The organism is Streptomyces sp. NPDC023541, assembly GCF_055559995.1.
In genome coordinates this window covers 335,230-391,127 of the sequence record NZ_JBVHJO010000003.1, presented here as the reverse complement: position 1 = coordinate 391,127, position 55,898 = coordinate 335,230, and the positions used below count along the sequence as shown (strand labels likewise).

Sequence of the window (55,898 nt, the reverse complement as noted above, 5' to 3'; positions counted from 1 at the left end):
TGCGTCCCGGACGGCGTGGCCGCCCCTCCCGGCCGGCACCTCGTCCTGCGGTCCCTGCATCCCTCCGACCCGCGGACCACGCGGGCGGCGCTGCGCGCGCACCACCGCTGGGTCGAACTGGAAGAGCTGTTCCTGACGCGTTTCTACGAGCGGGTCGGAGCCCTCACCGTGCTGCCGCCCGCAGCGGCGGCGGACGGCGCGGCCCTGGTCGAGAACGCCGGAGGCACCGCCAGGCAGCTGACCGCGGCCGGCCTGCACGACCGCTACCCGCACCTGCACCTGGACCGCGGCCTCGGCGCGGTACTGGAGGAGCAGGCGGGCGTCCTGCTCGCCGGACGGGTCCTCGCCGCCTGCGCCGGCTGGCTGAAGTGGCAGCGGAACGTCGAGCTGGTCGAGCACCGCGCCGTGACCGCCGTCGACGGCGGGAGCGGCACCGTACGCCTGGCCGACGGGCGGGTCCTGCACGGTGACGCGGTGCTGGTGGCGGTGGACCCCCGGTCCCGGAACCTGATGCCGGAGGGCGTCGCCGAGCGGCTGACCCTCTACCGGCAGTCCCTCCTGCACTGCCGGGTGCCGCCGCACCAGGCGCGCGCGTGGGCGGCCACCCCGGCCATCGCCTCCCTCGGCACCCCGGGCGGAGCCCGGCTGGTCCCGCCGGTGGCCGGCAGGGGCCTCCAGCTCACCTCGTCCACCGCCCGCCGGGTGGTGGACGAGATCACCGACCACGCCACCGACCCGTACTGGCAGCGCATGCTGGAGAGGGAGTTCGGCGACGTCCTGCCCGGCTTCGGGCCGGCCTGGGTGACCGCGGCCGAGGACGCCTACTACGCCGCCTTCGCACCCGCCGGCGGCCCGCCGCTGGTCGCCCTGGGCGGCGCGGGATACGCGTACGCGGCATGCGGCGGGACGTCCTTCCGGTTCGCGCCGCTCATCGCCCGGTCGCTCGCCGACCGGCTGGCCGGCAGCGCGCCGACCGGTGCCGGCGCGCTCGACGGACCGCCGCCGGCCGGCCACGCCCCGCGGCTCGCGGGACTGCCGGCCGGCGGCCGGGTGTGAAGGAGCAGGCAGCGCACGCTCGCGGTCAATACACCTGGGCACGGACGGGCACGGGGGCCCCGGTGCGGGGCGCGGCGGGCGCGGGCTCCTCCGTCGGGTCCGGCTGGGTCAGGGCGAACGCCCGGGCCATCGGCGTCAGTCCGTACTGTCCGGGCAGGTCGCCGTGGTCGAGGAGGCCGGCGTCCAGGAGCCGTTCGAGGAGGTCCTCGACCGGCTGGGCGGAGCGCTCGACCAGGGCGGCGAGCGCTTCGGCGGACCCGTACACGACGTCGTCCACCGAGGGCGGGTTGTCGGAGGCGGCGAACTGGCGCAGCATCAGGCGGGCCCACGGGGTCAGCTGCCGGTAGGCGTCGTCGAGGCGGGCGCCCAGGGCGTCGTCGCCCACCCGGAGCCGGCCCAGGAAGCGGGCGGGTTCCCGCCGCCGGTCGCCGATCAGGTCCGACACCGCGTGCTGGAGCATCCACTCCGGTCGGGCCGCGATGCGCCGGCCCGCCAGGTTCAGCGCCAACGGCAGGTCGCCGCAGGCGTCTGCGAGGAGCAGGCAGGCACGCGGCTCGGCACCGACCCGGTCGCCGCCCAGCAGCCGGGCGAGCAGTTCCATGGACTCGTTCCGCTCCAGGGCGGGCACCCGGATCCGGCGCACCCCGTCCAGGCCGAGCAGCCGGGAGCGGCTGGTGATGATGATGCGGCTTTCGGGCGCGGCCGCCAGCAGCTCCCGTACCTGGCGCTCGTGCCGCACCCCGTCGAGTACGACGAGCAGCCGGCGGCGGGTGAGCAGGGACCGGTACAACCCGATGCGCTGCCCGGGGTCGGCGGGGACGCGGCCGGCGGGGATGCCCAGTGCCTCCAGGAAACCGCCCGCGATCCCGGCGGCGTCGGCGTGCCCGCCGGCGGCCGGGTCCAGGTTCGCGTAGAGCTGTCCGTCGGGCAGGTTCGCCGCCAGTTCGTGGGCCAGGCGCAGCGCGAAAGCCGACGTGCCCGCACCGACCTGACCGCTGATCACCAGCGGTGCCACGGGCCGCTCCCCGCTGTGGGACCGGGTGGTCAGCAGCCGGGCCTGCTGGAGCAGGGCGGCCCGTCCCACCAGGGTGTGCGGTTCCATCGGGAGCTGGGCCGGCGGGGGGAGCACGGCACGCACGTCGGCGGCGCGCAGTTCGTTCTCCTGGTGCGTCTGGACGTTCTTGGCCGCGGGGCGGGGGGTGGCGTCGTCGCCCTCGGCGCGCGCCGCCTCGTGCCAGCGCCGCTCCCAGCCGGCGCGGTCGCCGCCGCACGCTTCGGCGAAGGCGAGGGCCACCTGCAGGGTCGGGAGGCGGTATCCGGCCGCCGCCTCGGAGAGGACCGACGCGGAGAACATGGCGCGGGTCGCCATCTCGCGGTAGCCGGGGCTGCCCGCCGCGGTCCGCAGCATGCGCAGCTCCCGGGCGAACGCGGTGACGGGTCCGGCGTCGGGGGCCAGTGGTCGCTCCTGTCTTCCCACACTCGTCTCCTTCGGCACTCGCTGCGTCCGCCGCCTTGTCAGGCCTGCCCGTGAACTGTCCGTGCGGGCCTTCCTGATCCGCTACCGGATGCTTACCGCGTGCTGGAGGGACCCCCTATGATCCCGTTGACATGGCCCTGGTCAGGGCCTGTGCTTACGGGGGGATTCCGATGGCGGGGGCGGATACGGAGACCTGGAGGAGAGGCACGAGGGGTCTTGAGGGGGACCCTCCGCGCTTCAACGTGCTCGGCTCACTCGAAGGCTGGGCGGGCGGGGCACGGCTGCGGCTGGGGGGATCGATCCAGGAACGGGTCCTCTGCATGCTGCTGCTCGAATCGGGCCGGGTGGTGCCCGTGGCCCGGCTGGTGGAGGCGACCTGGGAGAAGGACCCGCCGGCGACCGCCGCGCACCAGGTCCGCAAGGCCGTCGCCGACCTGCGTCGGCGCATCCCCACCGGGTCGGCGGTGATCGCCACCGACGGGCCCGGCTACCGGGCCGTGGTGACGGACGGGCAGGTCGACCTGCGGGAGTTCGACGCGCTGTCCAGGGCGGCGGCTCAGGCGCTGCGGGAGGGTGACCGCCCGGCGGCCGCCGAGCACCTGCGGTCCGCTCTCGCGCTGTGGCGGGGCTCGGTGCTGTCCGGCACGGGCGGGCCGGTGATCGAGGCCGCCGCGACGGCGCTGGAGGAGCGTCGGCTGGCCGCGGCCGAGCAGTTCTTCGACCTGTCCCTCGCGCTCGGCGAGAGCGGAGGGTTGGTCTCCGACCTGCGCGCACTGATCACGCAGCACCCCCTGCGGGAGACGCTGCGCGGGCAGCTGATGCTGGCCCTGTACCGCTCGGGACGGCAGGCGGAGGCGCTGAGGGAGTACGGGGAGGTCCGCGGGCTGCTCGTCGACGAACTCGGGATCGACCCCGGGCCCCGGCTGGCCAAGCTGTACGAGGCGATCCTGCGGGACGACCCGGAGCTGGCCGCCCCGCAGCGGCCGGCTCCCGAGCGGCCTGCCCCGCAGCGGCCGGCCTCCGGGGCGGCGCCCGGGCCCGTACCGGCGCAGTCCGAGCCGGACGCGGCCGGACCGGTGGGCCCGGCAGGCCCGCTGCCCGGGGCGGCTGCCCTCGCGCGGCCGGTGCCCGAGCAGCCGCAACCGCCTTCGAAGCCGCAGCGGTTGCCGCCTTCGCAGTCCGGGGCCGCGCCGGACGACGCCCCGTGCACCCTGCCGTACGACCTGCCCGACTTCACCGGCCGCGCCCGCGAGCTCAGCCGCCTCTTCGACTACGCACGGGGCGCCTGCCGGGGCGGCGAGAGGTACTCCCGGATCGTGGCCGTCGACGGCATGGGCGGCATGGGGAAGACCACCCTCGCCGTGCACGCCGCCCACCAGCTGGCCGGCCGCTACCCCGACGGGCAGCTCCACGTCGACCTGCGCGGCTTCACCCCGGGCGCCAGTCCCGTCTCGCCCGCCGCCGCGCTCGACGGCCTGCTGCGCACCCTCGGCACACCCGGCGACCGCATCCCGGAGGACCTGGAGGGGCGCACCGCCCTGTGGCGGGCGAAGCTGGACGGCCGGCGGGTGCTGCTGCTGCTCGACAACGCGGTGGACGCCCCGCAGATCCGGCCGCTGCTGCCGGCCTCGCCGGGCTGCCTCGTCCTGATCACGAGCCGCGGGCGGCTCCTCGACCTCGACGGTGTCGAGTGGGTGTCCATCGGGATGATGGAGCCCCAGGACAGCACCAGCCTGATGACCGAGACGCTCGGCACCGCCAGGGTGACCGCCGAGCCGGAGGCCTCCGCCGAACTGGCCGAGCTGTGCGGCCACTTGCCGCTGGCCCTGCGGATCGCGACGGCCCGGCTGCGCAACAGGCCCCGCTGGACGGTGCGTTACCTCGTCGAGCGGCTGCGCGACGAGACGCGCAGGATGGACGAGCTGAGTTCGGGGGAGCGCAGCGTCGCGGCGACCCTGCGCCTGTCGTACCTGGCGATGGACGAGGAGTACCGCACCGCGTTCCGCATCCTCAGCCTGTATCCGTGCGCCGGTACCGACGTGTACTCGGCGGCCGCGCTCCTCGGCACGGCCGTCCGGGACGCCGAGGACGCCCTGGAGTTCCTGCTGGACGTCCATCTCGTACAGCAGCCGGACATCGGGCTCTACACCTTCCACGACCTGGTGCGCACCTTCGCGCAGAGCCTGCGCGGTCCGGCGACGGCGCAGGACGACGCGGCGGCCGTCGAGCGGCTCCTCGGCTACTACATGACGACCTCGGACGCGGCCTGCGAGGTGCTCTTCCCGGGCCGCGAGCAGCGGCCCACCGGGATCCCGTCCTACCCGGGCGAGCGGCCGTCCTTCCGGAGCGCCGACGAGGCCGTGAGCTGGTTCGACCGGGAACAGGCCGGGCTGCTCGCGGCGGTGGCCCTCGCCGAGCGGTCCGGCCACGACCGGTACGCGGCGTGTCTGAGCCGCAACGTGGGATTCCACCTGCACGCGCAGGGGCAGCTCGACGAGTTCTGGAGCGTCGGGCACTTGGCCGTCGCCGCGGCCCGCCGGCTCGACGATCCGGCCGTGCTGGGCATCAGCCTGGCCAACCTGGGCGCCGCCTGCTGGAAGCTGGGCCGCTTCGAGGAGGGCCTGGACGTGGCCAGGGAGGCGCGCGACACCGCGGTGCGCGCCGGGGACCGGCACACCGAGGCGCACAGCGACTCGACCACCGGACTGCTGATGTCGATGCTCGGGAGGTACGGAGAGGCCCTGCCGCTGCTGGAGCGGTCGGTCGCGATGGCCCGGGACCTGGGCAACCCCCGGGCGGAGGCCGAGACCCTGAGTTCGCTCAGCACGCTGTACGAGCGGTGGGGCCGGTATCCGGAAGCGGCCGCCGCCGCCCGCCGGGCGATCGGGATCGGCCGCGAACTCGGCTACCGCAGCAATGTGATCGCGGCCCTGACCGACCTGGCCTTCGCGCAGGTGGGCCTTGCGGAGTACACGGACGCGGACGCCACGCTGAAGCGGGCCCGGGACCTGTGCGACGAGGCGAGGTCGCCGGGGGACGTCGCCCTGGTGCTCGCGCTGTCCGCCCGGGTGGCCCATGAGCGCGAGGACGGCGTGGCGGCGCGGGCGTTCGCCGGGCGGGCCCTGGTCCTCGGCCGTGCGAGCGGTGCCCCGATCCGGCTCGCCAAGGTGGAGAACGTCCTGGGACGGCTCCACGCGACGTGGGGGGAACACGCGGCGGCGCTGGACCTGCACGCCCATGCCCACAAGATCGCGTCGCCGATGAGCTTCCGGGCCGAGGAGGCGGCGGCGCTGGTGGGCCTCGCCCACACGGCCGAGGCGCTCGGGGATCCGTCGGCGGCGGCCGGACACCGCACGGCGGCGGAGGCGTTGTTCGAGGTCATGGGTCTACCGGCGCACCGCCGGGCCTACTGACCCCGCACGGGGAAGTGCCCCGTACCGCGGATCCGGTACGGGGCACTTCGCAGGTCCTGCGCGGCCCTCGTCCGGCTCAAGGGACGGCCGGCTCAAGGGACGGCCGGGTCAGGGGGCGGGGCGCGGGGAGGGGGCACCCGGGCCCTTGTCGTCCGCGAGCACCTCGTACCCGGCGGGCTGGCCGGCGTCCGCCGTCTGCGCCGTCACACCGGCTCCGGTCACCAGGGCCACCGCGACGATCCCGATCAGTCCGACCAGCTTGCTGCGCATGTGCTGAACCCCCTGGTGTGTGGTGCCCGGTGTGCGGCTCCCGTGTGGCGGGTGCCGCTTTCGACAGGACACAGACTGGCCCAGTCCCTTACCGGTCCGTTCCCCTCTCGCTACCGCTCGCGGCGGCGGCACGGGAAGGGCCGTCGCGGTGCCGTTCCCGGTCCGGCTCGACGGCCGCGGCGATGCGCGATCCCCGCGCGCCGACCAGCACGTCCGTCCGCGTGGTGCCGCACTCGAAGCCGACCAGGTCCAGCAGGGCCCGTACGGTCGCGCGGATCCCGGCCCGCTCCGCCTCGGGCAGCGGTGGCGCGTTCCCCTCCGGAGTGATCCCCGCGACCAGGTGCATGCCCTCGACGGTGAGGGTCTCGACGTGGAACTTCGAACCCGTCAGGAGTTCCTCGACGAGGTAGGGGGCGCTGTGGCGCGCGGTGCGGGCCTGCTCGGCCCAGCGGTCGAGTCCGGACCGGTCGTGCACCGGTACGGTCCACCAACAGCCGGACTCGTCGGCGGACTTGATGACTACGGGCAGCGGGAAGTCCTCGGCGAGCGCGCGGGCCTCGGCCACGGTCCGCGCTTCCTCGGCGCGTACGGCCGAGGTCCGGCTCTGGTTCAGGACGCGCCGGACCGCGACCGCGTCCGGCAGCCCGCCCGCAGGGTCCGGGCGGGGCTCGGTGAGGTCCCTCAGCACGTCCTCGGCGGCGGCCGCCGCACCGCTGCCGAGGCCCCTTCCGAGATCGCTCGCGAGGTACAGGACGTGGCCGATGCCGTGCCGCCGGACCGTCTCGGTCAGCAGGGCCCGCAGCGCGGCGGCGTCGTCGAAGTCCGCGCGCAGGATCCGCGGCGGCGGCAGCTCGGAGGGGAAGGGGGCGTCCGGGGGCCGTGCCGCCGGGTCCGACACCACCCAGACGTCCAGGCCCGCCACGACCGCGGCGTGCAGGAGCCCCGGCCCGGGCCTGACCAGAACCACGCGCTCGGCGGCCTGTCTGATGATCACAGTCTTCTCCTCCATCGTGTCCCACGATGTTCGGGCCAGGTCTTCCCGGTCGCTTCCCGGGCGGTTCCCGCGCCCCGCGAGTCCCCCGGACGGCCCCGTCGCTGGGCCGCCCGCCGCCCGGTGGCGGACAGTGGGGGGAAGGGCATCGACACCAGGGGGGCCCTCACGCCGGAGGCGTACAGACATGGGAATCTTCGACTTCCTCAAGTCCGACAAGAAGAAGGCGCAGGAACAGGTGCAGCAGCGGGCGGACAAGGGGACGGGTCCCTCCAGGAGCGCCGCGGCCGACGCCGCCTCGGCGACCAGGGCCGCCGCCGAGCGCATGGCGGCCGCCGCGCCGCCCAGGCCCGGGCCGGCCCCCGCGACCCCGACCCCCAGTTCGGCGGCGCACAAGGCCGTGCCCGCACCGCCCAGGCCCGCCGTGATGCCGAAGGCCGCGCCGCCGTCCACACGGCCGGGGGCGGCGCACACGCCGACGCCCCACTCGGCCGCGCACAAGGCGGTGCCCGCGGCGCCGGTGGGCAAGCCGCAGCCGGCCGCCGAGAAGCGCACCTACACCGTCAAGCAGGGCGACACGCTCGCCGCGATCGCCGGCCGCGAGCTCGGCAACGAGGCACGCTGGCGCGAGCTCTACGCCATGAACCGGGCCGTCATCGGCGCCAACCCCGACCTCGTGCCGCCGGGCGCGGTCCTGACGCTCCCGGGCTGACCCGCACGCGGACGGGGAAGGGCCCGCACCCCCTGAGGGGTGCGGGCCCTTCCCCGTCCGCGGAACTGAACGTGCCTAGTGGCCGGGGCCCGGCTCCGGTTCCGAAGAACCGGCCTCGCGCTCCTTCTCCGCCAGCTCGTCGTCGAAGCTCGCCGGTGCGGCGTCCCGGTCCGACAGCTCGGTCGCCGCCGGCGGCTCGACGAGCCAGTCCGGGTTCGACTGCTGGTCCCACCACCGCCACGCCAGGTAGGCGCCGGCCGCGAGCAGGCCCACCAGGGCGGCCCCGCGCAGGGCCCGGCCGCGGCGCTGTGCCCGCTCGTGCTTGCGCACGAGCTTCTGCACTTCCTTCGCCGTCACCTGGCCGCGCAGCGCCGCCAGCGCCGCGGTCGACCGCGCTGCGGCCTCCTCGGCCACGGGGGTGGCGGCCGCGAGGGCGCTCTCGATCTTCGGCTGTGTGTAGTCGGCCGCCTGACGGGCCGCCAGACGCGTCTGGTGGACCGCCTTCGTCGCAGCCCGGTCAACGGGTGGCGGCACGTGCGCCCGCGCCGCCTTCAGGCGGGGGTGCAGATGGCAGTCGTAGGTCATCCGGGCTTGGCGCGCGGCGCCGGTGGCAGCCTGGGACACCATCGGCGACAGCCGTTCGTTGGCCTCATGTGCGTAGTGCGCCGCAGCGTCCCTGGCGGATTCCGCGTACGGCGCCACCATTTCAGCCGCGTACCGCACGCTTTCCTTGGCGCTCTCGGCTGCCAGGCGCGCGCTGTCCTTGCCGGTCACGGGATCCTCCTCCTCGGTGGCGGACACAGTTCACCTTTCCACCCTTTGTCGGATCATGCCTGCCACAGCCTCGAGAGGCATGCGTGACAGGGCATACGGGTGGAGGATTTCAGTGCCGCGGAGCGCTCCGTGCGACCATCTGGACCGACAGTGATGACTATGGAAGGCAGATCCGTGGCCGAGAAGCTCTACGCCACCCTGAAGACCACCCACGGCGACATCGAGATCGAGCTGCTGGAGAACTTCGCTCCGAAGACCGTCCGGAACTTCGTCGAGCTCGCCACGGGCGCCCGCGAGTGGACCCGTCCCACGGACGGCCAGAAGACCACGGACCCCCTCTACGACGGCACCGTCTTCCACCGCGTCATCAGCGGCTTCATGATCCAGGGCGGCGACCCGCTCGGCAACGGCACCGGCGGTCCCGGCTATGCGTTCGCGGACGAGTTCCACCCCGACCTGGCCTTCACCAAGCCGTACCTGCTCGCCATGGCCAACGCCGGCCCGGGCACCAACGGCTCGCAGTTCTTCATCACCGTCGCCCCCACCGCCTGGCTGACGCGCAAGCACACCATCTTCGGCGAGGTCACCGACCCCGCGAGCCGGAAGGTCGTGGACGCCATCGCCGCCAGCGCCACCAACTCGCGCACCGAGCGGCCGCTGGAGGACGTGATCATCAAGTCCGTCGTCGTCGAGAAGCGCTGACGGGCCGCCCCCCTCACCGCTCCGCCCGAGCCGCCCGGCTCCGCCCCGGTCCGCCTCCGGGAACCTTTCCGCCCCGCCCGTCCGTACTGGATACGTACCGCACCGGCGGGGCGCACCCCCCTGCCGCCGACCGAGGGGACCGATGGACACCGACCGTCTGCCCGGCTGCTACCGCCACCCGGACCGCGACACGGGGATCACCTGCACGCGCTGCGAGCGCCCCATCTGCCCCGAGTGCATGATCAGCGCGTCGGTCGGCTTCCAGTGCCCCGAATGCGTCCGCGAGGGCTCTGGGACCGGGCACCGCCCCACCGCCAACGCGGCGCGCACCATCGCGGGCGGCGTGGTCGCCGAGGATCCCCACCTGGTCACCAAGATCCTCATCGGGATCAACGCCGCGGTCTTCTTCGCCGGCCTGCTGGCTCCGGCGTCGGCGGTGCAGCTGCAGCTGCTCGGCGGGTACGTCGACTACCCCGGCGGCCCCCTCCGGGGCGTCGCCGCAGGTGAGTACCACCGACTGCTGACCTCGGTGTTCCTGCACGTCGAGTGGTGGCACATCATCAGCAACATGATCGCGCTGTGGGTCATCGGCGGTCCGCTGGAAGCGGCCCTCGGCCGCAGCAGGTACCTGGCCGTCTATCTGCTGTCGGGCCTGGGCGCGAGCGCCCTCGTCTATCTCCTGACCGAGCCCAACGTCCCGACCGTCGGTGCGTCGGGGGCGATCTTCGGCCTGCTCGGCGCGACGGTGGTGCTGGCGCGGCGGCTGCGGTACGAGATGCGGCCGCTGATCATCATGGTCGTGCTGATGCTGGTGCTGACCTTCGTACCGTTCGGCGGCTACCTGCGCGTGTCCTGGCAGGCCCACGTGGGCGGGCTGATCACCGGTGCGCTGGTCGGGCTGGGCATGCTCACGCCCACCGCCGCGAAGCATCGCGCAATCGTCCAGTGGGGCACCTGTGCGGTGGTGTTCCTGCTGGCAGCAGCGCTGATCATGCTCCGTACGGCGGAACTCACCTGATCACACCGGCGTCAACTCTCCACAGAGTTATCCACAGATCTTCTGTCTTTTCCTCAGGTGTGGATGACGCTGTGGATAACTCATGGGGAGAGCTTCCGTCAGGGACTGCGGCGTGCTACTTCCACTGCGTGGAAACGCCGAATCCCGCCGCGATGAAGCCGAAACCGACCACGATGTTCCAGTTGCCCAGAGCCTCGATCGGCAGCTGGGTCTCGGTCACGTAGAAGACGACGATCCACGCGAGACCGATCAGGAAGAACGCCAGCATGACCGGGGCGACCCAGCTGCGGTTCGTCAGCCGGATGCTCTGCGGCTGCCGCGCGGGCGGCGGCGTGTAGTCGTCCTTCTTGCGGATACGTGACTTCGGCACGAGGGGCTCTCCTGTCGATGCGCTGGGGACCTTGCCTGCCCCGGGCGTCCGTTAGCGTAGTGGACCTGTGGCGTTGAAGGAGAAGGGTACGTTGAGCAATTCAGACGACTCCTCCGCGGGTCCCCGTCGCCGGGCCAGGCCGGTCCGGTTGCTGACGGCCGCCGTCTTCGCCCTCGCCGGGCTGCTCTTCGTCACCAGTTTCAACACGTCCAAGGGTACGAACATCCGGACGGACGCCTCCCTCCTCAAGCTGTCGGACCTGATCAAGGAACGCAGCCAGGACAACGCCGAGCTGGAGGAGAGCACCGGGGTGGCCCGCAGCCGCGTGGACGCCCTCGCCGACCGCGACGACGGCAGCACCAAGGCGGAGGACGCGAAGCTGGCCGCCCTGCGTGCCGCCTCCGGCACCGAGGAGCTCTCCGGCAAGGGCCTGACCGTCACCCTCAACGACGCCCCGCCGAACGCCACCGCCCGCATCCCCAACGTGCCCGAGCCGCAGCCCAACGACCTCGTGATCCATCAGCAGGACCTCCAGGCGGTGGTGAACGCCCTGTGGCGGGGCGGCGCCGAGGGCATCCAGGTCATGGACCAGCGGCTCATCTCCACCAGCGCGGTGCGCTGCGTGGGCAACACCCTGATCCTCCAGGGCCGGGTCTACTCGCCGCCGTACAAGATCTCGGCCGTCGGCGACCCCGCGGCGCTGAAGAAAGCCCTCGCCGCCTCCCCCGCCCTGCAGAACTACCAGCTGTACGTGAACGCCTACGGCCTGGGCTGGAAAGTGGACGAGCACAAGGCGCTGACACTTCCCCCCTACTCCGGCACAGTGGACCTCCACTATGCGAAGCCGGTGGCCACCACCCCGTGACCGGGTCCGTCCCGACGTCGTACTGCGCCTGGCCGTACGGGCGTTCAGCGAGGTGTGCCTGACCGCCGGCACGCTGATCGTGCTCTTCGTCGCCTACGTCCTGCTCTGGACCGGGGTCGAGGCGGACCGGGCCGCGGACGGCGAGATGGCCCGGCTGCGCGACCGCTGGGCGGCAGGAGCCCCGTCGGCGGCCCCCTCCGCGGCCGCCTCGGCGGCCCCGTCAGCGGCTCCGGCCGCGACCTCCGGGCCCGCCCCGGCACCGGCCGCTTCCGCCGCGCCGGAAGAGCCGCGGTACGCCCCCGGCCGGGCCTTCGCCGAGATGTACGTCCCGCGCTTCGGCCCGGACTGGGTCCGGCCCGTCCTGGAGGGCACGGACGCCGAGCTGCTGAAGAAGGGCCTGGGCCACTACGCCTCCACCGCCCGCCTCGGGGCCGTCGGGAACTTCTCCGTGGCCGGCCACCGCCGCACCTACGGAGATCCCTTCAAGGACTTCCCGAAGCTGCGTCCGGGGGACGAGGTGGTCCTCAGGGACGCGGGCACCTGGTACACGTACACGATCCGCGGCGGGCCCCTGCGCACCGTGCCCACCGACGTCGGGGTGGTCGACCCGGTCCCGCAGAAGTCCCCCTTCACCGCACCCGGCCGGTACCTCACGCTGACCACCTGCGACCCGGAATGGGGACACAGCCACCGGCTGGTGGTGTGGGCGGAACTGACCGGGACGCGCGCCGGCGGACAGGGCCGACCGGGGGGTTCCTCCAGGTGACCCCCTCCGCCGGGCCGCTGGCTTTAGTCTGTTCGCGTACCGCCCCCGCGGTGCAGTGAACGAATGTGGACGAAAAGGAATCAGGCGGCATGTACGGCTGGATCTGGCGGCATCTGCCGGGCAACGCGTGGGTACGCGCGCTGATCTCTCTCGTACTGGTCCTCGCCGTGGTCTTCGTGCTGTTCCAGTACGTCTTCCCATGGGCCGAGCCGCTCCTTCCGTTCAACGACGTGACGGTGGACGAGGGATCGGGAGCCACTCCGTGAGCGCACGCATTCTGGTGGTAGACAACTACGACAGCTTCGTCTTCAACCTGGTCCAGTACCTCTACCAGCTCGGAGCCGAATGCGAGGTGCTGCGCAACGACGAGGTCGCCCTCGCCCACGCGCAGGACGGCTTCGACGGCGTACTGCTCTCCCCCGGGCCGGGCACTCCGGAGGAGGCGGGCGTCTGCGTCGACATGGTCCGGCACTGCGCCGACACCGGTGTCCCCGTCTTCGGCGTGTGCCTCGGCATGCAGTCGATGGCGGTCGCCTACGGAGGCGTCGTGGGCCGGGCGCCCGAGCTGCTGCACGGCAAGACCTCGCCCGTGGAGCACGAGGGCCTGGGCGTCTTCGAGGGACTGCCCTCGCCGTTCACCGCGACCCGGTACCACTCCCTCGCGGCCGAGCCCGCGACCCTGCCCGACGTCCTGGAGGTCACGGCCCGGACCGAGGACGGGATCATCATGGGCCTGCGCCACCGGGAGCACGACGTCGAGGGCGTGCAGTTCCACCCCGAGTCGGTGCTGACCGAATGGGGCCACCGCATGCTCGCGAACTGGCTGGTGCGCTGCGGTGACGCGGGCGCGGTGGAACGCTCGGTGGGGCTGGCCCCGGTGGTGGGCAAGGCCGTCGCGTGACCGCGGTCGCGCCGTCCGCGCCCACGGAGGGCCGGGCCGCGCGACGCAGGGCAGCTCAGGAGGCCGCCAAGCGGGCCGCCAGGAACACCCGGAGGCGGGGCGGGCGGCGGGGCGGGCGGCGGCGCAAGCGGCCGGCGTCCGGCGGCCCGGCGGTCATCGCGAGCCGGCTGGGCGGGGAGCTCTTCATCACGGCGGGCCTGGTGATGCTGCTGTTCGTCGCCTACCAGCTCTGGTACACGAACGTGCTGGCCGAGCGGACGGCGAACGGCGCCGCCGGCTCCCTGCTGCAGAACTGGGAGCGCCGGCCGGACGGAGGCGCCGCCGCACCGCCCGTGACGGCCTTCGAGCCGGGCCAGGGCTTCGCCATCCTCCACATCCCCAAGCTGGACGTGAAGGTCCCCGTCGCCGAGGGCACCAGCAAGGCGAAGGTGCTGGACAAGGGGATGGTCGGGCACTACGGCGAGGGCGCGCTGAAGACCGCGATGCCGGCCGACAAGCAGGGCAACTTCGCGGTGGCCGGACACCGCAACACCCACGGAGAGCCGTTCCGCTACATCAACCGGCTGGTGCCCGGGGATCCCGTCGTGGTCGAGACCCGGGACGCCTACTACACGTACGAGACGACCTCGTCGCTGGCGCAGACGCCGCCGACCAACGTCGGGGTGATCAAGCCCGTGCCGGAGGGCTCGGGGTTCACTTCCGAGGGCCGGTACATCACCCTGACCACCTGCACCCCTGAGTTCACCAGCACCTACCGGATGATCGTATGGGGCAGGATGACCGAGGAACGCCCCCGCAGCCAGGGCCCGCCGCCCGCGCTGACCAGCTAAGGACGAATCAAGCAGTGTCTCGTGCCAGCCGCCGCGCCGCGGCCCCGCCCGCCGGCAGCCGCAGTGTGCTCGCCGGATTCCTGAGCCTGCTGGGCGAGGTACTGATCACGGTGGGCCTGGTGCTGGGCCTCTTCGTGGCCTATTCGCTGTGGTGGACGAACGTGCTCGCGGACCGGCACGCCGCAGCGCGCGGCGACGAGATCCGCCGGCAGTGGCAGGACCCGGCCCCCGGGCAGGCCGGGCCCGGAGCACTGGACACCCGGGGCGGGGTCGGCTTCCTGCACGTCCCGGCCATGAAGAACGGCGAGGTGCTCGTCAAGGCGGGCACCGCGCCGGACGTCCTCGACGACGGCGTCGCCGGCTACTACACGGAGCCCGTGAAGTCGGCGCTGCCGTGGGACGAGAAGGGCAACTTCTCGCTCGCCGCGCACCGCGACGGGCACGGCGCGAAGTTCCACAACATCGACAAGGTGAAGAACGGCGACGCGGTCGTCTTCGAGACCAGGGACACCTGGTACGTCTACAAGGTCTTCGCCGAGCTGCGCCAGACCTCGAAGTACAACACCGACGTGATCAACGCGGTCCCCAAGGAGTCCGGCAGGACCGCCCCGGGCCGCTACATCACGCTGACCACCTGCACGCCGGTCTACACCTCGAAGTACCGGTACATCGTGTGGGGCGAGCTGGTCCGCACCGAGAAGGTCGACGCGAAGCGCACGCCCCCGGTGGAGCTGCGCTGAGCCAGGCCCTGGAGGCCCCCAGAGCCCCCAGGGGCCCCCAGGAGCCACTGCGGGAGTCCCCTGGCCACAGGATCCCCAGGCGCACCCGACAGGGCCGCAGACGGCCGTCTGGCGGCACATCGGAGCGGTTCGTACGAAGCCACCAGCCGTACGAAAAGGTCCGGCCCCTCTCGACCGGAGGGGGCCGGACCTCATTCCTGCGCTGGTACCGCGGTCGGCGCTAGCGGCGGCCTCCGCCGCCGGTCAGGCCGCCGAAGAGGCCGCCGTTGTTCCCGCCGTCCTGCTGTCCGGCGACGGTGAACAGGTTCACGGCCTGCCCCGAGGTGCCCGGGGTGCCGGGCTGCGGGTCGGTGCCGAACACGATCGCGTTGTCGTCCGACGGACCGGTGACGATGCCGACCCGCAGGTTGGCGCGCTTGAGGTCGTCCTTGTACTGGCCCACGGTGCGGTTGGCGAAGGGCGGGACGACGGTGGCCTGGGCGGCCTTGGCGATGCTGATGTTCACCGTCTTGCCCTGCTCCAGCTGCTGGCCCGCCGCGAACTGCTGGCTGATGACCGTGCCCGGAGCTGCTCCCGGCTGCTGGTCGGACTCCGTGACGCTGCCGAGCCGCAGGTTGACGGCCTTGAGCGCCTTCTCCGCCTCGTCCTTGGTCTTGCCCTTGAGCTCGGGGACCTCGGACTTGGACTGCTCCTTGGCGACCGTCAGCGTGATCACGCTGTTCTTCTCCGCCTCGGAGCCGGCCTTCGGATTCTGCTCCAGGACGGTTCCCGGGGTGCGCTCGGACTCCTGGTTCTTGCGGTCGACCTGGAAGCCCTTCTCCCGCAGCGCCTTCTCCGCGTCCTCGAACTTCATGTTGAGCACGTCGAGGACGGACACCTTCGGGGCGCCCGAGGAGATGGTCACCGTGACCGTGGATCCCTCTTCGACCTTGAGGCCGGCCGCCGGGTCCTGCTTGCAGACGTTGCCCTTGGGCTGGTCGTCGCAGGGCTCGTCGGCGCCCTTGACCACCTTCAGCTTGGAGTTCACGCCGCTCTTCGTCGCCACTTCCAGGGTCTGGCCGACGAGTTTGGGCACGGTGGGCCGGTTGTCGGCCGTGTCCCCGAAGAGGGAGCGGCCGATGAGGATCGCGCCGACCAGGACGAGGATGCCGGCCGCCACGAGCAGCACGGTGGACGCCCTGCTCTTCTTCTGGTTCTGGCGGCGGTTCGAGCCCTGGTCGTAGCCGCCGTGGCCCTGGTCGCCGTAGCCGTAGCCGCCGTCGCCCGGGGGCATGGGCGGCATCATCGACGTCTGGGCGCCCGCGTCGGTGGCGCGCAGGGCGGTGGTGGGCTGGTCGTAGCCCTGCGGGCCGTAGCCGTGCCCCTGGTCCGGGTAGCCGTAGCCGGCCGCGCCCATGGCGGCGGTGGCGGCGACGGGCTGGCCGTCGAGGCAGGCCTCGATGTCGGCGCGCATCTCGTCCGCCGACTGGTAGCGGTAGTCGGGGTCCTTGACCAGTGCCTTGAGGACGATGGCGTCCATCTCGGGGGTGATCTCGGGGTCGAAGTTCGACGGGGGCTGCGGCTCTTCCCGTACGTGCTGGTACGCCACGGCCACCGGGGAGTCGCCGACGAACGGGGGCCGCACGCTGAGGAGCTCGTAGAGCAGACAGCCCGCGGAGTAGAGGTCGGAGCGCGCGTCGACCTGCTCGCCCTTGGCCTGCTCCGGGGAGAGGTACTGGGCGGTGCCGATCACGGCGGCCGTCTGCGTCATGGTCATGCCGGAGTCGCCCATGGCGCGGGCGATGCCGAAGTCCATGACCTTGACCTGGCCGGTGCGGGTCAGCATCACGTTGGCGGGCTTGATGTCGCGGTGCACGATGCCGGCGCGGTGCGAGTACTCGAGGGCCTGGAGGATGCCGATGCACATCTCCAGCGTGCGCTCGGGCAGCAGCTTGCGGCCCGAGTGCAGCAGTTCGCGCAGGGTGGAGCCGTCGACGTACTCCATCACGATGTACGGGATGGAGATGTTGTCGACGTAGTCCTCGCCGGTGTCGTAGACGGCGACGATCGCGGGGTGGTTCAGCGACGCGGCCGACTGGGCCTCGCGCCGGAACCGGGCCTGGAAGGACGGGTCGCGGGCGAGATCGGCACGCAGGGTCTTGACGGCGACGGTACGGCCGAGCCGGGTGTCGTGGGCGAGGTAGACCTCGGCCATGCCACCGCGGCCGAGCACGTGGCTCAGCTCGTACCGGCCGCCGAGGCGACGCGGCTCTTCCATAACGTTGCAGCCCTCTCCGTCAGTCCCGACCGCACCTGTGTGTGGTCCGGCGGTGTGCTGTTCGCGCAAAGGCTACCGGCCGATCGTCCGTGATCGGTTCGTGGCCACAGGCTGATACTGGACCGGTACCGTACGCTCGGATCCGGGGCGGATTCAGTGACCTGCGTCACGTATTCCGGCCTGTGATCCGCCTGTTCACCCCTGGCTTCCCAGCACCGCTTCCATGACCGCCTTGGCGACGGGAGCGGCGAGACCGCCACCGCTGATGTCGTCGCGGGCGGTGCCCTCGCTGTCCTCGATCACGACGGCGACGGCGACGGGCGAAGTGCCGTCCGGGTTCTCGGCGTAGGAGATGAACCAGGCGTACGGGCGCTTCTTGTTGCCCTCGCCGTGCTGGGCGGTACCGGTCTTGCCGCCGACCGTCACGTTCTTGATCCTGGCCTTCTCGCCGGTGCCCTTCTCGACGACGTTGACCATCATCTGCTGGACCTTCTGCGCGTTGCCCGCGGACAGCGGCCGGCTCATCTCCTGCGGCTCGTGCTTCTCGATGATGTCCAGGTTCGGGGCCGTGAGGTTGTCCACCATGTAGGGCTTCATCAGCTTGCCGTCGTTGGCGATCGCCGCCGTGACCATGGCCATCTGCAGCGGGGTGGCGGCGGTGTTGAACTGCCCGATCGCGCTCTGGGCGTTGCCGTCCTTGCCCATCTTCTTGTCGTAGACGCTGGCGAAGGCGCGGACCGGAGTGTCGATCTTGTCGTTGTTGAAGCCGAACTTCTCGGCCGTCTCCACCATCTTGTCGCGGGTGACCTTGTCGCCGAGGTTCGCGAAGACGGAGTTGCAGGAGATGCGCAGCGCCTCGTTGAGGCTGGCCTTCTCACAACCGGTGTGGGAGTTGGGCAGCTGGGTCTTGGTGCCCGGGAGGATGTACGGCTCGGGGGTGTCCGTCGGGTCGTCGATCCCCTGGACCACCCCGTGTTCCAGCGCGGCCGCGGCGGTGACCACCTTGAAGGTGGAGCCGGGCGGGTAGGTCTCGCGCAGGGCGCGGTTGACGAGCTTCTTGTCCTCGCTGTCCTTCAGCTCGTTCCACGCCTTTCCGTCCGCCGTGGAGTTGCCGGCGAAGCTGGACGGGTCGTACGACGGCGTGGAGACCAGCGCGAGGATGGCACCGGTGCGCGGGTCGATGGCCGCCACCGCGCCCTTCTTGGTGCCGAGCTTCTCGAAGGCGGCCTGCTGCGCGGCGCGGTTGAGCGTGGTGACGACGTTGCCGCCCTGCTTCTTCTCGCCGGTGAACATGCCGATGGTGCGGTCGAAGAACAGCCGGTCGTCGTTGCCGGTGAGGATGCCGTCCTCGAGCGATTCGAGCTGGGTCGCGCCGAAGGCCTGCGAGGCGTACCCGGTGACCGGGGACCAGAGCGCCCCGTCCTTGTAGGTGCGCTTGTACTTGTAGTCGCTGCCGTCGGTGACCGCGGAACCGGTGATCGGCTCGCCCTGGACGATGATGTTGCCGCGCTCGGTGGCGTACTGGGCGATCTGGACCCGTCGGTTCTCCTTGCGCGTGCTGAGTTCCTCGGCCTGGACGTACTGCAGCCAGTTGGTCCGGATCAGCAGCGCGAGGACGAGCAGCCCGCAGAACAGCGAGATGCGGCGCAGGGGCTTGTTCATGACGGGCGGACCACCTGGGTCATCTCGGAGTCGGGGGACGGGGCGGGAGCCGGTGCCGGGCGGCGGGCGGTGTCGCTGATCCGGATGAGGACGGCGATGAGGATCCAGTTCGCGAGGACGGAGGAACCGCCGGACGCGAGGAAGGGCATCGTCATGCCGGTGAGGGGGATGAGCCCCATGACTCCGCCGGCGACGACGAAGATCTGGAGCGCGAAGGCGCCGGAGAGGCCGATGGCGAAGAGCTTGCCGAAGGGGTCGCGGGCGGCGAGGGCGGTGCGCACGCCCCGCTCGATGATGAGCCCGTAGACCAGCAGGAAGGCCATCACACCGGAGAGGCCGAGCTCTTCGCCGACGGTGGAGAAGATGAAGTCGGAGTTGGCGGCGAAACCGATGAGGTCGGAGTTGCCCTGGCCCCATCCGGCGCCGAGGACCCCGCCGGAGCCGAAGCTCATGATGGACTGGCCGACCTGCTCACAGGCGCCCGAGGTGGCGTAGCAGCCGAAGGGGTCGAGCCAGGCGTTGACGCGGGCCTGGACGTGGCTGGCGAAGGAGGCCACCACGACCGCGCCGCCGACCGACATCAGCAGACCGATGACGATCCAGCTGGTGCGCTCGGTGGCCACGTACAGCATGATCACGAACATGCCGAAGAAGAGCAGCGAGGTGCCGAGGTCGTTCTCGAAGACCAGCACCAGCAGGCTCATCGCCCAGATCATCAGGATCGGGCCGAGGTCGCGGCCGCGCGGCAGGTACAGGCCCATGAAGCGGCGGCTGGCCAGCGCGAGCGCGTCGCGCTTCACCATCAGGTAGCCGGCGAAGAAGATCGCGATGACGATCTTCGCGAACTCACCGGGCTGGATGGAGAACCCGCCGACGCTGATCCAGATCTTTGCGCCGAAGACGTCGGCGCCCAGGCCCGGGACGACGGGCAGGATCAGCAGCACCAGCGCGCCGGCCATGGAGATGTACGTGAACCGCTGCAGGACGCGGTGGTCCTTGAGGATCAGCAGTACGGCGGCGAACAGGGCGATCGCCAGCGCCGTGTACATCATCTGGCGGGGCGCGGAGGGCGAGAAGTCACCGAAGCTGCGCTTGGCGAGGTTCTGCAGCCGCTGGGACTGGTCCAGGCGCCAGATCAGGACGACGCCGAGGCCGTTCAGCAGGGTGGCGAGCGGCAGCAGCAGCGGGTCGGCGTACTTCGCGTACCGGCGTACGACGACGTGCGCTATCCCGGCGAGGACGGCGAAGCCCGCCCCGTACGCGAACATGCCGGGGGGCAGCTCGCCGTGGATCGCCAGACCCACGTTGGCGTAGGCGAAGATCGGGATGACCACGGCGAAGGCGAGCAGCACGAGCTCGGTGTTCCGCCGGCTCGGCAGCTCGATGGCGCCGATGGTGGTCGTGTTGGTGACAACGCTCATGGTGTGGCAGGCCCCCTGTGCCCGCGGGCTACTTTCCGCACAGGCCGACCAGCTGCTGCTCCTCGGGAGTCAGGCTGGGGCCGGGTGTCTGGCTGTTCTGCGCCTCGGCGCCTCGGCGCTCTTCGTCCTTCTTGCAGGCTGTGACCTGGACGCCGAGGTCGTCCAGCTTCTTGCGGGCACCGTCGAGGCTGCCCTCGCTGATGGTGGCCTCGACCAGCTTGCGCTTGAAGGGCGGCAGGTACTTCAGTTCGATGTCGGGGCGGTCGGTCTCCACCTTGGAGAGCTCCAGCGGTCCGAGCTTCGGGCTGATGCCGCGGAAGAGTGCGACGTGCTCGCCCTTCACGCCGACGTAGAACTGGGTCTGGGTCCAGCGCCAGCCGGCGTAGAGGCCGCCGCCGATGACACCGGCGACGACGAGCAGGGTCAGTGTGCGGGTGGTCCACTTGCGCCCTTTGCTGCGGCGCCTGCGGGGGTGGTCGTACGTGTCGCCGTAAGCGGAGTCGGCGTCGTAGCCCTCGGCCTCGCCGAAGGAGCCGTAGCCGCCGCCCTGGCCGTGGTCGCCGTACCCGTAGCCGGGGCCTTCGCCGCTGCCGGGGGGGCCGAAGGAGCCCGCGGGCGGCGCAGCCTGGCGGCCGAGCCCGGCGGCGCGGCCGGCAGCGGACTGCATGGCGTTGCCGCCGTCGAAGAGCTGGTGCTGGTTCTCGGCGACCGCGCCGACGACCACCGGGGTGTCGCTGACCTGGGCGGCGAGGGTGTCACCGCTGTCGGTGTCGAGGACGTCGGCGACGATGCAGGTGATGTTGTCCGGCCCGCCGCCGCGCAGCGCGAGCTGGATCAGGGACTGCACGGTCTCGCGGGGGCCGTGGTAGTCGGCGAGGGTCTCCTCCAGGGTCTGGTGGGAGACGACGCCGGACAGCCCGTCGGAGCAGATCAGGTAGCGGTCGCCGGCGCGGACCTCACGGATGGAGAGGTCGGGCTCGACGATGTCGCCGCTGCCCAGCGCGCGCATCAGCAGGGAGCGCTGCGGGTGGGTCGTGGCCTCCTCCTCCGTGATGCGGCCCTCGTCGACCAGGCGCTGCACCCAGGTGTGGTCCTGGGTGATCTGCGTGAGGACGCCGTCGCGGAGCAGGTAGGCGCGGGAGTCGCCGACGTGGACGAGGCCGAGGCGCTGGCCTGTCCACAGCAGGGCGGTGAGGGTGGTGCCCATGCCCTCGAGCTGGGGGTCCTCCTCGACCATGACGCGCAGCTGGTCGTTGGCGCGCTGCACGGCGGTGGCGAGGGAGGTGAGGATGTCGGAGCCCGGGACGTCGTCGTCGAGCTGCACGAGGGTGGAGATCACCTCGGAGCTCGCGACCTCGCCGGCGGCCTGGCCTCCCATGCCGTCGGCGATCGCCAGGAGACGCGGGCCGGCGTAGCCGGAGTCCTCGTTCCCCTCGCGGATCATGCCCTTGTGGGATCCGGCGGCGAACCGCAGGGACAGACTCATGCGCACCTGCCCTGTCGACGAAGCTTCCTCCGGGTACAACCGGTCTCGAGCCACACTGCCCACCCTCCGGTCGGGAGCGCGCTCGTGTCCGTGTCCTCGGTGGCACGGATCACCGCCGCGCGCTCGCTCCGCTCGCTCATTCTCGTACTACTTCCGCAGCTCGATGACGGTCTTGCCGATGCGGATCGGTGCGCCCGGCGGAATGGGCGTCGGGGTGGTCAACCGGGTCCGGTCGAGATAGGTGCCGTTGGTGGACCCGAGATCCTCGACGATCCACTGGCCGTCACGGTCGGGATAGATCCTGGCATGGCGGCTGGACGCGTAGTCGTCGTCCAGCACGATCGTGGAGTCGTGGGCGCGGCCCAGGGTGATCGTCTGTCCGGCGAGGGCCACGGTGGTTCCCGTGAGGATGCCCTCGGAGACGACGAGCTTGGTGGGCGCACCGCGCCGCTGGCGCTGCTGCGGAGGCGAGGCCTGGCGGCCGCCCTGCTGCGGGGCGCCGCCGGCGCCGCCGCGGCGGGACGAACCGCGCTGGGTCACTCTCGTACCGAAGAGATCGCTGCGGATGACCTGAACGGCCACGATGACGAACAGCCACAGAACGGCCAGGAAACCCAACCGCATGACCGTCAGGGTCAGCTCTGACATTGCCCCCGCTTCACCCTTCGGCTTGCCGGTAAATGATGGTGGTGCTGCCCACGACGATCCGCGAGCCGTCGCGGAGCGTAGCGCGGGTGGTGTGCTGCCCGTCCACCACGATGCCGTTGGTGGACCCGAGATCCTGGATCGTCGAGGGCGTTCCGGTCCGGATCTCACAGTGCCGGCGCGATACGCCGGGGTCGTCGATCCGCACGTCGGCTTCGGTGCTTCGGCCGAGTACGAGCGTCGGGCGCGAGATCTGGTGGCGGGTGCCGTTGATCTCGATCCAGTGCCGCCGCGGGCCGCCGGATCCCGCCGGGGCCGGGGCGCCGGGACCGCCCGGGGCCGGCCTGCGTCCGCCGGGTCCGCCCGGAGGCGGGCCGGCGGGCATGGGCGGTGCGGCGACCGGCGGGTAGCCGTAGCCGCTCGCCGGGGAGGGCGGCGCCCCTTGCGGCTGGGAGGTGCTGGAGGCCAGGGTGCGGCTGCGGACCCGGTAGAGCCCGGTGTCGAGGTCCTCGGCCTTCTCCAGGTGGACCTTGATGGGGCCCATGAAGCTGTACCGCTGCTGCTTGGCGTAGTCGCGGACGAGGCCCGCGAGCTCGTCGCCGAGCTGCCCGGAGTAGGGGCTCAGACGGTCGTAGTCGCCGGCGCTGAGCTCCACGATGAAGTCGTTGGGCACGACGGTCCGCTCGCGGTTCCAGATGGTGGCGTTGTTGTCGCACTCCCGCTGGAGGGCTCCGGCGATCTCCACCGGCTGGACCTCGGACTTGAACACCTTGGCGAAGGTGCCGTTCACCAGACCTTCGAGTCGCTGCTCGAACCGCTTCAGAACTCCCATGGGGCACCTCCTCCGTCGTTGTCGCCCTGTACTGCTTACTGATCGTATCCACGCGTGGCGGATTCGGGTGGTTCCCCATCGCTCCTGTGAGGACGAGTGTTGGTCCTCACAAGGGATCGTAGGGGCGCTCCGGGAACAGTGTCCCGCACCGGGAGCGGAGTGCGGGAGGGGCCGCCCGTGCGGGGGCCGGCAGCTGCGGGGAAAGCGATGTGAATCCACCCCGTCCTACGTGCTAATGTTTCGACGTCGCCAGGGGAACGGCCCGAAAGGGAAGAGCCACTGGGACGCTGCTCGGGCGAGTGGCGGAACGGCAGACGCGCTGGCTTCAGGTGCCAGTGTCCTTCGGGACGTGGGGGTTCAAATCCCCCCTCGCCCACATAGACGAGACGGTCGTCACTGCGAAAGCGGTGGCGGCCGTTTCGCTTTGCTCCGCGACCGGGTGCGCGTGACCCATGCCATGTCGGCGGGTGCCGTCCGCTGTTCGGTGTTCGGTGTGTGGCGTCGGTCACGACGAGGCCGGCCGCAGGCGCGTGCGGCTCCAACTGCTCCCGCCCGATGCGACTTTCGTCGCGGCGGGCAAGACGAAAGAGGGCGGCCGGGGCCGGGATCGGGTCTCTAGGGTCGGGCGCGTGGATGTGATGGCGAAGACACGTGCGGGCTGGGACTGGCTCAGGGGGCCCGAACCGTGGACGCGGCGGATGCTGGCCGGGGACCTCGCGCTCGCCGGTGTGCTGGCCATCCTCGGACTGGGCGTGGAGGAGCTCGACGGGGGGTCCGGGCAGCGGATGCTGCTGGGCGCAGTGGTCGTGGTGGCGCTGACCCTCCTGCGCAGGCGGCTGCCGGCGACGACGCTCGTGGCCGGTTCGGCGCTGAGCTCGGCCCTGCCGGGGCTGTTCTTCGTCCTGCCACTGCTGGGCTGGTCGTCCGGGCGGCGGATCGTCGGCGTGGGCCGGGCGCTGGGCTCGTTCACGCTGGCCTTCGTCGCGTCGCTCGCTTTCGGTGTCCTGGACCAGTGGTCGCAGATGCGACCGCTGCTGGTGGTCGTGTTCTCCACGCTGATGTTCCTGGCGGTCACCGTGATGCCGGGGCTGGCCAGCCGGTACTGGTCGCAGCGCCGGACCCTGCTGGCCGCGCTCCACGAGCGCAACGGCCAGCTGCTGCGCGAGCGGGCCATGGTCGCCGGGCAGGCGCGGCTGCGCGAGCGGCAGCGCATCGCCCAGGACATGCACGACAGCCTCGGCCACCAGCTGGCGCTGATCGCCGTGCACACGGGTGCGCTGGAGGTGGATCCCGAGCTCACCGACCGTCAGCGGGAGGCCGTGGGCGTGCTGCGGCAGGCCTCGGTGTCCGCGATGCACGAACTGCGTGAGGTCGTCGGCATCCTGCGCGACGGGGTGGAGGCGCCCCCGCCGGTGGAGGAGGCCCAGCCCGCGGCGCGCGGGGTGGCCGGCATCGCGGGGGTCGTGGAGGCTGCCCGGGGCGCCGGGACCGAGGTGCGGATGAAGACCTCGGGGCGGCCGAGGCCGCTGGTCGCGGCGTGCGACCACGCCGCCTACAGGATCGTGCAGGAGGCCCTGACGAACGCCTACAAGCACGCCCCGGGGGCACCGATCACGGTGGAGCTGCGCTACGAGGACGACTCGCTGGTGGTGGAGATCGCCAACGGGCCGTCGGCCGGCCCGGCCGAGGACGTGGTGTCGGGCGGGCAGGGGCTGACGGGGCTGCGCGAGCGGGCCCGGCTGGTCGGCGGCATGGTGCATGCGGGTCCCGCCGAGGGCGGCGGGTTCCGGGTGGCCGGCGTGCTGCCGTACGGCACGGAGCCGGCCGGCGCCCAGGACGTGGCCGACGACTTCGGGCAGCAGGCGCAGGCGCAGAAGCTCACCCAGCCCCCGGTGCGCGGGCGGCGCGGCGGGCAGCAGCCGATGGACTGGGCGGCGGTCGACCGGGAGCTGGCCGTACGGGTGCCTAGCCGCAGCGGCGGCATAGCGGTGGGCTGCGGGATCGCCTTCGCGGCGGTGGTGGTCCTGGTGATCGTCATGGTCGCCGCGGCGGTCATGCTGATGGACTCGGCGGGCGACGCGATGATCGGCCGGGACGAGTACGACGCCGTGCACGTCGGCGAGACCGAGAAGGCGGTCCGCGAGCGGCTGCCGAGCGGCGAGAGCTTTCTGACCGCAGGCGCCGACCGGAAGGGGCCGCCCCGGCCGGAGGGCTCGGAGTGCCTGGTGCTGCTGGCCAGCGACCAGACCGGCAACACACTGTCCACGGACCTGGTTTTCCGGTTCTGCTTCAAGGACGGCAAGCTCGTGGACAAGCAGGCGTACGAGGTCAAGCAGTAGGAGCACGGGGTGACAGCCGAAGTGATCAGAGTGGTGATCGCCGACGACGAGCCGCTGATCCGGGCCGGGATCAGGATGATCCTGACCTCGGCGCCGGACATCGAGGTCGTCGCGGAGGCGGCGAACGGCCGGGAGGCGGTGGATCTGGCCCTCGCCCACGCCCCCGCGGTGATGCTCCTCGACATCCAGATGCCGGTGCTGGACGGCCTGACCGCGCTGGGCGAGCTGCGGCGGGCCGCCCCGGAGGTACGGGCCCTGATCCTGACCACCTTCGGCGAGAAGGAGAACGTGCTGCGGGCGCTGGGCCAGGGCGGGGCGGGGTTCCTGCTGAAGGACTCGGCGCCGGGCGAGCTGATCGGGGCGGTCCGGGCGGCCGCGGCCGGGGACGCCTACCTCTCGCCGGGCGCCACCCGGCACGTGGTGGACCAGCTGGCGTCCGGGAGGGCCGCCGTGCGCGGTGAGGAGGCGCGCCGTCAGGTCGCCGAGCTGAGCGAGCGCGAGCGGGGCGTTCTGGCGCTGCTCGGGGAGGGTCTGTCCAACGCGGACGCGGGCCGGCGCCTGCACATGAGCGAGGCCACCGTGAAGACGTACGTGAGCCGCATCCTCGCGAAGCTGGGCTGCGAGAACCGGGTTCAGGCGGCACTGCTGGCCAGGGACGCCGGGCTGTAGATACGGTCAGCCCGTTCTCGAAGCGATCAAATTGAACGGGTGGGGGCGGCGCCGATGGCGGCGACAGCGGGACAGCGGATTCCGGACGTGGCGGGGTTCGCGCCGCGCGTGGCGGCGGACTCGCCGAAGGAGGCGGGCAAGGCGCTGCGCGCCCGCCTGCCGAGGGCGGCGCACGCCGGCTTCGAGGTGCCGGCCGGGCGGCCGGACGCGGTGCGGGCGGTGGAGGAGTCCAACGCCGGGCGGGTGGCGGAGCTGACACCGATACGGGTCGGCCGGATGGCAGCCAACCCCTTCGCGTTCCTGCGCGGGGCGGCCGGGCTGATGGCACACGACCTGTCCGGCGGACCGGTGACGGGCGTGGGCGCGCAGATCTGCGGCGACGCGCACGCGGCGAACTTCGGCCTGTACGGGGACGCCCGGGGCGGGCTCGTCATCGACCTGAACGACTTCGACGAGACCGTGTTCGGTCCGTGGGAGTGGGACGTGAAGCGGCTGGCGGCCTCGCTGGTGCTGGCCGGCCGGGTGGCCGGAGCGGACGAGGACACCTGCCGCGCGGCCGCGTTCGATGCCGCGGGCGCCTACCGGCGGACCATGCGGCTGCTGTCCAAGCTCCCCGCGCTCGACGCCTGGAACGCCATCGCCGACGAGGAACTGGTCTCCCACGCCGATGCCCGCGATCTGCTGGGCACCCTGGAGCGGGTCTCGGAGAAGGCCCGCAACAACACCTCGGCCCGGTTCGCCACCAGGTCGACCGAGACCGGGCCGGACGGCGGCCGCCGCTTCGTCGACGCGCTGCCCGTGCTGCGCCGCGTCACGGACGCGGAGGCGGCGGCCGTGGCGGCCTCGCTCGGCTCCTACCTGCAGACCCTGCAGGGCGACCGGCTGCCGCTGCTGGCCCGGTACGCGATCCACGACGTGGCCTTCCGCGTGGTGGGCACCGGGAGCGTCGGCACCCGCTCGTACGTGGTCCTGCTGCTCGACCACCGGGACGAACCGCTGGTCCTCCAGGTGAAGGAGGCGCGGCCCTCGGTGCTGCTCCCACACCTGCCCTCGCTGGGCTTCACCTCGGCGCCGGAGGAGCACGAGGGCCGCCGGGTGGTGGCCGGGCAGAAGCGGATGCAGGTGGTCTCCGACATCATGCTGGGCTGGACCACGGTGGAGGGGCGCCCGTACCAGGTCCGCCAGTTCCGCAACCGCAAGGGCAGCGTGGACCCGGCGGCGCTGGCACCCGACGAGATCGACGACTACGGGCGGATGACCGGGGCCCTGCTGGCCCGGGCGCACGCCCACAGCGCCGACCCCCGCCTGCTCGCCGGCTACTGCGGCAAGAACGAGGAGCTCGACGAGGCGATGGCGGCCTTCGCGGTGGCCTACGCCGACCGGACCGAGGCCGACCACGCCGACCTGGTGGCTGCGGTGCGGGCCGGCCGGATCGCCGCGGAGACCGGGGTGTAGGTCGCGCGGTCGCGCAGGCCGCTGCACGACGGGCGGTGTTTCACGTGAAACACCGCCCACGCGGGCGGGCCGTACCCTGGCCGGGTGAGCGAGCAGACCGAGCACCCTGAGCAGACAGTCCCCGGTGGGTCCGGCGACTCCTCCGTCACTGGTGAGGAGCGCCCCGAGGTGCGCCTGGAGCGGGCCGTACGGGCCGCCGAGCAGGCGCTGATCGAGTTCGAGATCGCGGTGGAGACCTTCCGCGTGGAGGTGGAGAACTTCTCCCGCCTGCACCACCAGAAGCTCGGCCCCATGTACACGCGGCTCGACGAGCTGGACGCGCTGATCGCCGAGGCGAAGGCGGCGCGCACCGGTGAGGCCGAGGACCTGCGGCGGGCCCGGGACGCGCGCTCGCTGGTCATGCCGATGCCCGGGGTGGACGAGCTGTTCCACGACTGGCTGGGCTCCGAAGGCATCTCCGATGATGCCGCCGCGATGCTCACCGACCGGCCCGTGCGGCCGCCGGAGCGGGTCCGGCCCTCGGAGGAGGTACGCCGCCTCTACCGCGAGCTGGTCCGCCAGGCCCACCCCGACCTGGCCCAGGAGGAGGACGAGCGGGAGCGCCGCGACGCGTTCATCGCGCGGGTCAACGCCGCCTACGGGCGGGGTGACGAGGCGCTGCTGCGCGAGCTGGCCGAGGAGTGGGCGGCCGGGCCGGTGCCCGAGGCCTCCGCACCCGGCGAGAGCGACGAGCTGTACGCCCGGCTGGAGTGGCTGGCCCGCCGCAAGGAGCTGCTGGCGCTCGTGGCGAAGGAGCTGGAGGAGAGCGCGATCGGGTCGATGCTGCGGATGGCTCCCGATGACCCGGACCGGCTGCTGGAGGAGATCGCGGAGCAGCTGCTGGCGCAGGTCTCCGAGCGCGAGGCGCAGCTGGCGGCTGAGCTCGCCGCCGAGTGAGAGCCGGGTGAGTGCCGGGCGGGACCGCGGCTGTCCGCGTGACGTGGCCGGATCTGTGGGTCGGATAGGTTGGCAGCAGACCTGTGAAGAGAGAAGGCGACAGTTATGAACTTCGGACCGCTTCCCTCGGTGGACGCCGCCGCGGTGCCCTCCGAAGGCTTCGTCCTCGACGTCCGTGAGGACGACGAATGGGCGGCCGGGCACGTCGAGGGCGCTCTGCACATCCCGATGAGCGACTTCGTGGCCCGCTTCGGCGAGCTGACGGAGGCCGTCGAGGACGGCCGCCGCGTCTACGTGATGTGCCGGGTCGGCGGGCGTTCCGCCCAGGTCACCCAGTACCTGGTGCGCCAGGACATCGACGCCGTGAACGTCGACGGCGGGATGCAGGCCTGGGACGGTGCCGGGCGGCCGATGGTGACGGACAACGGAAACCCGGCCTTCGTCCTCTGAGCGACCGCTCCGAGCCCTGCGGTCTCAGGCGAGGGGGTGGGCGGCCAGCAGGTCGCCCAGGGCCTCCTCGTGCGCGGCCGCCGGGCCCAGCTGGAGCTCCAGCTGCTTGGCCCAGGCGTGGTAGCGGTGCAGCGGGTAGTCGGTGTCGGCGCCGAAGCCGCCGTGCAGGTGCTGGGCGGTCTGTACGACCCTGCGTACGCCCTCCGAGGCCCAGATCTTGGCGACCGCCACGTCACCGGTGCTCGGCAGCGGACCGCCGGCGCCGCCCGTGGCGGCATCGAGCCGCCAGGCGGCCTGCCACAGCGTGACCTCCATGGCACGCAGGTCGATGTAGCGGTCGGCGGCCTGGACGGCGACCGCCTGGAAGGTGGCCACTGGGAAGCCGAACTGCTCGCGCTTGCTGGTGTACTGGCTCGTCATGCCGAGGACGGCCTCGCCCAGCCCGAGCGCCAGGGCGCAGGTGCCGGTGGTGAGTACTTGGTGGAGCCGCTCCCAGGCTCCCGGGGTGTCGATCAGGTGGGTGCGCTCCACCCGTACGCCATCCAGGGCGAGTTCGGCGAACCGCTCCCCGCTGGTGGAGACCTGCTCGGCGAGGGCGAGGCCCCCGGCGGTGCGCGGGACCAGTGCGAGGACGGCGTCGCCCTCGCCGGTGTGGGCCGGTACGGCGATCCAGTCGGCGGTGTGCGCCCAGGGGACGGCGGTCTGGGTGCCCTCCAGGATCCACGCTTCGCCGTCGAGGCGTGCGGTGACGGCGAGTTCGGCCGGGTCGTGGCCGGAGCGGCCGTGCGCGGCGGCGGTCAGGACGAGCGTGCCGCGCCCGGCGGCGGGCAGCAGTGCGGCGGCCAGTTCGGGACTGCCGTGCGCCTGGACGGCCATGGCGGTCGCACAGTGCTCCAGCAGCGGTACCCGGGCCAGCACCCGGGCGGCCTCGCGCAGCACGAGGCACAGGGCGAGGGTGTCCAGGCCCGCGCCGCCGTGCTCCTCGGCGAGGACGAGGCCCAGCAGGTCGGACGCGGCGAGCTTGGACCACAGCCGGCGGTCGAAGTCGTCGGCGACGGCGCCCGGGGTGAGGGCCGGGCTGGGCACGCTGTCGGGCGCGACATCCGCGAACACGGCCTTGGCCGCCTCGACGGCGGCCCGCTGCTCCTCGGTGAAGGTGAAGTCCACTGCCTGTCCTCCCGTTCTGACCTGACGGTGCGTCAAGATAGAACACGTTCCTGAAAATGGACAGGGGAGGACAGTCGGGGACAGCCGGCGCCGGCTACTAGCGGTCGAAGTCGATCTCCACTTCCTCGGTGACCGGGTGCGACTGGCAGGCCAGGACGAAGCCGGCGTCCGTCTCCTCCGCCTCCAGGGCGAAGTTGCGGTCCATCCGGACCTCGCCGGACACCACGAACGCCCGGCAGGTGCCGCAGACGCCGCCCTTGCAGGCGTACGGGGCGTCCGCGCGGTTGCGGAGCACCGCGTCCAGCAGGGACTCCCCCTCCTGGACGGGCCAGGTGCCGGAGCGGCCGTCGAGCCGTGCGGTGACCCGGCCGGCCGCGGCGGCCGCGGACGCCGCCGCACGGACCGGCGCGGGGGTGGTGTCCTCGACGTGGAAGATCTCTTCGTGCACCCGGGTACGGGCGACGCCGAGCGCGTGCAGGGCCCGCTCCGCGCCCTGCACCAGGCCGTAGGGCCCGCACAGGAACCAGCCGGTGACCTCTTCCACCGGCAGCAGCGCGGGCAGCAGGGACGTCAGCCGCTCCTCGTCCAACCGGCCGGAGGGCAGCCCGGACTCCTGCTCCTCCCGGGAGAGGACCGTGACCAGCTGGAACCGCGACGGGTAGCGGTCCTTCAGGTCGGCAACCTCCTCCAGGAACATCGTCGAGGCGGCCGTGCGGTCGCTGCGCACGAGGCAGAAACGGGCGTCGGCCCGCGCGGCCAGCAGGCTCGCGGCGATCGACAGCACGGGCGTGATCCCGCTGCCGCCGACGATCGCGGCGTAGTGCCCGCCGACCGGGGCCGCGGCGGGGTCCAGCACGAAGCGCCCGGCCGGGACCATGACGTCCAGCACGTCGCCGGCCGCGATCTCCTTGTGCGCGAAGGTGGAGAACTCCCCGCCCTCCACCAGCCGCACCCCGACGCGCAGACAGGCGGGACCCGGGCCGTCGGACGCCGGGGCGGGCGAGCAGATCGAGTAGGTGCGCCGGACCTCGACACCGCCTTCGGGGGCGGTGCGGCGCAGCGTCAGGTGCTGGCCGGGGGCGTGCCGGTAGTCCTCGCGCAGGTCCTCGGGAACCCTCAGGGTCAGCGCCACCGAGTCCTCGGTGAGCCGGTCGACTTCCGCCACCGTCAGCGGGTGGAACGCGCCGTGGCGGGGGGCGGCCATCTACAGCTCCTTGAAGTGGTCGAACGGTTCGCGGCAGGAGGTGCAGCGGCGCAGCGCCTTGCACGCGGTGGAGGAGAAACGGCTGAGCAGCTCGGTGTCGGTCGATCCGCAGTTCGGGCAACGGACGGACAGGGTCACCGGGACCGGCCCGCCGGCCGCGTGCGGCCGGGGCGGGGCGATGCCGAACTCGGCCAGCTTGCGACGGCCCTCGGCGCTGATGTCGTCCGTGGACCAGGCCGGGGCCAGCACGGTGGTCACCCGCACCTCGGGGATGCCGTGGGTGGTCAGAACCCGCTCGATGTCGGCCGACATGGCCTCGATGGCCGGGCAGCCGGTGTAGGTCGGGGTGAGGATGACCTCGGCGTGGCCGTCGTCGTGCATGCGCACACCGCGCACCACGCCCAGCTCGCCGAGGGTGAGCACCGGCAGCTCCGGGTCCGGGACGGACCCTGCCAGCTCGGCCAGCTCGGCCTCCAGGCGGGTCGTCGTGGCGTCGGCGGTGGTCACCATGACGCCCCCGGGTGGCTGCGGTGCAGGTGCTGCATCTCGGCCAGCATCCGGCCGAAGGACTCGGTGTGCAGGCCCTGGCGGCCGGCCCCGGCCGCCCAGGCGCCGGTGCGCGCTCCCTCGGGCAGGGTGAGCCCCGCCCGCTCCACAACATCGGTCAGCGCGGCCAGCCAGCGCTCTTCCAGGGCGGCCCAGTCCACGCCGTCGAGCCCCTCCACAGGCTGGAAGAGCTCCCCGGTGAACTTCCACAGCGCCTTCAGCGCCGCCTGCATGCGCGTCCGGCTCTCCTCGGTCCCGTCGCCGAGCCGCAGGGTCCACTGCTCGGCGTGGTCGCGGTGGTACGCCGTCTCCTTGACGGCCTTGGCCGCGAGCGGCGCGAACGGGCCGTCCCCGCGGGCGAGTTCCGTGTAGAGCTCGTGCTGGTGGACGGAGAAGTAGAGCTGGCGGGCGATGGTGTGGGCGAAGTCGCCGTTCGGCTGCTCGACCAGCTGCAGGTTGCGGAAGGACCGCTCCTCGCGCAGGAACGCCAGCTCGTCCTCGTCGCCGACCATGGACAGCAGGATGCGGGCCTGGCCGAGCAGGTCGAGGGCGATGTTGGCGAGGGCGACCTCCTCCTCCAGGACGGGGGCGTGCCCCGCCCACTCGCCGAGGCGGTGGGAGAGGACCAGCGCGTCGTCGCCGAGGGCGAGGGCCGCCGCGGTGGTGGTGGCGGGGTTGGTGTCGAGGCCGGTCACAGGTGGCTCACTCCCTCCGGGATGTCGTAGAAGGTGGGGTGCCGGTACGGCTTGTCGGCGGACGGGGCGAAGAAGGGGTCCCGCTCGTCCGGCGAGGAGGCGGTGATCGCGGTGGAGGGGACCACCCAGATCGAGATGCCCTCGTTGCGCCGGGTGTAGAGGTCGCGGGCGTTGCGCAGGGCCATCTCCGCGTCGGGGGCGTGCAGGCTTCCCGCGTGCGTGTGCGAGAGGCCGCGGCGCGAGCGCACGAACACCTCCCACAGGGGCCAGTTCTGCGTCATACCCGTGCCTCCTCGTTCTGTCCGGCGGGCTTCGCCGACTGCTGTGCCGCCTGCTTGCGCGCGTACGCGGCGGCCCCGTCGCGCACCCAGGCGCCTTCCTCGTGGGCCTTGCGGCGCTGACCGATCCGCTGCTCGTTGCAGGGGCCGTTGCCCTTGAGCACGTCCCAGAACTCGGCCCAGTCGATGGCGCCGAAGTCGTGGTGGCCCCGCTCCTCGTTCCACTTCAGGTCCGGGTCGGGCAGGGTCAGGCCGAGGGCTTCGGCCTGGGGGACGGCGATGTCCACGAACCGCTGGCGCAGCTCGTCGTTCGAGTGGCGCTTGATGCGCCAGGCCATCGACTGGGCCGAGTGCGCCGACTCGTCGTCCGGCGGGCCGAACATCATCAGAGAGGGCCACCACCAGCGGTTCACCGCGTCCTGCGCCATGGCGTGCTGCTCCTCGGTGCCCTTGGACAGGGCCATGAGGAGCTCGAAGCCCTGGCGCTGGTGGAAGGACTCCTCCTTGCAGATCCGGACCATGGCGCGGGCGTAGGGCCCGTAGGAGCAGCGGCAGATCGGCACCTGGTTGGTGATCGCCGCGCCGTCCACGAGCCAGCCGATGGCGCCGACGTCCGCCCAGGTCAGGGTCGGGTAGTTGAAGATCGAGGAGTACTTCTGCTTCCCCGAGTGGAGCTTGTCGAGGAGCTCGTCGCGGCTGGTGCCGAGGGTCTCGGCCGCGCTGTAGAGGTACAGGCCGTGGCCCGCCTCGTCCTGGACCTTGGCCATCAGGATGGCCTTGCGGCGCAGCGAGGGCGCGCGGGTGATCCAGTTGGCCTCGGGCTGCATGCCGATGATCTCGGAGTGGGCGTGCTGCGCCATCTGTCGGACCAGAGAGGCGCGGTACTGCTCGGGCATCCAGTCGCGCGGCTCCACGCGCTCGTCCGCCGCCACGGCGGCGTCGAACGCCGCTGCGAGCTGTGCGCCCAGGTCAGCCGTCATGCCCGTCCCGTCCGTCCCGTCTGTCCCCAGGGCCGCGTTCGGGCCCGTTTCCGGGGTCACTGCCACCATTCCGGCCCCTTGTCAGTGTTTGCCGACCGTCCGTCCAGCCGACCGACCGATCGTTCGGTTCATTCGCTTCAATGGTGAGTCGGCGGCCCGTAGGGTGTCAACCTCTGTGGTCAACCCTGTGGATGCCGGACGATCGGGGCGGGATGGATTCGAACGGGCACGAGCTCGCCGAAGGGGCCGCTCCGCCACCCCCGAGGGCGCCCGGAATCGCCGGTCTCTCCACGCCGTACCGGGTCGTGACCTCCCTGGTCCTGGGCGCCGTGGGCCTGGCCGCGTGCGCGCACCTCGCCCTGGTCTTCCTGCACGTGGCCCCGTCCAACACGGTGAGCAAGCAGCACGCGGGGACGATCGACGCCTGGATCTATCCCGAGTTCGAACAGAACTGGAAGCTCTTCGCACCCAACCCGCTCCAGCAGAACATCGCCGTGGAGGTGCGCGCCGAGGTGCGTACGGCCGGCGGCGAGCTGATCACCACCGGCTGGCGGGACCTGAGCGCCGAGGACGCGGCGGCGATCCGGCACGGCCTGCTGCCGAGCCACACCGAGCAGAACGAGCTGCGCCGGGCCTGGGACTTCTACACCGGCTCCCACGGCGAGGACGAGAAGCCCGTCGGCGAGCGCGGCGAGCTGTCCGAGCAGTACCTGCGGCGCATCGCGGTGAACCGGCTCGCCCCGCACCACCGGGGCGGGCACGTCCTGCGGATCCAGCTGCGCTCGGCCACGACGGCCGTGCCCGCGCCGAAGTGGAGCACCGAGACCACCGACACCCAGACGTACTACCGGGAGCTGCCGTGGTGGAAGGTGTGAGACGGGTCCGCGCCGCGCTGACCAGGGCCGTCGCCACGGTGAGCGGGCAGGCGCTGGGCCCGTACCAGAGCGCCGTCGTGCGCATCGGGTTCGCCGGCACCTGGCTCTTCTTCCTGCTGCGGGAGTTCCCCCACCGGGCCGAGCTGTACGGCCCGGACGGGCCCTGGAGCCTGGACCTGGCGGAGCGGCTGCTGGACTCCAACGGCGCCTTCACGGTCCTGACGTGGTCCGGCTCGGCCCTGTGGTTCGAGACCGTCTACGCGGTGGCCGTGCTGGCGAGCGTCGGCCTGCTGCTGGGATGGCGGACGCGGGCGACGTCCGTGGTGTTCATGGCCGGCGTGCTCTCCCTGCAGAACCGCAGCGTGTTCATGGGCGACGGCGGGGACAACGTCATCCACCTCGTGGCGATCTACCTGGTGCTGACCCGGTGCGCGCAGGTGTGGTCGCTGGACGCGCGCAGGGCGCGTACGCGGGGCTCCGCGACGGCGGGGGCGGCCGGGCCGGTGCTGTGGTGGGTGCTGGGGGCGGTCTTCGCGTACGGGGCGGCCACCGGGCGCTTCAGCCACGGCTGGCTCGCTGGGTTCGCGGCGGTGTGGGTGCTCTGCGGGCTGTGGTGGCTGGTCGACCGCTACGAGCCGGAGGGCGAGGGGCGGGCGGTCCTGGACGTCCTGGCGAACGTGCTGCACAACGCGGGCATGCTGGTGATCATGGCGGAGGTCTGCCTGATCTACGCGACGGCCGGCTGGTACAAGATCCAGGGATCGCGGTGGCAGGACGGGACGGCGCTGTACTACCCCTTGGGGCTGGACTACTTCACCCCGTGGCCGGCGCTGTCCGGGCTGCTGGCGGGCAGCGGGACGCTGGTGATGCTGCTGTCGTACGGGACGGTGGCGGTGCAGGTGGCCTTCCCGTTCACGCTCTTCAACCGGCGGATCAAGAACGTGCTGCTGGTTCTGATGATGCTGGAGCACGCGGGGATCGCGGTGCTGCTGGGGCTGCCGTTCTTCTCGCTGGCGATGATCGCCGCCGATGCCGTCTTCCTGCCGACCGGGTTTCTGGTGTGGCTCGGCGCCAGGGCTGCCGTACTGCGGCCCCGGCGGAGCCCTGCGGGGCTTTCCCCCGCCCCGCCCCTTCCCGAAACCGGGCTCTGCCCGGATCCGGACCCCGATCCGGACCCTGATCCGGACGCGGCCCTCGAACCCCGGACGGGCTGAAGAGCCGGGGGGCTCCGCCCCCGGACCCCGCGCCTCAAACGCCGGCGGGGCTGGAATGCGGAATGCGGGCCCCGTGCTGCGGACGGCGGTGGGGTTGCGTCGTAGGGTCGGGGGATGAGCGAGCGGGCGGGCGGGGACGAGACGGTGCGGCAGTGGCGCAAGGACGCCGGGCGGGCGGACCTCGTGCTCCTCGACGGGTTCCACGCGCTGAAGCACGCCCTGCGCTTCGGGGCCGACGTACGCCTGGTCGTCGCCGACGACCCCGGCGCCGTCCGGGCACTGGCCCGGGAGCTGGCGCCGGACGTCAAGGCCGACGTGGACCGCCTGGTGCGGCCGGCCGTGCTCAAGGAGCTGCTGCCCCGCGTCCACCCCACCGGGGTCGCGGCCCTCGCCGTACGCCCCGACCGCGCTGCGGGCCTCGCGGGCCTGCGGCGGACGCCCAGGCCCGCGCCCGTCGTCGTCCTCGACAACCCCCGCAACCTCGGCAACGTCGGAGCCGTCGTCCGCCTCGCCGCCGGTTTCGGCGCCACCGGCGTGGTGACCCGCGGCGACCTCGACCCCTGGCACCCGAACGTGGTCCGGGCCGGCGCCGGACTGCACTACGCCACCACCGTCGAACGCCTCGCCCTGGACGAGCTGCCGCCCGGGCCGCTCTACGCGCTCGACCCGGAGGGCGAGGACGTCCGCGGCATCACCCTCCCGGACGACGCGCTGCTGGCCTTCGGGTCGGAGCGGCACGGGATCTCCCCCGAGCTGCGCGCTCGGGCCGACCACCTGGTGTCCCTGCCGATGCGCCCCCAGGTATCCAGCTACAACCTCGCCACCAGCGTGGCCATGACCCTCTTCCACTGGGGCGGCCCCCCGCCCGCCGGCCAGGGCGCCCCCTAGTCCCCGCCCACGCGCCTGGTGCCCGAGGCACGGTGCCGGGCGACGCGGTCCTCTCCGCCCGGCGCAGGGACGGCCCCGTCCAGGGTTTGGACGGGGCCGGGCGGGCTAGGCCTGTCGGCGGACCTCCACCACGCGGAAGCGGTTCGCGACGAAGGCGCCGTCGCACAGCGCGGCGTTGGCCGCGGGGTTGCCGCCGGAGCCGTGGAAGTCCGAGAAGGCCGCCGTCTGGTTGACGTAGACCCCGCCGGTCAGGTTCAGGGAGAGCTGCGCGGACTCCTCCAGGCAGACCTCCTCGACGGCCCGCTCGGTGTCCGCGGAGGTGGTGTAGGCGCCCACCGTCATGGCGCCCTTCTCGCGCACGGTACGGCGCAGCAGGTCCAGTGCGTCCGCCGTGGAGTCCACGGCCACCGCGAAGGAGACCGGGCCGAAGCACTCGGACAGGAAGGGCGCCTCCGGGTCCGGCTTGGCGGCGTCCAGCTTGACCAGCACCGGTGTGCGGACCACCGCGTCCGGGAACTCGGGGTTGGCGACCTCGCGGGAGGCCAGCGCGACCTCGCCGAGGCCGGCCGCCGCCTCCAGGCGGGCCTTGACGTCCGGGTTGACCAGCGCGCCGAGCAGCGCGTTGGCCCGGGCGTCGTCGCCGAGCAGGCCGCCGACCGAGGCCGCCAGGTCGGCCACGACCTCGTCGTACGACTTGTGGCCGGCGTCCGTCGCGATGCCGTCGCGCGGGATCAGCAGGTTCTGCGGGGTGGTGCACATCTGGCCGCTGTAGAGCGACAGGGAGAAGGCCAGGTTGGCCAGCATCCCCTTGTAGTTGTCGGTGGAGTCCAGGACGACGGTGTTGACGCCCGCCTTCTCCGTGTAGACCTGCGCCTGGCGGGCGTTGGCCTCCAGCCAGTCGCCGAACTCCGTGGAGCCGGTGTAGTCGATCAGCTTGATCTCGGGGCGGACGGCGAGGTCCTTGGCGATGCCCTCGCCCGGACGCTCGACCGCGAGCGCCACCAGGTTCGGGTCGAAGCCCGCCTCCGCGAGGACCTCCCGCGCCACCTGCACGGTCAGCGCGAGCGGCAGCACGGCCCGCGGGTGCGGCTTGACCAGCACCGGGTTGCCGGTGGCCAGCGAGGCGAACAGGCCCGGGTAGCCGTTCCAGGTCGGGAAGGTGTTGCAGCCGATCATGAGGGCGATGCCGCGGGGGACCGCGGTGAAGGTCTTGCCGAGTTCCAGCGGGTCCCTCTTGCCCTGCGGCTTCGACCAGTCGGCCTGCCCCGGGACCCGGGTCTGCTCCTCGTACGCGTACGCCACGGCCTCCAGGCCGCGGTCCTGCGCGTGGGGACCACCCGCCTGGAACGCCATCATGAAGGCCTGGCCGCTGGTGTGCATGACCGCGTGCGCGAACTCGTGGGTGCGGGCCGAGATGCGGGCCAGGATCTCGATGCAGACCAGGGCGCGTGCCTCCGGTCCCGCGTCGCGCCAGGCGGCCATGCCGGCCTTCATCGCGGGCAGCAGCACGTCCGCGTCCACGTGCGGGTACTCGACGCCCAGCTCGGGGCCGTACGGGGACTTCTCGGCGCCCGTCCAGCCGTCGGTGCCGGGCTGGCCGAGGTCCAGCCGGGTCCCGCGGAGCGCCTCGAAGGCGGCCAGCCCGTCGGCCGGGGCGGTCTCGCCGTACGCCTTGGGGTGTTCGGGATGCGGGGACCAGTAGGCGCGGCTGCGGATCGCCGACAGGGCCTGGTCCAGAGTGGGCCGGTGCTTGGCGGACAGCTGGGGGACGGTGAGCTCGGCGGCCATCAGGGACCAACTCCTCGTTGAGCCGGGCGAAGGAGAGCAGACTGGAGTTAGAGTAACCGAACGATCGGTCGGGACAAGAGGGCCCGGCGGACCTGTGGACAAGTCGGTGCGGGAGGATCAGGACATGACAGGAATCGAGCGGTCCCGCACTGTGGCGGTCGTCGGAGCGGGCACCATGGGCCAGGGCATCGCCCAGGTCGCCCTTCTCGCAGGTCACAGCGTGCTGATCTACGACATCGACGCCGCCCTCGCCTCCGACGGCGTCGGCATCGTGCAGGACCGCGTCGAGCGGATGGCCGCCAAGGGCCGTCTGGACCGGGCCGAGGCCGAGGATGCGGTCGGCCGGATCGCCGCCGCCGGCGCCCTGGCCGACCTCGCCGGGGCCGCCCTCGTCATCGAGGCGGTCGTCGAGAACGTAGGGATCAAGCAGACGCTCTTCGCGGCCCTCGAAGACGTGCTGGAGCCGGACGCGCTGCTCGCCACGAACACCTCCTCCCTCTCCGTCACCGAGCTCGCCGCCGGTCTCGCGCACCCGGGCCGCTTCCTCGGCCTGCACTTCTTCAACCCGGCCCCGCTGCTCCCGCTCGTCGAGGTGGTCAGCGGCTCCGCGACCGCCCCGGAGGCCGTCGAGCGCGCGTACCGCACGGTCCTCGGCTGGGGGAAGACGCCGGTCCGCTGCGCCGACACCCCCGGCTTCATCGTCAACCGGATCGCCCGCCCCTTCTACGCCGAGGCCTTCGCGGTGTACGAGGAGCAGGGAGCAGACCCGGCCACCATCGACGCCGTGCTCCGCGAGAGCGGCGGCTTCAAGATGGGCCCCTTCGCACTGACCGACCTGATCGGCCAGGACGTCAACGAGGCCGTGACCCGCTCCGTGTGGGAGTCCTTCTTCCGCAGCCCCAAGTTCACCCCGTCCCTCGCCCAGCGCCGGCTGGTCCAGTCGGGCCGCCTGGGCCGCAAGTCGGGGCACGGCTGGTTCCCGTACGGCCCGGAGGCCGTCGCCGCGCAGCCGCACACCGCCGGTCCCGAGGAGGCTCCGGACAAGGTGACCGTCGTCGGCGACCTCGGCCCGGCCGCCGAACTGGCCGACCTGCTGGAGGAGGCCGGGATCGCGGTCACGGCCACCGAGCAGGGCGGCCCGTACATCCAGCTGCCCGGGGAGGGGCAGCTGGTGCTCGCGGACGGCAAGACCTCCGTCGAGTTCACGGATGTCGTCTACTTCGACCTCGCGCTCGACTACCGGGGCGCCACCCGGGTCGCGCTCTCCGCCGGCGAGGACACCAGTGAGCGCACCCTGGCCGAGGCGATCGGCCTCTTCCAGAAGCTCGGCAAGCAGGTCTCGGTCATCGGCGACGTCCCCGGCATGATCGTCGCCCGGACCGTCGCGATGCTGATCGACCTCACCGCCGACGCCGTCGCCCGCGGCGTGGCCTCCGCCGAGGACATCGACACCGCGATGCGGCTCGGCGTCAACTACCCGCTGGGCCCCTCCGAATGGCACGAGCGGCTCGGCCAGGACTGGGCCTACGACCTGCTGCACCACCTCGACGAGCGCTGCCCCGGCGGCCGGTACGCGCCCTCGCTGGCGCTGTTCAAGCTGGGTTACGCGGCGGGCGACGAGGAGGGCACGCAGTGACGACGGTCAAACGCGACACCTACACCCCCGAGACGCTGCTGTCCGTGGCCGTCCAGGTCTTCAACGAGCGCGGTTACGACGGCACCTCGATGGAGCACCTCTCCAAGGCCGCGGGCATCTCGAAGTCCTCGATCTACCACCACGTCACGGGCAAGGAGGAGCTGCTGCGGCGGGCCGTCAGCCGCGCCCTCGACGGGCTCTTCGCAGTGCTGGAGGAGCCGGGGGCCGTCCGCGGCCGGGCCGTCGAGCGCGTCGAGTACGTCACGCGCCGCACGGTCGAGGTGCTGGTCTCCGAGCTGCCGTACGTGACGCTGCTGCTGCGGGTACGGGGCAACACCCGGACCGAGAGGTGGGCGCTGGAGCGCCGCCGGGAGTTCGACCACCAGGTCGCGGACCTGCTCAAGGCCGCCGCCGCGGACGGCGACCTGCGGGCGGACGTGGACATCCGCCTCGCCACCCGCCTCCTCTTCGGCATGGTGAACTCGCTGGTCGAGTGGTACCGCCCGCACCCGGGCACCGGCTCGGAACAGCTCGCGGACGCGGTCGTCCACATGGCCTTCGACGGCCTGCGCACCACCCGCTGACCCCGCGGGTCCGCGCCGCCCCGAAAGCGGCCGGAAACGGCCGCACCACCGGCGGCGTCACACCCGGACGGGCTACTGGACGGGCTACTCCTCCGCGATCGCGGGGCCGCCGCCCGGGCCGGGGCCGGGGGCCAGGAGGTCTGTTTCCTCGAAGACCAGCAGGGTGCGCGTCGAGAGGACCTCCGGGATGGCCTGGAGGCGGGTCAGGACCAGCTCGCGCAGGGTCCGGTTGTCCGGGGTGTGCACCAGGAGCAGTACGTCGAAGTCCCCGCTGACCAGGGCGATGTGCGCGGCGCCCGGCAACTCGCGCAGCTGTTCGCGGACCGTGCGCCAGGAGTTCTGGACGATCTTCAGGGTGATGTAGGCGGAGGCGCCCTGGCCCGCGCGCTCGTGGTTGACGCGGGCCGTGAACCCGCGGATCACCCCGTCGTCGATGAGCCGGTTGATCCGCGCGTACGCGTTCGCCCGCGAGACGTGCACCTGCTCGGCCACCGACCGTACGGAGGCCCGGCCGTCCGCCTGCAGCAGCCGCATGATCGACCGGTCGATCGGGTCCAGGGGCCGGGGCGCGACGGGCGGGACCGCGGAGGCCCCCGGGGCGGCCCCCGGCGCAGCCGGTGCGGAACCTCCTGCGGCCATTTGTTCATCCGGCATTGCCCGATGCCTCCCTCTACTGGACGTCCTGCGTCCATCCCAGGGCTCCGGCGCCCGTTTGTCCACAGCCTGGAGCCGCCTGTAGCCAAATTGCGCGGACAACCGAACAATCGGTAGGTGAGGGGCCTCACACCCGGGGCCACCCCTGCCCGCTTCCCACGAGGAGGTGTACGCCGCCATGACGGTCCAAGAGCTGCCCGGTGCCGGTGCGTCCCACCGTCCCACCCCGCCGCCCGCCTGGAGGCCCCGTACGGACGCCACCCCGCTGCTCCCGGACGCCGAGCCCTACCGGGTGCTGGGCACCGAGGCGGCCGACCGGCTCGACCCCGCGCTGATGCGCCGGTGCTACGCCGAACTGGTGCGCGGCCGTCGCTACAACGCCCAGGCCACGGCGCTCACCAAGCAGGGCCGGCTCGCCGTGTACCCCTCGACCGTCGGCCAGGAGGCCTGCGAGATCGCGGCCGCGATGGTCCTGGAAGAGCAGGACTGGCTCTTCCCGAGCTACCGCGACACCCTGGCGGCCGTGGCGCGCGGACTGGACCCCGTACAGGCACTGACCCTGCTGCGCGGCGACTGGCACACCGGCTACGACCCGCGTGAGCACCGCATAGCCCCGCTCTCGACCCCGCTCGCCACCCAGCTGCCGCACGCGGTGGGCCTGGCGCACGCGGCGCGGCTGCGCGGCGACGACGTCGTCGCCCTCGCCATGGTCGGCGACGGCGGCACCAGTGAGGGCGACTTCCACGAAGCGCTGAACTTCGCCGCCGTCTGGCAGGCCCCTGTGGTCTTCCTCGTGCAGAACAACGGCTTCGCGATCTCCGTCCCGCTCGCCAAGCAGACCGCCGCCCCGACGCTGGCCCACAAGGCCGTCGGGTACGGCATGCCGGGCCGGCTGGTCGACGGCAACGACGTCGCGGCGATGCACGAGGTGCTCTCCGAGGCCGTCCGTCGGGCCCGGGCCGGTGGCGGTCCGACCCTGATCGAGGCCGTCACGTACCGCATGGAGGCGCACACGAACGCCGACGACGCGACGCGCTACCGCGGTGACGCCGAGGTCGAGGCGTGGAAGGCGCACGACCCGATCGATCTGCTGGAGCGCGAGCTGACGGCGCGCGGGATCCTCGACGAGGCGGGCATCACGGCCGCGCGCGACGAGGCCGAGGCGATGGCGGCGTCCCTGCGCGACGGGATGAACGCCGATCCGGTGGTGGACCCGATGGACCTGTTCGCGCATGTCTACGCGGAGCAGACCGACCGCCTGCGCGAGCAGGCGGCCATGCTCCGTGCCGAGCTGGAAGCCGAGGACCAGGCGTGACGACGGTGGCGGCGAAGTCCGCGAAGACGGGGGCCAAGCCCGCGACGATGGCGCAGGCCCTCACGCGGGCGATGCGCGACGCGATGGCCGAGGACCCGACGGTCCACGTCATGGGCGAGGACGTCGGGACGCTGGGCGGGGTCTTCCGCATCACGGACGGCCTGGCGAAGGAGTTCGGCGAAGACCGCTGTACGGACACCCCCCTCGCCGAGGCCGGGATCCTGGGCGCGGCGGTCGGCATGGCCATGTACGGGCTGCGGCCCGTGGTGGAGATGCAGTTCGACGCCTTCGCCTATCCGGCCTTCGAGCAGCTGATCTCGCACGTGGCGAAAATGCGCAACCGCACCCGCGGCGCCATGCCGCTGCCGATCACCATCCGCGTGCCGTACGGCGGCGGCATCGGCGGCGTGGAGCACCACTGCGACTCCTCCGAGGCGTACTACGTGGCGACGCCCGGCCTGACGGTGGTCACCCCGGCGACCGTCGAGGACGCGTACGGGCTGCTGCGCGCGTCGATCGCGAGCGACGACCCGGTGGTCTTCCTGGAGCCCAAGCGGCTGTACTGGTCGAAGGCCGACTGGTCGCCGGAGGCGCCGGCGGCCGTCCCCGGCATCGGCAAGGCCCTCGTCCGGCGGACGGGTACGAGCGCCACCCTGATCACCTACGGCCCTTCGCTGCCGGTCTGCCTGGAGGCGGCCGAGGCGGCCCGCGAGGAGGGCTGGGAGCTGGAGGTCGTCGACCTGCGCTCGCTGGTCCCCTTCGACGAGGAGACGGTCGTGGCGTCCGTACGCCGCACCGGCCGCGCGGTCGTCGTCCACGAGGCCGGCGGCTTCGGCGGACCGGGCGCGGAGATCGCCGCCCGTGTCACGGAGCGGTGCTTCCACCACCTGGAGGCCCCGGTGCTGCGGGTGACGGGCTTCGACATCCCGTACCCGCCGCCGATGCTGGAGAAGTACCACCTGCCCGGAGTCGAACGGATCCTGGACGCCGTGGCCCGCCTGCAGTGGGAGAACTGATGCCGCAGGTCATGGAATTCAAGCTGCCGGACCTCGGTGAGGGCCTGACCGAGGCCGAGATCGTGCGGTGGCTGGTGGCGGTGGGCGACGTCGTCGCCATCGACCAGCCGGTCGTCGAGGTCGAGACGGCCAAGGCGATGGTGGAGGTGCCCTGCCCGTACGGCGGTGTGGTCACCGCCCGCTTCGGCGAGGAGGGCGAGGAGCTGCCGGTCGGCGCCCCGCTGATCACCGTGGCGGTGGGGGCGCAGTCGGTGCCCGCCGGAGACGCGGAGGCCGCCGCGGCCGAAGGCTCGGGCGAGGCGCCCCGGCCGCTGATCGGCTACGGCTCGGACCACTCGCGCCCGGCGCGTCGGCGACGGGTGCGACCCGTCACCGCCGCGGTGTCGGCGCCGGTGGCGCCGGTCGCCGCCGCCCCGGCCCCCGCCCCGGCTCCCGTCGCGGTGGCTCCGGCCGCTCCGGCCGCCGCCGCCGGTCCGGTGCCCGTCATCTCGCCGCTGGTGCGCAAGCTCGCCAAGGACCACGGGGTGGACCTGCGCGCGCTGCACGGCTCCGGGCCGGAGGGCCTGATCCTTCGGGCCGACGTCGAGGCGGCCCTGGCCGCACTGCGCGAGCCGGCCCCGGCCCCCTCCCCCGCGACGGTCGCGGTGGCGGCCCAGGGCGAGCGGATCCCGCTCAAGGGGCTGCGCGGCGCGGTCGCCGAGAAGCTGTCGCGCAGCCGCCGGGAGATCCCGGACGCCACCTGCTGGGTCGACGCGGACGCCACCGAGCTGATGGCGGCCCGGGCCGCGATGAACGCGGTGGGCGGGCCCAAGATCTCGGTGCTCGCGCTGCTGGCACGGATCTGCACGGCCGCGCTGGCGAAGTACCCGGAGCTGAACTCCACCGTGGACCTCGCGGCCAAGGAGATCGTCCGGCTCCCGTCGGTGCACCTGGGCTTCGCCGCGCAGACCGAGCGGGGCCTGGTGGTCCCGGTGGTCCGGGACGCGCAGGGGCGCAACCCGGAGTCGCTGTCGGCGGAGTTCGCGCGGCTGACCGAGCTGGCCCGTGCGGGCAAGCTGGCCCCGGCCGACCTGACGGGCGGCACCTTCACGCTGAACAACTACGGGGTGTTCGGGGTCGACGGGTCCACGCCGATCATCAACCACCCCGAAGCGGCGATGCTCGGCGTCGGCCGGATCATCGACAAGCCGTGGGTCCACGACGGGCAGTTGGCGGTGCGCAAGGTCGTCCAGCTGTCGCTGACCTTCGACCACCGGGTCTGCGACGGCGGCACGGCGGGCGGCTTCCTGCGCTACGTGGCGGACTGTGTGGAGTCCCCGGCGGTCCTGCTGCGCAGCCTGTAGCCGTGCGGCGCGGGGTCCCGGGGCTCAGCCCCGGACCCCGCGCCTCACACGCCGGCGGGGCGGGATCGAGCTGGTCTCACACCGTGAGCAGCAGTTTGCCCACGTGGGTGCTCGACTCCATGACCCGGTGGGCCTCGGCCGCTTCCCGCATCGGGAACGTCGCGTGGACCACCGGCCGCACCCGGCCGGCGGCCACCAGCGGCCACACGTGTTCGCGCACGGCGGCGACGATCGCCGCTTTCTCCTCCAGCGGCCGTGCCCGCAGCGACGTGGCGGTGATCGCCGCCCGCTTGGCCAGCAGCGCACCCAGGTTCAGCTCGGCCTTCACCCCGCCCTGGAGCCCGATCACCGCCAGCCTGCCGTTCACGGCCAGAGCGTCCACGTTCCGGGAGAGGTACTTGGCGCCCATGATGTCCAGGATCACGTCCGCGCCGGCCCCGCCCGTCGCCTCCCGCACCGCGACCACGAAGTCCTGCTCGCGGTAGTCGATGAGGACGTCCGCGCCCAGCTCCTTGCAGCGGGCCAGCTTCTCCGGTCCGCCGGCCGTGACGGCGACCGTCGCGCCCACCGCTTTGCCCAGCTGGATCGCCATCGTCCCGATGCCGCTGGCCCCGCCGTGCACCAGCAGGGTCTCGCCGGGGCGCAGTCCGGCCACCATGAACACGTTGGACCACACCGTCGTGACGACCTCGGGCAGCGCCGCGGCCGTCACCAGGTCCACCCCCGCCGGGACCGGCAGCAGCTGCCCGGCCGGGACGGCGACCCGTTGCGCGTAGCCGCCGCCGGCCAGCAGGGCGCAGACCTCGTCGTCCACGGACCAGCCGGACACTCCCGCCCCGACGGCGGCGATCCGCCCGGAGCACTCCAGCCCCGGATGGCGCGAGGCGCCCGGCGGCGGATCGTAGAAGCCCTGCCGCTGGAGGAGGTCGGCGCGGTTCACGGCGCTCGCCGCGACCTCGACGAGGACCTCGCCCTCGCCCGGCACCGGATCGGGTACGTCGGCCCAGACGAGGGCCTCGGGGCCGCCGGGCTGCTCGATGGTGATCGCATGCATGGCCCGGAGGCTACGCCACGGCGCGGCTACTCGGCAGGACCCAGTGTCGTCTTCGGAGCGGTGGACGGCGCCGCCCGCACGATGGTGATGAGACGGTCCGTCAGCTGGAGGGGGCTCGCGTGCGGGTCGTCGTAGGGGAGCAGCCGGTGCCCGCGGAGCACGTTCACGACCAGGTCGTCGGTGTCGCGCACCGACTTGCCGACCTCGGACTTGCGGACGGGCCGCTCGATGAGGTCCAGGCCGCTGCCCTGCTGGATCAGGTCCTCCATCACGGTGCCCGCGCTCGGGCTGAGCACCGACAGGCCCAGCAGCCGGCCGGCCGCGCTCGCGCTCGTGATGACCGCGTCGGCCCCGGACTGGCGCAGGAGCGGGGCGTTCTCCTCCTCGCGCACCGCGGCGACGATCTTCGCTCCGCGGTTGAGCTGCCGGGCCGTCAGCGTGACCAGCACCGCCGTGTCGTCGCGTTGGGTGGCGATGACGATCTGACGGGCCTTCTGGAGCTCGGCGCGCAGCAGTACGTCCGAGCGGGTGGCGTCGCCGACCACGCCCGTGAACCCTTCGGCGTTGGCCATGTCGATGACCTTGGCGCTGGGGTCGACGACGACGACCTGTTCCCTGGAGAGGCCGGTGGCCAGCAGCGTCTGCAGGGCCGAGCGGCCCTTCGTACCGAAGCCGACGACGACCGTGTGCTCGCGCAAGTTCTTCCTCCAGCGCTTCAGCCGCCACTCTTCCCTCGTCCGTTCCGTCAGGACTTCGAGGGTGGTACCGACGAGGATGATCAGGAACAGCACGCGCAGCGGCGTGATCAGCATGATGTTGATCAGTCGTGCGCTGTCGCTGTAAGGGACGATGTCGCCGTAGCCGGTCGTCGACAGCGTCACCGTGGCGTAGTAGAAGCAGTCGAGGAGATCGACCGTCTCGTTGGCGTTGTCGTGGTAGCCGTCGCGGTCCAGCCACACGATGAAGACCGTGAGGAAGAGGACGAACAAGGCCATCAGCAGGCGCTTGGCGACCTGGCGCAGCGGATGCTCGACGATGCGCTTGGGCAGCTTGATGCGCCGGGAGACGAGCTTCTCGTCGGCCCCGCGGGCCATGGCGTCCTGTCCGGGCAGTTTCACGTGAAACATCCTCCCGAAGCCCACGGCAGGTCGAGGACCTCCAGCTCCTGCCCGGACCGGGCGCCCTTGGGCGGTACGACGGCCAGCGCGTCCGCGGCCGCCACGCCGCGCAGCATCGCGGGGCCGTGGTAGCGCAGCGGTACGGCGTGCTCGTCGTCGAGCCGGACCGGGACCAACCGCGTGTCGTACGGGTGGCCCGGGACGTCGCCCCGCACGGGCGCGGTGTAGCGCGGGCGCGGGCGGCGGCCCGCGAGGGCGCGCAGCAGCGGCTCGGCGAGGGTCAGCAGGCCGGAGACGGCGGCGAGGGGGTTGCCCGGGAGGCCGACCACGTGCCGCCCGTCCGCCCGGTCGCCGATCCGCGCCAGCAGCATCGGGTGCCCCGGCCGGACCGCCACTGCGTCGACCAGCAGCCGGGCGCCGGCCTTCTCCAGGACGGGGTGGACGTGGTCGACGGGACCGGAGGCGGTGCCGCCGGTGGTGACCACGACATCGGCGGTGGACGTGCTGACGGCCTCCAACAGGGCCGCGGCCCCGTCCGGGTCGTCGCCGAGCGTGCGAGCGGCGGTGACCTCGGCGCCCAGACGCGTGAGCCAGGGCCCCAGCATGGGGCTGAGGGCGTCACGGATCAGCCCGTCGTGCGGGCGGCCCTCGGTGAGCAGTTCGTCGCCCAGCACCAGGATCTCCACACGGGGGCGGGGCCTGGTGGTCAGCTCGTCGTAGCCCGCGGCGGCGGCGAGGCCGAGCACGGCGGGGGTGACCAGTGAACCGGCGGGCAGCAGCAGGTCCCCCGAGCGGCACTCCTGGCCGCGCGGGCGGATGTCCTGGCCGGTGACGACGGGCCGGTCGGCGAAGAGCTGCCCGCCCGCCTCGCTGCAGTGCTCGCTGCGGATGACCGCGGTGGTGTCGGCGGGGATCCGGGCGCCGGTGGCGATCCGGACGGCCTCGCCGTCGGCGAGCGGCTCCGGCCGGCCGGAGCCGGCCAGGACGCCGTCGCCGGCGTGGACGTGCCACGGGCCGGGGCCGGCCACGGCCCAGCCGTCCATGGCGGAGGTGTCGAAGGAGGGCAGGTCGGTCAGCGCGTCCAGGGAGGCGGCCAAGACCTCGCCGAGGGCGTCCGCGAGGGGCACGTCATGGGTACGGGCCCGCACCCCGGCCCCGGCATGCGCGGCGACCTCCCGGGCCTGCGGCCAGGAGGCGGCCCGGTGGCCGCCCGCACCGCCGCCTTCGGGGTTGCGGCTGACCAGGGCCAGGGCCTCGTCGAGGGCCTGCTCGGCGGAGTTCGTGGGGGTCATCCCGGGCCGTTCTCTCCGGCGGCGGCGTCGGCCTCCGCCTCGGCGGCCCAGCGCAGCGCCAGGTCGGCGGCCTTGCGGGAGGCCTCGGCCACGGCCCGGGCGGGGTCGGCGCCGGTGGCGGCGGCGTGGGCGGCCGCGTAACCGACCAGGAAGGTGGTCAGTGGGGCGGCGGGCCGGGCGACGCCGTGGGCGGCGTCCCGGGCGAGGTCGAGCAGGGTGTTGGTGTCGACGGCGAGGTCGATGCCCAGCTCGTTCTTGACGGCGGTGATCCATTGGTCCAGCACGGTTCCATGCTCCCTGATCCGGGCGCGGGCGACGGCGAGATCGTCCCAGGTGTCGCAGTCGAAGGCGGCGAGGGGCTGCGCCGCGACCGGAGCCAGCTCCAGTTCCGCGGTGAGCGCGCGCAGCGGGAGCCCGGCGAGGCCACCGTGTTCGGTGGCGAGCAGCGCGATCTCACGGCGCAGGGGCTCCGCCCGGTAGGCGGCGACCAGCGGCTGGTCACGGCCGTCGGGATCCCGCAGCATCGCCCCGTCCGCGCCGTGCGCGTCGGGAGCGGCCAGCAGGGCCCGCACGGTGTCCCGGTCCAGGAACGGCAGGTCCGCGGAGAGTACGAGGACCAGCCCGGCGGTGGTGTCGCGCAGCCCGGCGTCCAGCGCGGCGACGGGGCCGCCCCCGGGCGGGTCCTCGCGGGTCCACCGCACGGGGCGCGCGGTGGGCCGCCGGCCGCCGACCACGACGGTGCGGCGGGCGTCCGGGCAGGCGTCGAGGACGCGGTCGAGGAGCGCCCGTCCGCCCACGCTCAGCGCGGGCTTGTCCGCCCCGCCGAGTCGCCGAGCGGCGCCGCCCGCCAGCACGATCGCGTCATAGCTCATGTCCCGAGTATGGGGGGCCCATCTCCGCTGTGCGGAACCCCCCTTGCCCGGGGCTTGTCCCGCGGGCGCGGCGCCACTACCGGGGCTCCGCCCCGGATCACGCGCCTCAATCGACGGCGGGGCTGGGAGACGGCGGGGCCGGACAGGGGTACGGGCCCGGCCCGCGCCCGCAGGCGCGGGCCGGGCCCGCTTGTTCCGCTGACCGCCGGCGGCTCAGAGGTAGGGGCCCGAGCGGACCGCGCCGTGGCCGCCGTCTTCTTCGTCGTCGTGGGGACCGCCCGGGGGGAGGGCGCGGCGCATCTGCTCCAACTGGGCGCGCGCGGCCATCTGCTGCGCGAACAGTGCCGTCTGGATGCCGTGGAAGAGGCCTTCCAGCCAGCCCACCAACTGGGCCTGCGCGATGCGCAGTTCGGCCTCGGAGGGGATGGCCTCCTCGGTGAACGGGAGGGACAGGCGCTCCAGTTCCTCCACGAGTTCGGGCGCCAGGCCGTCCTCCAGCTCCTTCACGGAGGCGGCGTGGATGTCCTTGAGCCTGACCCGGCTCGCCTCGTCGAGGGGCGCGGCGCGTACCTCTTCCAGGAGTTGCTTGATCATGCTGCCGATCCGCATGACCTTGGCGGGCTGTTCAACCATTTCCGTCACCGGGACCTCGCGCGACTCGTCATCGGCGTCGCCGACCGCCGTCCCGTCCTGTCCCACGATCAGGACGTGCGGGGGACTGTCCTGCGACCGTTCACTCCTCGGCATCTCCATGCCGTCATTCTCTCGCACACCTTCGCTCTCACTCGGTGTGCCCCCGTACAGACGTGATCCACCCTGTACGGGGGCACCGGACTCAGCCCGCGGCCCGGCGGGCCAGCGCGCCGTTGGAGCGGGTGACCAGCGCCGCCAGCAGGGCCGCGCCCAGCGGGACCACCACGAGCAGCTGGGCGAGGGTCTCCCACGGCACGGCTATCGGGACGTACGGGGCGGCCTCGCCCGCCAGGGAATAGCCTTCGTCGACGGCGCGCCGGGTGAGCGCCTCCAGCGCCCGTCGCTCCGTCAGGCGCAGGCCGATCGCGGGCAGGATTCCGGCCGCCGAGCCCAGGACGACGCCCATCAGGGCGACGACCCCGCACTGGAAGCCGCTCAGCGTCCGCCGCACCCGCGGCGGGGCGCCCACGGCGGCCAGCGTCTTCAGATCGGCCTCGGCATCGGCCTGCGAGAGCCCGGTGGCGATACCGGCCGCGCCGATGGTGACCAGGCCGGCGAAGACGGTCAGGGCGAGCAGGGCCAGGCTGTCGTCGCCCTGGTAGCCCGCTTCGATCCGCAGGGAGGCCTCCACGCCCATGCGGTCGATGTCCCCTGCGACCCTCTGCCGCTGCTCGGAGGACGCCGTCCCGTCGAGGGCGAAGTACGAGCCGACCGGTGCCGTGGTCAGCCCCGTGGCCTGGACCGCCGCGGGCGGCAGGACCAGTTCCAGCCCCCAGCCCTCCGTGCCCTCCGGGGCCAGGTGGACAGGGATGATCTTGTCCACGCCGACCGGTTCCTTGGGCGGACCGACGAAGGAGTCGGCCCCGTCCGGTCCGGACACGATCCGCAGGGTGAGCTTGCCGTCCTTGACCTGGCGCTTGTCGAAGGCGACGGCACGGCCCTCCTTGAGGGCGGACACGGAGCCCGGGTCGGTGACCGCGAGCACGCTCAGCAGCTTCTCGTCGGCGACGACCGTGGAGTGCTGTGCGCCGCGCCCGGCGTCTTTGCAGCGCCAGTCCTGGCGCAGCCGGCGGGCCTCCTGCGCGCTGAAGGCGTCGGAGCCCTCGGCGCTCTCGTAGAGCGGACACCGCTGGTCCTTGGGCGTGATGATCTCGGTGCGACCGCAGGCCGGGTCCTGGGAGAACGTCGCGCAGCCCGGCTTGCCGACGACCAGCCGTTCCACGTCCGCGCGCCGGGCCACCGGGAGCTGCTTGGTGAGGGACTCGCGCAGGGCGGGGACCTCCTTGTAGGCGCCGTTCTCGGTGGTCAGCAGCCGGCCGGTGCCGTGCGGCAGATCGGCGACGTACTCGTGCCGGCTCTGGATGTCGCTGCTGTGCTGGTAGGTGGCCACCGCCACGGTGCCGGCGACGGCGGCCAGGACCGCGGCCACGGCGGGCGCCGTACGGCCCCGGTTGCGCACGGCGTCGCGCAGCGCGAGGCGCGGGGACAGCGGCAGCCAGCGTCCGAGCCGCCCGAAGAGGCCGACCAGGACCGGGGTGAGGGCGACGATCCCGAGTTCGGCGAGGGCGCTGCCGCCCGCCACGACGGTGGAGCCCAGGTCCGACGTGCTGCCGTACAGGGCGATCCCGGCGCCGGCGGCGACGGCGACCAGGCCGATGACCGGCAGCACCCGGTTGGAGCGGCGCACACCGCGGCGGCCGGTCAGCGAGGCCAGCACCGTCTGCCGGGAGGCGGTGACCGCGGGGACGATCGCGGACAGCAGTCCGGTCACCACGGCGAGCAGGGCGATGCCGGCCAGTTCCAGCGGGCGGAAGTCGAGGTCGCCGAAGCGGTTGCCGAGCTGCTCCTCCAGCACCGGCTGGAGCGCGACGGTCAGGGCGATGCCGATCGCGGTGCCGCAGACGGCGGCCGCGGCGCCGATGACCAGGCCGCCGGAGAGCACGATGGACCGGATGTGGCGGCGGTCGCCGCCGTTGGCGCCGACCAGGCCGAGCTGGCGGCGCGAGCGGCGTGCGCCGACCGCGAAGGCCGGACCGGCGAGCAGGCAGATCTCCAGCATGGCGAGGCCCACGACCGTGGCCAGGATGGCCATTTCGGTTGCTCCGCCGGCGCTGCGCTCGAACTGCTCCTTCGGCTGCTGCCGGTAGAGCGGGACGTCGGCGTCGGCGGGCGGACGGTTGGCGACGGCACGGGAGACGACGAGCAGGGACTTGGCGTTGGCCGCCTGGACCATGTTCCACGTGAAACCATCGCCGCCCACCTTGATCAGGTAGGAGTCCTCCGGGTGCACCCCGGTGCCTCCCGAGGCCTGGAGCGCCTTGTCGAGGGGGTCGATCAGGCTCCCGGGCGGGGCGGTGATCTGGTCCTTCTTCAGGTCGTTCGGCAGCTCGTACGCGCCGACGATCCTGTAGGCGGAGGTGGCGCCGCGCGGGGTGACCGAGGAGCCGACGAACAGGCCGGAGTTCTCCAGGAAGGCGTTGGTCGCGACGACCTCGCCCGCCCGCTCGGGCAGCCGGCCGCGGTCGAGCGTGAACAGGCCCTCCGCCAGCGGGTCGTGCAGGTCGATCTCGCGCAGATCGGCTTCGAGCAGCCCGTGCTTCGTGCGGATCTTGCCGAAGCCGGCGGAGTCCTTCAGGAGCCGGCTCCCGGGCGGGAGCGCGGCGGCCACCTGGGCCGGGGACTCCTCCTCCGGTCTGGACGGCAGGTGGGCGCCGTCGTAGCCGCCGACGGGCACGTAGTGCGATCCGTCGGGCACCTGGTAGACGGGCTTGCCCGCGTGCGAGGTGCTGACCCGGGCGTCGGCGGCGCCGACCACACGGCTCACGGCCTGGTCGGGGGAGAGTTCGGCGCTGCGCAGGGTGAGGTCGGCGGCGCTCACGCCGACGATCGGCAGGGCGATCATCGCGAGGACCAGGGAGCTGCGGCCCTTGGCGCGCCAGGCGTCGCGGCGCGCGATGCGCAGGGCCGCGACCCAGGAGTGGTACCAGCCTTGGAGCGAGGAGGTCACTGGCCGCCCGCCTGCCCGGAGAGGAGGGAGTCGGCGTGGCTGCGCAGGGTCTCGTCGACCACGCTGCCGTCGCGGAGGAAGACCACGCGGTCGGCCCATGCGGCGAAGCGCGGCTCGTGGGTGACGAGGATCCCGGCCGCGCCCGCGTCGCAGCGGGAACGCAGCAGGCCGAGGACGGACTCGCCGGTCTCGGAGTCGAGGGCGCCCGTGGGTTCGTCGGCGAGGACGAGGCGCCGGTCGCCGACGAGGGCGCGGGCGATGGCGACGCGCTGCTGCTGGCCGCCGGACATCTCGTCGGGGAAGCGGTCGGCGAGGACGCTCAGATTCATCTCCGCCAGCGCCGCGAGGGCCGCGACGCGGGCCTTGCGGGCCGAGGTGCCGTCCAGTTCGAGCGGCAGGGCCACGTTCTCCGCGGCGGTCAGGGCCGGGATCAGGTTGTAGTCCTGGAAGACGTACCCGATGCTGCGGCGGCGCAGCGCGGCCAGCTGCTTGCGGCTCGCGGTGGTGATGTCGGTGCCTTCGACCAGCACCCTGCCGCTGGTGGGGGTGTCGAGGCCGCCCGCGAGGGTCAGCAGCGTGGACTTGCCGGAGCCGGAAGGGCCCATGACGGCGACGAGTTCGCCGGGGTGGACGGCGAGGTCGATCCCGCGCAAGGCGTGCACTTCGGTGGCGCCGCTGCCGTGGGTGCGGACGAGCCGCTCCAACTGCAGTACGGGTTGCCGGGACTGGCGCTGGTCGGACATGAGGGTTCCCCCCTGGAACGGTGGTTCAGGCGCGCCGCGCGCGGGCGCGGCGGGGCCGGTCGGTGGTGGTAGGGGCCGTGGTCTCGGCGGCGGCCTGGGGCGGCTCGGGTGCGGTGGCTCTCCGGTCGGCCGGCAGGGAGAGCCGGACGAGCCGGGCTTCGCAGTGGTCGAGCCAGCGGGCCTCGGCCTCGGTCTGGAAGATCAGCTGTTCCAGGACGAGCAGCCAGGCGACGTCGTCGCGTTCGCGGGACTGCCCGCTCTCGACCGCCGCGAGCGCGGTGGCCTTGAGCCGGGTGTAGTCCTGCATCGCGCGGATCGTGGCGTGCCGCTGGGACTGGATGACGGCGCGGATGTCCACGCCCGGGGCGCCCACGGCCATGGCGAGCTTGATGGACAGCTCGTCGCGGGGCGGGTTGGCCCGGTCGACGGGGCGCTCGTACCACTCGCGCAGCTCGGTGCGCCCGGTGTCGGTGATGGCGTACAGCGTGTGCCCCGCGGCGTCCTCGCCGTCGGGTGCGACGAGGCCGTCGCGTTCGAGGCGGGCGAGGGTCGTGTACACCTGCCCGACGTTGAGCGGCCAGGTGGAGCCGGTGCGGGATTCGAACTCGGTGCGCAGCTGGGAGCCGTACCGAGGACCCCGTTCCAGTAGGGCCAGGAGCCCGTGACGGATCGACATACTCGGTATGTATACCGAGTATGTTCACGCAGGGCAACCATCTCGGGGGGTGCCGCGGAGCGGGGAAGGGGCACGGGCGGTGCTACGCGCCCCGGCGCAGCCGTACGCCCAGATAGCCCAGCCCCAGTCCCATCAGGGCGAACCCGGTTCCCAGCGGCAGTATGTGCGCGGCCAGGTCCGCGGCGCGGTCGTTCGGCTCGGTGCCGAGTGCGGTGACCGTGTCACGCACCGTCGGGGCGGCCGCCGTTGGCCGTCCCTGGGCCTGCGGCGGCCGCGGCGGCAGCGGCGTCGGGGGCTGCGCGGGCGGCGGGGGTGGCGGGGGCGGCGGTGCGGGCTCGGTGCGGGGGCGCACGGGCAGCGGCCTGGAGGCGATGAGCAGCTCCGCGTTGGCGGGCTCGCCGGCCGGCCGGCCCGGCCGCTCGCGGCCGACTCCGGCGGCGCTTCCCGCCAGCTCCCCGTGGGGGTGGTCGCCGTCGCCCTCGTCCCTCTCGAAGGCCGCGGTGTGCGCCGCCAGGGCCGCCAGGGCCGACCGTGTCGCCAGGGCCGCCCGTGCCGCCTGGGCCTCACGTACCGCATAGGCCGTCCGTGCCGCCCGTGGGTCGGCGCGCTCGGCGGGGGTGCGGTGCGGCTGGGACGGGCTGAGGGGCCCGGCGTACGCGGAGGCGGCGGGCGCCAGGGCGGCGGCCGCCAGTGCGGCGCAGGCCAGCCAGCGCGAAGGACGGAAGCCTTGGATCACGGGGTGCCCCTCCCGTCCCGAGCGGCCGGCGTGCTCGCTGGAGTCAGCGATATGCGCTCAGATTTACATGGTGGGGCAAAACCGGCATCCCGGACGCCCTATCGGGTGTCCGGGATGCCGGTGTGTCGTGAAGTCCGCGCGGGCCGGCTACTCCGGATTGCCGGTGGACACGGTGAGCGTGTACTCCGTGCCCTCCTTGTTGATCTTGTCTCCGGCGGCGGGGGACTGGCTCAGCACCGTGTCCTTGCCGTACACGGCCTCGTCCTTCGGGACGATGTTGTACTTGCCGCCCGACGCCTGGATGCAGGCCTTCACCGAGAGCAGGTTCTTGTACTTGAGGTCCGGCGCCGAGTACTTGCCGGCCTCGCTGTAGTGCTTCGTGGGCTCCGAGCACTTCTTCGGGTCGATCGTGCGCGTGACGTCGGGGCCCTTGAACCCGGCCTTCGCCGACGCGGACGTGGAGGCGCCCGGATCGGCCGTGGTGCCG

At 72.9% G+C, this 55,898-nt stretch carries 52 protein-coding genes, 1 tRNA gene and 1 pseudogene (2 of these 54 only partly in view); 25 read left to right on the top strand and 29 right to left on the bottom strand.

From position 1 onward, the window contains the following. Positions 1-1,056, top strand: partial view of an NAD(P)/FAD-dependent oxidoreductase gene (locus tag ACZ3X1_RS09340; RefSeq protein ID WP_356811262.1) — the 3' portion only. It extends 102 nt beyond the left edge of the window; 1,056 of the gene's 1,158 nt are visible here — the last part of the coding sequence; its start codon lies beyond the left edge, outside the window; it ends in the stop codon at positions 1,054-1,056. A gap of 25 nt (positions 1,057-1,081) precedes the next feature. Here the strand turns inward: ACZ3X1_RS09340 and ACZ3X1_RS09335 are convergent, their stop codons facing one another. Then, the gene (locus ACZ3X1_RS09335; RefSeq protein WP_467278167.1) at positions 1,082-2,533 is read right to left on the bottom strand and encodes an NB-ARC domain-containing protein; all 1,452 of its coding nucleotides are present in this window, start codon (positions 2,531-2,533) and stop codon (positions 1,082-1,084) included. Between the two features lie 170 nt (positions 2,534-2,703). Between ACZ3X1_RS09335 and ACZ3X1_RS09330 the strand changes: the two genes are divergently transcribed. Next, positions 2,704-5,946 (top strand): AfsR/SARP family transcriptional regulator, encoded by a 3,243-nt coding sequence (locus tag ACZ3X1_RS09330; protein ID WP_467278164.1) that lies wholly within the window; start codon positions 2,704-2,706, stop codon positions 5,944-5,946. Between the two features lie 108 nt (positions 5,947-6,054). Here ACZ3X1_RS09330 and ACZ3X1_RS09325 read toward each other — a convergent pair whose 3' ends face one another. Together ACZ3X1_RS09325 and ACZ3X1_RS09320 are read right to left on the bottom strand one after the other, a co-directional pair. Then, positions 6,055-6,216, bottom strand: a complete 162-nt coding sequence (locus ACZ3X1_RS09325) for a hypothetical protein (protein ID WP_356811259.1) — start codon at positions 6,214-6,216, stop codon at positions 6,055-6,057. Between the two features lie 88 nt (positions 6,217-6,304). After that, positions 6,305-7,210: an ATP-grasp domain-containing protein gene (locus tag ACZ3X1_RS09320; RefSeq protein ID WP_467278160.1), complete on the bottom strand. Its 906-nt coding sequence runs from the start codon at positions 7,208-7,210 to the stop codon at positions 6,305-6,307. A 184-nt stretch (positions 7,211-7,394) separates the two neighbouring features. Here ACZ3X1_RS09320 and ACZ3X1_RS09315 point away from each other — a divergent pair, with 184 nt between their 5' ends. Then, entirely contained in the window at positions 7,395-7,919 is a 525-nt protein-coding gene (locus ACZ3X1_RS09315) for a LysM peptidoglycan-binding domain-containing protein (RefSeq protein WP_467278157.1), read from the top strand. Positions 7,920-7,994: 75 nt separating this feature from the next. Here the strand turns inward: ACZ3X1_RS09315 and ACZ3X1_RS09310 are convergent, their stop codons facing one another. Further along, positions 7,995-8,720, bottom strand: a complete 726-nt coding sequence (locus tag ACZ3X1_RS09310) for a DUF5324 family protein (RefSeq protein ID WP_467278155.1) — start codon at positions 8,718-8,720, stop codon at positions 7,995-7,997. A gap of 147 nt (positions 8,721-8,867) precedes the next feature. Here ACZ3X1_RS09310 and ACZ3X1_RS09305 point away from each other — a divergent pair, with 147 nt between their 5' ends. Beyond that, complete coding sequence (locus ACZ3X1_RS09305) at positions 8,868-9,395, top strand: peptidylprolyl isomerase (protein ID WP_031155984.1); 528 nt, start codon at positions 8,868-8,870, stop codon at positions 9,393-9,395. 142 nt (positions 9,396-9,537) lie between these two features. Then, positions 9,538-10,413, top strand: a complete 876-nt coding sequence (locus ACZ3X1_RS09300) for a rhomboid family intramembrane serine protease (protein ID WP_390075386.1) — start codon at positions 9,538-9,540, stop codon at positions 10,411-10,413. 115 nt (positions 10,414-10,528) lie between these two features. Here ACZ3X1_RS09300 and crgA read toward each other — a convergent pair whose 3' ends face one another. Beyond that, entirely contained in the window at positions 10,529-10,783 is a 255-nt protein-coding gene (crgA, locus tag ACZ3X1_RS09295; RefSeq protein WP_030011117.1) for a cell division protein CrgA, read from the bottom strand. Positions 10,784-10,874: 91 nt separating this feature from the next. Between crgA and ACZ3X1_RS09290 the strand changes: the two genes are divergently transcribed. The 6 genes and pseudogenes from ACZ3X1_RS09290 to ACZ3X1_RS09265 all read left to right on the top strand — a co-directional run bounded on the left by ACZ3X1_RS09290 (position 10,875) and on the right by ACZ3X1_RS09265 (position 14,885). After that, positions 10,875-11,648 (top strand): DUF881 domain-containing protein, encoded by a 774-nt coding sequence (locus ACZ3X1_RS09290; protein ID WP_356814449.1) that lies wholly within the window; start codon positions 10,875-10,877, stop codon positions 11,646-11,648. After that, positions 11,620-12,414, top strand: a complete 795-nt coding sequence (locus ACZ3X1_RS09285; RefSeq protein WP_467278147.1) for a class E sortase — start codon at positions 11,620-11,622, stop codon at positions 12,412-12,414. The genes ACZ3X1_RS09290 and ACZ3X1_RS09285 overlap by 29 nt, the downstream gene beginning before the upstream one ends. An 89-nt stretch (positions 12,415-12,503) precedes the next feature. Continuing rightward, positions 12,504-12,680 carry a hypothetical protein gene (locus ACZ3X1_RS09280; RefSeq protein ID WP_030011120.1) on the top strand — a complete coding sequence of 59 codons (177 nt, stop codon included), beginning with the start codon at positions 12,504-12,506 and terminating at the stop codon, positions 12,678-12,680. After that, entirely contained in the window at positions 12,677-13,315 is a 639-nt protein-coding gene (locus ACZ3X1_RS09275) for an aminodeoxychorismate/anthranilate synthase component II (protein ID WP_356814451.1), read from the top strand. Before ACZ3X1_RS09280 ends, ACZ3X1_RS09275 begins: the two co-directional genes overlap by 4 nt. Next, positions 13,297-14,145 (top strand): annotated as a pseudogene (locus ACZ3X1_RS09270) (class E sortase); the annotation flags it as partial. The gene ACZ3X1_RS09275 and the pseudogene ACZ3X1_RS09270, both read left to right, overlap by 19 nt. A gap of 14 nt (positions 14,146-14,159) precedes the next feature. Further along, positions 14,160-14,885, top strand: a complete 726-nt coding sequence (locus ACZ3X1_RS09265) for a class E sortase (RefSeq protein ID WP_356814452.1) — start codon at positions 14,160-14,162, stop codon at positions 14,883-14,885. 220 nt (positions 14,886-15,105) lie between these two features. Here the strand turns inward: ACZ3X1_RS09265 and pknB are convergent, their stop codons facing one another. The 6 genes from pknB to ACZ3X1_RS09235 all read right to left on the bottom strand — a co-directional run bounded on the left by pknB (position 15,106) and on the right by ACZ3X1_RS09235 (position 23,188). After that, on the bottom strand, positions 15,106-17,142 hold the full coding sequence (pknB, locus tag ACZ3X1_RS09260; RefSeq protein ID WP_356814453.1) for a Stk1 family PASTA domain-containing Ser/Thr kinase: 2,037 nt from the start codon (positions 17,140-17,142) through the stop codon (positions 15,106-15,108). Between the two features lie 195 nt (positions 17,143-17,337). Continuing rightward, the gene (locus ACZ3X1_RS09255) at positions 17,338-18,804 is read right to left on the bottom strand and encodes a peptidoglycan D,D-transpeptidase FtsI family protein (RefSeq protein ID WP_356814454.1); all 1,467 of its coding nucleotides are present in this window, start codon (positions 18,802-18,804) and stop codon (positions 17,338-17,340) included. Then, positions 18,801-20,225, bottom strand: coding sequence for an FtsW/RodA/SpoVE family cell cycle protein (locus ACZ3X1_RS09250; protein ID WP_362634552.1), 1,425 nt, complete (start codon positions 20,223-20,225; stop codon positions 18,801-18,803). The genes ACZ3X1_RS09255 and ACZ3X1_RS09250 overlap by 4 nt, the downstream gene beginning before the upstream one ends. A 28-nt stretch (positions 20,226-20,253) precedes the next feature. Continuing rightward, positions 20,254-21,765 carry a PP2C family protein-serine/threonine phosphatase gene (locus ACZ3X1_RS09245; protein ID WP_356814456.1) on the bottom strand — a complete coding sequence of 504 codons (1,512 nt, stop codon included), beginning with the start codon at positions 21,763-21,765 and terminating at the stop codon, positions 20,254-20,256. Positions 21,766-21,858: 93 nt separating this feature from the next. Beyond that, on the bottom strand, positions 21,859-22,359 hold the full coding sequence (locus ACZ3X1_RS09240; protein WP_356814457.1) for an FHA domain-containing protein FhaB/FipA: 501 nt from the start codon (positions 22,357-22,359) through the stop codon (positions 21,859-21,861). 10 nt (positions 22,360-22,369) lie between these two features. Further along, positions 22,370-23,188 carry a DUF3662 and FHA domain-containing protein gene (locus ACZ3X1_RS09235; RefSeq protein ID WP_356814458.1) on the bottom strand — a complete coding sequence of 273 codons (819 nt, stop codon included), beginning with the start codon at positions 23,186-23,188 and terminating at the stop codon, positions 22,370-22,372. Positions 23,189-23,481: 293 nt separating this feature from the next. Here ACZ3X1_RS09235 and ACZ3X1_RS09230 point away from each other — a divergent pair. From ACZ3X1_RS09230 to ACZ3X1_RS09205, 6 genes are all read left to right on the top strand, one after another. Then, positions 23,482-23,564: transfer RNA gene (locus tag ACZ3X1_RS09230), tRNA-Leu, on the top strand. Positions 23,565-23,826: 262 nt separating this feature from the next. Further along, the gene (locus tag ACZ3X1_RS09225) at positions 23,827-25,527 is read left to right on the top strand and encodes a sensor histidine kinase (protein ID WP_356814459.1); all 1,701 of its coding nucleotides are present in this window, start codon (positions 23,827-23,829) and stop codon (positions 25,525-25,527) included. 9 nt (positions 25,528-25,536) lie between these two features. Next, positions 25,537-26,196, top strand: coding sequence for a response regulator transcription factor (locus tag ACZ3X1_RS09220; RefSeq protein WP_356814460.1), 660 nt, complete (start codon positions 25,537-25,539; stop codon positions 26,194-26,196). 54 nt (positions 26,197-26,250) lie between these two features. Then, positions 26,251-27,651: a DUF2252 domain-containing protein gene (locus tag ACZ3X1_RS09215; RefSeq protein WP_467278142.1), complete on the top strand. Its 1,401-nt coding sequence runs from the start codon at positions 26,251-26,253 to the stop codon at positions 27,649-27,651. 168 nt (positions 27,652-27,819) lie between these two features. After that, entirely contained in the window at positions 27,820-28,587 is a 768-nt protein-coding gene (locus ACZ3X1_RS09210) for a hypothetical protein (RefSeq protein ID WP_467278570.1), read from the top strand. 105 nt (positions 28,588-28,692) lie between these two features. Next, positions 28,693-29,037 carry a rhodanese-like domain-containing protein gene (locus tag ACZ3X1_RS09205; protein WP_078094686.1) on the top strand — a complete coding sequence of 115 codons (345 nt, stop codon included), beginning with the start codon at positions 28,693-28,695 and terminating at the stop codon, positions 29,035-29,037. A gap of 24 nt (positions 29,038-29,061) precedes the next feature. Here the strand turns inward: ACZ3X1_RS09205 and ACZ3X1_RS09200 are convergent, their stop codons facing one another. From ACZ3X1_RS09200 to paaA, 6 genes are all read right to left on the bottom strand, one after another. After that, entirely contained in the window at positions 29,062-30,204 is a 1,143-nt protein-coding gene (locus ACZ3X1_RS09200; protein ID WP_467278140.1) for an acyl-CoA dehydrogenase family protein, read from the bottom strand. Positions 30,205-30,301: 97 nt separating this feature from the next. Continuing rightward, entirely contained in the window at positions 30,302-31,408 is a 1,107-nt protein-coding gene (locus ACZ3X1_RS09195) for a 2Fe-2S iron-sulfur cluster-binding protein (protein WP_467278138.1), read from the bottom strand. Next, on the bottom strand, positions 31,409-31,918 hold the full coding sequence (gene paaD / locus ACZ3X1_RS09190) for a 1,2-phenylacetyl-CoA epoxidase subunit PaaD (RefSeq protein ID WP_467278136.1): 510 nt from the start codon (positions 31,916-31,918) through the stop codon (positions 31,409-31,411). Then, positions 31,912-32,649, bottom strand: a complete 738-nt coding sequence (paaC, locus tag ACZ3X1_RS09185) for a 1,2-phenylacetyl-CoA epoxidase subunit PaaC (protein WP_362634536.1) — start codon at positions 32,647-32,649, stop codon at positions 31,912-31,914. The genes paaD and paaC overlap by 7 nt, the downstream gene beginning before the upstream one ends. Beyond that, a complete protein-coding gene (gene paaB / locus ACZ3X1_RS09180; protein WP_030026914.1) occupies positions 32,646-32,930 on the bottom strand; it encodes a 1,2-phenylacetyl-CoA epoxidase subunit PaaB in 285 nt (94 codons plus the stop codon). The genes paaC and paaB overlap by 4 nt, the downstream gene beginning before the upstream one ends. Next, a complete protein-coding gene (paaA, locus tag ACZ3X1_RS09175) occupies positions 32,927-33,976 on the bottom strand; it encodes a 1,2-phenylacetyl-CoA epoxidase subunit PaaA (RefSeq protein WP_467278134.1) in 1,050 nt (349 codons plus the stop codon). Before paaA ends, paaB begins: the two co-directional genes overlap by 4 nt. Before the next feature lie 143 nt (positions 33,977-34,119). Here paaA and ACZ3X1_RS09170 point away from each other — a divergent pair, with 143 nt between their 5' ends. From ACZ3X1_RS09170 to ACZ3X1_RS09160, 3 genes are all read left to right on the top strand, one after another. Further along, on the top strand, positions 34,120-34,782 hold the full coding sequence (locus ACZ3X1_RS09170; RefSeq protein WP_356814467.1) for a DUF5819 family protein: 663 nt from the start codon (positions 34,120-34,122) through the stop codon (positions 34,780-34,782). Continuing rightward, entirely contained in the window at positions 34,767-35,996 is a 1,230-nt protein-coding gene (locus tag ACZ3X1_RS09165; RefSeq protein WP_467278130.1) for an HTTM domain-containing protein, read from the top strand. The genes ACZ3X1_RS09170 and ACZ3X1_RS09165 overlap by 16 nt, the downstream gene beginning before the upstream one ends. Before the next feature lie 114 nt (positions 35,997-36,110). Continuing rightward, the gene (locus ACZ3X1_RS09160) at positions 36,111-36,884 is read left to right on the top strand and encodes a TrmH family RNA methyltransferase (protein WP_467278127.1); all 774 of its coding nucleotides are present in this window, start codon (positions 36,111-36,113) and stop codon (positions 36,882-36,884) included. 105 nt (positions 36,885-36,989) lie between these two features. Here ACZ3X1_RS09160 and paaN read toward each other — a convergent pair whose 3' ends face one another. Beyond that, entirely contained in the window at positions 36,990-38,672 is a 1,683-nt protein-coding gene (gene paaN, locus ACZ3X1_RS09155; RefSeq protein WP_467278125.1) for a phenylacetic acid degradation protein PaaN, read from the bottom strand. A 124-nt stretch (positions 38,673-38,796) separates the two neighbouring features. Here paaN and ACZ3X1_RS09150 point away from each other — a divergent pair, with 124 nt between their 5' ends. Further along, positions 38,797-40,308 (top strand): 3-hydroxyacyl-CoA dehydrogenase, encoded by a 1,512-nt coding sequence (locus tag ACZ3X1_RS09150; RefSeq protein WP_362634522.1) that lies wholly within the window; start codon positions 38,797-38,799, stop codon positions 40,306-40,308. Beyond that, the gene (locus tag ACZ3X1_RS09145; protein ID WP_053611666.1) at positions 40,305-40,892 is read left to right on the top strand and encodes a TetR/AcrR family transcriptional regulator; all 588 of its coding nucleotides are present in this window, start codon (positions 40,305-40,307) and stop codon (positions 40,890-40,892) included. The genes ACZ3X1_RS09150 and ACZ3X1_RS09145 overlap by 4 nt, the downstream gene beginning before the upstream one ends. A gap of 84 nt (positions 40,893-40,976) precedes the next feature. On the opposite strand, the gene ACZ3X1_RS09140 is transcribed toward ACZ3X1_RS09145, so the two are convergent. Further along, positions 40,977-41,546: an Lrp/AsnC family transcriptional regulator gene (locus tag ACZ3X1_RS09140; protein ID WP_390075405.1), complete on the bottom strand. Its 570-nt coding sequence runs from the start codon at positions 41,544-41,546 to the stop codon at positions 40,977-40,979. A 178-nt stretch (positions 41,547-41,724) separates the two neighbouring features. On the opposite strand from ACZ3X1_RS09140, the gene pdhA reads away from it, so the two are divergent. The 3 genes from pdhA to ACZ3X1_RS09125 are packed head-to-tail and all read left to right on the top strand — an operon-like array spanning position 41,725 to position 45,220. Then, positions 41,725-42,861: a pyruvate dehydrogenase (acetyl-transferring) E1 component subunit alpha gene (gene pdhA / locus ACZ3X1_RS09135; RefSeq protein WP_467278119.1), complete on the top strand. Its 1,137-nt coding sequence runs from the start codon at positions 41,725-41,727 to the stop codon at positions 42,859-42,861. A gap of 47 nt (positions 42,862-42,908) precedes the next feature. Further along, positions 42,909-43,877 carry an alpha-ketoacid dehydrogenase subunit beta gene (locus tag ACZ3X1_RS09130; protein ID WP_356814476.1) on the top strand — a complete coding sequence of 323 codons (969 nt, stop codon included), beginning with the start codon at positions 42,909-42,911 and terminating at the stop codon, positions 43,875-43,877. Continuing rightward, a complete protein-coding gene (locus ACZ3X1_RS09125) occupies positions 43,877-45,220 on the top strand; it encodes a dihydrolipoamide acetyltransferase family protein (protein WP_467278117.1) in 1,344 nt (447 codons plus the stop codon). Before ACZ3X1_RS09130 ends, ACZ3X1_RS09125 begins: the two co-directional genes overlap by 1 nt. Positions 45,221-45,296: 76 nt before the next feature. Here ACZ3X1_RS09125 and ACZ3X1_RS09120 read toward each other — a convergent pair whose 3' ends face one another. The 10 genes from ACZ3X1_RS09120 to ACZ3X1_RS09075 all read right to left on the bottom strand — a co-directional run. Further along, positions 45,297-46,274, bottom strand: coding sequence for an NAD(P)H-quinone oxidoreductase (locus ACZ3X1_RS09120; RefSeq protein ID WP_467278115.1), 978 nt, complete (start codon positions 46,272-46,274; stop codon positions 45,297-45,299). Between the two features lie 26 nt (positions 46,275-46,300). Next, complete coding sequence (locus ACZ3X1_RS09115; protein WP_356813615.1) at positions 46,301-47,401, bottom strand: potassium channel family protein; 1,101 nt, start codon at positions 47,399-47,401, stop codon at positions 46,301-46,303. Next, positions 47,389-48,684: a molybdopterin molybdotransferase MoeA gene (locus ACZ3X1_RS09110; RefSeq protein ID WP_467278111.1), complete on the bottom strand. Its 1,296-nt coding sequence runs from the start codon at positions 48,682-48,684 to the stop codon at positions 47,389-47,391. Before ACZ3X1_RS09110 ends, ACZ3X1_RS09115 begins: the two co-directional genes overlap by 13 nt. Next, entirely contained in the window at positions 48,681-49,556 is an 876-nt protein-coding gene (locus ACZ3X1_RS09105; protein ID WP_390075412.1) for an NTP transferase domain-containing protein, read from the bottom strand. The genes ACZ3X1_RS09110 and ACZ3X1_RS09105 overlap by 4 nt, the downstream gene beginning before the upstream one ends. A gap of 213 nt (positions 49,557-49,769) precedes the next feature. Continuing rightward, a complete protein-coding gene (locus ACZ3X1_RS09100; protein ID WP_356813612.1) occupies positions 49,770-50,309 on the bottom strand; it encodes a bacterial proteasome activator family protein in 540 nt (179 codons plus the stop codon). Positions 50,310-50,391: 82 nt separating this feature from the next. After that, positions 50,392-53,151 (bottom strand): ABC transporter permease, encoded by a 2,760-nt coding sequence (locus ACZ3X1_RS09095; protein ID WP_467278564.1) that lies wholly within the window; start codon positions 53,149-53,151, stop codon positions 50,392-50,394. A 101-nt stretch (positions 53,152-53,252) separates the two neighbouring features. Further along, a complete protein-coding gene (locus tag ACZ3X1_RS09090) occupies positions 53,253-53,999 on the bottom strand; it encodes an ABC transporter ATP-binding protein (protein WP_362634500.1) in 747 nt (248 codons plus the stop codon). A gap of 25 nt (positions 54,000-54,024) precedes the next feature. Further along, on the bottom strand, positions 54,025-54,675 hold the full coding sequence (locus ACZ3X1_RS09085; RefSeq protein ID WP_467278104.1) for a PadR family transcriptional regulator: 651 nt from the start codon (positions 54,673-54,675) through the stop codon (positions 54,025-54,027). An 82-nt stretch (positions 54,676-54,757) separates the two neighbouring features. After that, positions 54,758-55,411 carry a hypothetical protein gene (locus tag ACZ3X1_RS09080; protein ID WP_467278101.1) on the bottom strand — a complete coding sequence of 218 codons (654 nt, stop codon included), beginning with the start codon at positions 55,409-55,411 and terminating at the stop codon, positions 54,758-54,760. A 147-nt stretch (positions 55,412-55,558) separates the two neighbouring features. Then, positions 55,559-55,898: the 3' end of a protein kinase domain-containing protein gene (locus ACZ3X1_RS09075; protein WP_467278099.1), read on the bottom strand. It continues 1,322 nt past the right edge of the window; only the last 340 of its 1,662 coding nucleotides appear in the window; its start codon lies beyond the right edge, outside the window; its stop codon occupies positions 55,559-55,561.

Coding starts and splice junctions, on each gene's coding strand:
- ACZ3X1_RS09235 (WP_356814458.1), bottom strand. CDS start 23,188: ATGGGAGTTCTGAAGCGGTTCGAGCAGCGACTCGAAGGTCTGGTGAAC.
- ACZ3X1_RS09160 (WP_467278127.1), top strand. CDS start 36,111: ATGAGCGAGCGGGCGGGCGGGGACGAGACGGTGCGGCAGTGGCGCAAG.
- ACZ3X1_RS09085 (WP_467278104.1), bottom strand. CDS start 54,675: ATGTCGATCCGTCACGGGCTCCTGGCCCTACTGGAACGGGGTCCTCGG.
- ACZ3X1_RS09255 (WP_356814454.1), bottom strand. CDS start 18,804: ATGAACAAGCCCCTGCGCCGCATCTCGCTGTTCTGCGGGCTGCTCGTC.
- ACZ3X1_RS09140 (WP_390075405.1), bottom strand. CDS start 41,546: ATGCCGGATGAACAAATGGCCGCAGGAGGTTCCGCACCGGCTGCGCCG.
- ACZ3X1_RS09170 (WP_356814467.1), top strand. CDS start 34,120: ATGGATTCGAACGGGCACGAGCTCGCCGAAGGGGCCGCTCCGCCACCC.
- ACZ3X1_RS09125 (WP_467278117.1), top strand. CDS start 43,877: ATGCCGCAGGTCATGGAATTCAAGCTGCCGGACCTCGGTGAGGGCCTG.
- ACZ3X1_RS09280 (WP_030011120.1), top strand. CDS start 12,504: ATGTACGGCTGGATCTGGCGGCATCTGCCGGGCAACGCGTGGGTACGC.
- ACZ3X1_RS09095 (WP_467278564.1), bottom strand. CDS start 53,151: ATGATCGCCCTGCCGATCGTCGGCGTGAGCGCCGCCGACCTCACCCTG.
- pdhA (WP_467278119.1), top strand. CDS start 41,725: ATGACGGTCCAAGAGCTGCCCGGTGCCGGTGCGTCCCACCGTCCCACC.
- ACZ3X1_RS09115 (WP_356813615.1), bottom strand. CDS start 47,401: ATGTTTCACGTGAAACTGCCCGGACAGGACGCCATGGCCCGCGGGGCC.
- ACZ3X1_RS09215 (WP_467278142.1), top strand. CDS start 26,251: ATGGCGGCGACAGCGGGACAGCGGATTCCGGACGTGGCGGGGTTCGCG.
- ACZ3X1_RS09300 (WP_390075386.1), top strand. CDS start 9,538: ATGGACACCGACCGTCTGCCCGGCTGCTACCGCCACCCGGACCGCGAC.
- ACZ3X1_RS09250 (WP_362634552.1), bottom strand. CDS start 20,225: ATGAGCGTTGTCACCAACACGACCACCATCGGCGCCATCGAGCTGCCG.
- ACZ3X1_RS09150 (WP_362634522.1), top strand. CDS start 38,797: ATGACAGGAATCGAGCGGTCCCGCACTGTGGCGGTCGTCGGAGCGGGC.
- ACZ3X1_RS09315 (WP_467278157.1), top strand. CDS start 7,395: ATGGGAATCTTCGACTTCCTCAAGTCCGACAAGAAGAAGGCGCAGGAA.
- ACZ3X1_RS09195 (WP_467278138.1), bottom strand. CDS start 31,408: ATGGCCGCCCCCCGCCACGGCGCGTTCCACCCGCTGACGGTGGCGGAA.
- paaD (WP_467278136.1), bottom strand. CDS start 31,918: ATGGTGACCACCGCCGACGCCACGACGACCCGCCTGGAGGCCGAGCTG.
- ACZ3X1_RS09110 (WP_467278111.1), bottom strand. CDS start 48,684: ATGACCCCCACGAACTCCGCCGAGCAGGCCCTCGACGAGGCCCTGGCC.
- ACZ3X1_RS09130 (WP_356814476.1), top strand. CDS start 42,909: ATGGCGCAGGCCCTCACGCGGGCGATGCGCGACGCGATGGCCGAGGAC.
- ACZ3X1_RS09325 (WP_356811259.1), bottom strand. CDS start 6,216: ATGCGCAGCAAGCTGGTCGGACTGATCGGGATCGTCGCGGTGGCCCTG.
- paaA (WP_467278134.1), bottom strand. CDS start 33,976: ATGGTGGCAGTGACCCCGGAAACGGGCCCGAACGCGGCCCTGGGGACA.
- ACZ3X1_RS09205 (WP_078094686.1), top strand. CDS start 28,693: ATGAACTTCGGACCGCTTCCCTCGGTGGACGCCGCCGCGGTGCCCTCC.
- ACZ3X1_RS09100 (WP_356813612.1), bottom strand. CDS start 50,309: ATGGAGATGCCGAGGAGTGAACGGTCGCAGGACAGTCCCCCGCACGTC.
- ACZ3X1_RS09330 (WP_467278164.1), top strand. CDS start 2,704: ATGGCGGGGGCGGATACGGAGACCTGGAGGAGAGGCACGAGGGGTCTT.
- ACZ3X1_RS09090 (WP_362634500.1), bottom strand. CDS start 53,999: ATGTCCGACCAGCGCCAGTCCCGGCAACCCGTACTGCAGTTGGAGCGG.
- ACZ3X1_RS09285 (WP_467278147.1), top strand. CDS start 11,620: ATGCGAAGCCGGTGGCCACCACCCCGTGACCGGGTCCGTCCCGACGTC.
- ACZ3X1_RS09120 (WP_467278115.1), bottom strand. CDS start 46,274: ATGCATGCGATCACCATCGAGCAGCCCGGCGGCCCCGAGGCCCTCGTC.
- paaB (WP_030026914.1), bottom strand. CDS start 32,930: ATGACGCAGAACTGGCCCCTGTGGGAGGTGTTCGTGCGCTCGCGCCGC.
- ACZ3X1_RS09225 (WP_356814459.1), top strand. CDS start 23,827: ATGGCGAAGACACGTGCGGGCTGGGACTGGCTCAGGGGGCCCGAACCG.
- paaN (WP_467278125.1), bottom strand. CDS start 38,672: ATGGCCGCCGAGCTCACCGTCCCCCAGCTGTCCGCCAAGCACCGGCCC.
- ACZ3X1_RS09240 (WP_356814457.1), bottom strand. CDS start 22,359: ATGTCAGAGCTGACCCTGACGGTCATGCGGTTGGGTTTCCTGGCCGTT.
- pknB (WP_356814453.1), bottom strand. CDS start 17,142: ATGGAAGAGCCGCGTCGCCTCGGCGGCCGGTACGAGCTGAGCCACGTG.
- ACZ3X1_RS09105 (WP_390075412.1), bottom strand. CDS start 49,556: ATGAGCTATGACGCGATCGTGCTGGCGGGCGGCGCCGCTCGGCGACTC.